This is a genomic window from Algoriphagus ornithinivorans, from assembly GCF_900115305.1.
Taxonomy (GTDB): Bacteria; Bacteroidota; Bacteroidia; order Cytophagales; family Cyclobacteriaceae; genus Algoriphagus; species Algoriphagus ornithinivorans.
Map to the genome: position 1 here is coordinate 1 of NZ_FOVW01000010.1, position 57,671 is coordinate 57,671.

At 40.1% G+C, this 57,671-nt stretch carries 52 protein-coding genes and 1 tRNA gene (1 of these 53 running past the window's edge); 28 read left to right on the forward strand and 25 right to left on the reverse strand.

Translation table 11 applies throughout. From position 1 onward, the window contains the following. Nucleotides 1–254 precede the first annotated feature (254 nt). Both BM073_RS14860 and BM073_RS14865 read left to right on the forward strand, forming a co-directional pair. Nucleotides 255–1,043: an SDR family NAD(P)-dependent oxidoreductase gene (locus BM073_RS14860; RefSeq protein WP_091655125.1), complete on the forward strand. Its 789-nt coding sequence runs from the start codon at nt 255–257 to the stop codon at nt 1,041–1,043. Nucleotides 1,044–1,603: 560 nt separating this feature from the next. After that, nucleotides 1,604–2,872 carry a hypothetical protein gene (locus BM073_RS14865; protein WP_139217507.1) on the forward strand — a complete coding sequence of 423 codons (1,269 nt, stop codon included), beginning with the start codon at nt 1,604–1,606 and terminating at the stop codon, nt 2,870–2,872. Nucleotides 2,873–3,066: 194 nt separating this feature from the next. On the opposite strand, the gene BM073_RS14870 is transcribed toward BM073_RS14865, so the two are convergent. Further along, a complete protein-coding gene (locus tag BM073_RS14870; RefSeq protein WP_091655127.1) occupies nt 3,067–4,398 on the reverse strand; it encodes a GntP family permease in 1,332 nt (443 codons plus the stop codon). A gap of 154 nt (nt 4,399–4,552) precedes the next feature. Further along, nucleotides 4,553–5,311: a DUF6090 family protein gene (locus tag BM073_RS14875; protein ID WP_091655128.1), complete on the reverse strand. Its 759-nt coding sequence runs from the start codon at nt 5,309–5,311 to the stop codon at nt 4,553–4,555. A gap of 514 nt (nt 5,312–5,825) precedes the next feature. On the opposite strand from BM073_RS14875, the gene katG reads away from it, so the two are divergent. Further along, complete coding sequence (gene katG, locus BM073_RS14880; protein WP_407639975.1) at nt 5,826–8,033, forward strand: catalase/peroxidase HPI; 2,208 nt, start codon at nt 5,826–5,828, stop codon at nt 8,031–8,033. A 373-nt stretch (nt 8,034–8,406) separates the two neighbouring features. Here katG and BM073_RS14885 read toward each other — a convergent pair whose 3' ends face one another. Further along, entirely contained in the window at nt 8,407–9,213 is an 807-nt protein-coding gene (locus tag BM073_RS14885; RefSeq protein WP_245756434.1) for a metallophosphoesterase family protein, read from the reverse strand. A gap of 230 nt (nt 9,214–9,443) precedes the next feature. Here BM073_RS14885 and BM073_RS14890 point away from each other — a divergent pair, with 230 nt between their 5' ends. Beyond that, nucleotides 9,444–10,319, forward strand: coding sequence for a hypothetical protein (locus BM073_RS14890; RefSeq protein ID WP_091655130.1), 876 nt, complete (start codon nt 9,444–9,446; stop codon nt 10,317–10,319). Nucleotides 10,320–10,367: 48 nt separating this feature from the next. After that, the gene (locus tag BM073_RS14895; protein WP_091655131.1) at nt 10,368–11,363 is read left to right on the forward strand and encodes a fasciclin domain-containing protein; all 996 of its coding nucleotides are present in this window, start codon (nt 10,368–10,370) and stop codon (nt 11,361–11,363) included. A gap of 335 nt (nt 11,364–11,698) precedes the next feature. Here the strand turns inward: BM073_RS14895 and BM073_RS14900 are convergent, their stop codons facing one another. From BM073_RS14900 to BM073_RS14910, 3 genes are read right to left on the reverse strand one after another with little or no spacing between them, the layout of a single operon-like run. After that, complete coding sequence (locus BM073_RS14900; protein WP_091655132.1) at nt 11,699–12,373, reverse strand: ABC transporter ATP-binding protein; 675 nt, start codon at nt 12,371–12,373, stop codon at nt 11,699–11,701. Beyond that, nucleotides 12,370–13,626: an ABC transporter permease gene (locus BM073_RS14905; protein ID WP_091655133.1), complete on the reverse strand. Its 1,257-nt coding sequence runs from the start codon at nt 13,624–13,626 to the stop codon at nt 12,370–12,372. The genes BM073_RS14900 and BM073_RS14905 overlap by 4 nt, the downstream gene beginning before the upstream one ends. Then, nucleotides 13,623–14,711: an efflux RND transporter periplasmic adaptor subunit gene (locus BM073_RS14910; RefSeq protein ID WP_091655134.1), complete on the reverse strand. Its 1,089-nt coding sequence runs from the start codon at nt 14,709–14,711 to the stop codon at nt 13,623–13,625. The genes BM073_RS14905 and BM073_RS14910 overlap by 4 nt, the downstream gene beginning before the upstream one ends. Nucleotides 14,712–14,844: 133 nt before the next feature. On the opposite strand from BM073_RS14910, the gene BM073_RS14915 reads away from it, so the two are divergent. Next, nucleotides 14,845–15,732 (forward strand): alpha/beta hydrolase, encoded by an 888-nt coding sequence (locus BM073_RS14915; protein ID WP_091655135.1) that lies wholly within the window; start codon nt 14,845–14,847, stop codon nt 15,730–15,732. Here the strand turns inward: BM073_RS14915 and BM073_RS14920 are convergent. From BM073_RS14920 to BM073_RS14940, 5 genes are all read right to left on the reverse strand, one after another. Then, entirely contained in the window at nt 15,684–16,100 is a 417-nt protein-coding gene (locus tag BM073_RS14920; protein WP_091655136.1) for a type II toxin-antitoxin system VapC family toxin, read from the reverse strand. The genes BM073_RS14915 and BM073_RS14920 overlap by 49 nt on opposite strands. Beyond that, nucleotides 16,084–16,350, reverse strand: coding sequence for a DUF6364 family protein (locus BM073_RS14925; RefSeq protein ID WP_091655137.1), 267 nt, complete (start codon nt 16,348–16,350; stop codon nt 16,084–16,086). The genes BM073_RS14920 and BM073_RS14925 overlap by 17 nt, the downstream gene beginning before the upstream one ends. A 63-nt stretch (nt 16,351–16,413) precedes the next feature. After that, nucleotides 16,414–18,933 (reverse strand): replication restart helicase PriA, encoded by a 2,520-nt coding sequence (priA, locus tag BM073_RS14930; RefSeq protein ID WP_091655138.1) that lies wholly within the window; start codon nt 18,931–18,933, stop codon nt 16,414–16,416. Nucleotides 18,934–18,937: 4 nt separating this feature from the next. Beyond that, the gene (locus tag BM073_RS14935; RefSeq protein WP_091655139.1) at nt 18,938–20,962 is read right to left on the reverse strand and encodes a thioredoxin domain-containing protein; all 2,025 of its coding nucleotides are present in this window, start codon (nt 20,960–20,962) and stop codon (nt 18,938–18,940) included. A gap of 56 nt (nt 20,963–21,018) precedes the next feature. Then, nucleotides 21,019–21,927: a GSCFA domain-containing protein gene (locus BM073_RS14940; protein WP_175557928.1), complete on the reverse strand. Its 909-nt coding sequence runs from the start codon at nt 21,925–21,927 to the stop codon at nt 21,019–21,021. Between the two features lie 577 nt (nt 21,928–22,504). Between BM073_RS14940 and BM073_RS14945 the strand changes: the two genes are divergently transcribed. Further along, a complete protein-coding gene (locus tag BM073_RS14945) occupies nt 22,505–23,002 on the forward strand; it encodes an RNA polymerase sigma factor (RefSeq protein WP_091655141.1) in 498 nt (165 codons plus the stop codon). A 1-nt stretch (nt 23,003) separates the two neighbouring features. After that, nucleotides 23,004–23,597: a hypothetical protein gene (locus BM073_RS14950; protein ID WP_091655142.1), complete on the forward strand. Its 594-nt coding sequence runs from the start codon at nt 23,004–23,006 to the stop codon at nt 23,595–23,597. A 152-nt stretch (nt 23,598–23,749) separates the two neighbouring features. Here the strand turns inward: BM073_RS14950 and BM073_RS14955 are convergent, their stop codons facing one another. From BM073_RS14955 to BM073_RS14985, 7 genes are all read right to left on the reverse strand, one after another. Continuing rightward, nucleotides 23,750–24,463 carry a DUF1835 domain-containing protein gene (locus tag BM073_RS14955; RefSeq protein ID WP_091655143.1) on the reverse strand — a complete coding sequence of 238 codons (714 nt, stop codon included), beginning with the start codon at nt 24,461–24,463 and terminating at the stop codon, nt 23,750–23,752. Continuing rightward, a complete protein-coding gene (locus tag BM073_RS14960) occupies nt 24,460–24,885 on the reverse strand; it encodes a DUF1801 domain-containing protein (protein ID WP_091655144.1) in 426 nt (141 codons plus the stop codon). Before BM073_RS14960 ends, BM073_RS14955 begins: the two co-directional genes overlap by 4 nt. A gap of 2 nt (nt 24,886–24,887) precedes the next feature. Beyond that, nucleotides 24,888–26,963 (reverse strand): S9 family peptidase, encoded by a 2,076-nt coding sequence (locus tag BM073_RS14965; RefSeq protein WP_091655145.1) that lies wholly within the window; start codon nt 26,961–26,963, stop codon nt 24,888–24,890. 1 nt (nt 26,964) lies between these two features. Further along, nucleotides 26,965–28,272 (reverse strand): D-alanyl-D-alanine carboxypeptidase, encoded by a 1,308-nt coding sequence (locus BM073_RS14970; RefSeq protein ID WP_091655146.1) that lies wholly within the window; start codon nt 28,270–28,272, stop codon nt 26,965–26,967. Nucleotides 28,273–28,333: 61 nt separating this feature from the next. Further along, nucleotides 28,334–29,743 (reverse strand): SusD/RagB family nutrient-binding outer membrane lipoprotein, encoded by a 1,410-nt coding sequence (locus BM073_RS14975; RefSeq protein ID WP_091655147.1) that lies wholly within the window; start codon nt 29,741–29,743, stop codon nt 28,334–28,336. A gap of 19 nt (nt 29,744–29,762) precedes the next feature. Next, a complete protein-coding gene (locus BM073_RS14980) occupies nt 29,763–32,849 on the reverse strand; it encodes a SusC/RagA family TonB-linked outer membrane protein (protein ID WP_091655148.1) in 3,087 nt (1,028 codons plus the stop codon). Nucleotides 32,850–33,276: 427 nt separating this feature from the next. Then, nucleotides 33,277–35,484 (reverse strand): sodium-translocating pyrophosphatase, encoded by a 2,208-nt coding sequence (locus BM073_RS14985; RefSeq protein WP_091655149.1) that lies wholly within the window; start codon nt 35,482–35,484, stop codon nt 33,277–33,279. A 357-nt stretch (nt 35,485–35,841) separates the two neighbouring features. On the opposite strand from BM073_RS14985, the gene BM073_RS14990 reads away from it, so the two are divergent. Both BM073_RS14990 and BM073_RS15000 read left to right on the forward strand, forming a co-directional pair. Then, nucleotides 35,842–36,120 (forward strand): hypothetical protein, encoded by a 279-nt coding sequence (locus tag BM073_RS14990; protein WP_091655150.1) that lies wholly within the window; start codon nt 35,842–35,844, stop codon nt 36,118–36,120. Between the two features lie 489 nt (nt 36,121–36,609). Next, nucleotides 36,610–36,684: transfer RNA gene (locus tag BM073_RS15000), tRNA-Pro, on the forward strand. Between the two features lie 262 nt (nt 36,685–36,946). On the opposite strand, the gene BM073_RS15005 is transcribed toward BM073_RS15000, so the two are convergent. Beyond that, a complete protein-coding gene (locus BM073_RS15005) occupies nt 36,947–37,390 on the reverse strand; it encodes a DoxX family protein (RefSeq protein ID WP_091655152.1) in 444 nt (147 codons plus the stop codon). 442 nt (nt 37,391–37,832) lie between these two features. Here BM073_RS15005 and BM073_RS15010 point away from each other — a divergent pair, with 442 nt between their 5' ends. From BM073_RS15010 to BM073_RS15050, 9 genes are all read left to right on the forward strand, one after another. Further along, nucleotides 37,833–38,669, forward strand: coding sequence for an alpha/beta hydrolase (locus BM073_RS15010; RefSeq protein WP_091655153.1), 837 nt, complete (start codon nt 37,833–37,835; stop codon nt 38,667–38,669). Nucleotides 38,670–38,772: 103 nt separating this feature from the next. Then, on the forward strand, nt 38,773–39,273 hold the full coding sequence (locus tag BM073_RS15015) for a hypothetical protein (protein WP_091655154.1): 501 nt from the start codon (nt 38,773–38,775) through the stop codon (nt 39,271–39,273). Further along, nucleotides 39,270–41,090 (forward strand): M64 family metallopeptidase, encoded by a 1,821-nt coding sequence (locus BM073_RS15020; RefSeq protein ID WP_091655155.1) that lies wholly within the window; start codon nt 39,270–39,272, stop codon nt 41,088–41,090. Before BM073_RS15015 ends, BM073_RS15020 begins: the two co-directional genes overlap by 4 nt. A gap of 333 nt (nt 41,091–41,423) precedes the next feature. Then, entirely contained in the window at nt 41,424–42,272 is an 849-nt protein-coding gene (locus BM073_RS15025; protein WP_091655156.1) for an ABC transporter ATP-binding protein, read from the forward strand. After that, a complete protein-coding gene (locus BM073_RS15030) occupies nt 42,269–43,111 on the forward strand; it encodes a hypothetical protein (RefSeq protein ID WP_091655157.1) in 843 nt (280 codons plus the stop codon). The genes BM073_RS15025 and BM073_RS15030 overlap by 4 nt, the downstream gene beginning before the upstream one ends. Nucleotide 43,112: 1 nt before the next feature. Then, entirely contained in the window at nt 43,113–43,493 is a 381-nt protein-coding gene (locus BM073_RS15035) for a GntR family transcriptional regulator (protein ID WP_091655158.1), read from the forward strand. Further along, nucleotides 43,477–44,103, forward strand: a complete 627-nt coding sequence (locus BM073_RS15040; RefSeq protein ID WP_139217508.1) for a hypothetical protein — start codon at nt 43,477–43,479, stop codon at nt 44,101–44,103. Before BM073_RS15035 ends, BM073_RS15040 begins: the two co-directional genes overlap by 17 nt. A 115-nt stretch (nt 44,104–44,218) precedes the next feature. Then, on the forward strand, nt 44,219–44,917 hold the full coding sequence (locus tag BM073_RS15045) for a response regulator (protein ID WP_091655160.1): 699 nt from the start codon (nt 44,219–44,221) through the stop codon (nt 44,915–44,917). A 12-nt stretch (nt 44,918–44,929) separates the two neighbouring features. After that, nucleotides 44,930–46,378 (forward strand): sensor histidine kinase, encoded by a 1,449-nt coding sequence (locus BM073_RS15050; protein ID WP_091655161.1) that lies wholly within the window; start codon nt 44,930–44,932, stop codon nt 46,376–46,378. Nucleotides 46,379–46,457: 79 nt separating this feature from the next. Here BM073_RS15050 and BM073_RS15055 read toward each other — a convergent pair whose 3' ends face one another. Genes BM073_RS15055 through BM073_RS15070 form a run of 4 tightly spaced genes read right to left on the reverse strand, consistent with a single transcriptional unit; the run spans nt 46,458 to nt 48,866 of the window. After that, nucleotides 46,458–46,904 carry a DM13 domain-containing protein gene (locus BM073_RS15055; RefSeq protein ID WP_091655162.1) on the reverse strand — a complete coding sequence of 149 codons (447 nt, stop codon included), beginning with the start codon at nt 46,902–46,904 and terminating at the stop codon, nt 46,458–46,460. Next, a complete protein-coding gene (locus tag BM073_RS15060; RefSeq protein ID WP_091655163.1) occupies nt 46,901–47,527 on the reverse strand; it encodes a Crp/Fnr family transcriptional regulator in 627 nt (208 codons plus the stop codon). The genes BM073_RS15055 and BM073_RS15060 overlap by 4 nt, the downstream gene beginning before the upstream one ends. Then, entirely contained in the window at nt 47,520–48,413 is an 894-nt protein-coding gene (locus BM073_RS15065) for a hypothetical protein (RefSeq protein ID WP_091655164.1), read from the reverse strand. Before BM073_RS15065 ends, BM073_RS15060 begins: the two co-directional genes overlap by 8 nt. 3 nt (nt 48,414–48,416) lie before the next feature. Beyond that, entirely contained in the window at nt 48,417–48,866 is a 450-nt protein-coding gene (locus tag BM073_RS15070; protein WP_139217509.1) for a DM13 domain-containing protein, read from the reverse strand. Between the two features lie 182 nt (nt 48,867–49,048). On the opposite strand from BM073_RS15070, the gene BM073_RS17980 reads away from it, so the two are divergent. Beyond that, nucleotides 49,049–49,207 carry a DUF4174 domain-containing protein gene (locus tag BM073_RS17980; RefSeq protein ID WP_139217510.1) on the forward strand — a complete coding sequence of 53 codons (159 nt, stop codon included), beginning with the start codon at nt 49,049–49,051 and terminating at the stop codon, nt 49,205–49,207. An 18-nt stretch (nt 49,208–49,225) separates the two neighbouring features. Continuing rightward, nucleotides 49,226–49,432, forward strand: a complete 207-nt coding sequence (locus BM073_RS15075) for a DUF4174 domain-containing protein (protein ID WP_175557929.1) — start codon at nt 49,226–49,228, stop codon at nt 49,430–49,432. Nucleotides 49,433–49,507: 75 nt separating this feature from the next. On the opposite strand, the gene dinB is transcribed toward BM073_RS15075, so the two are convergent. After that, entirely contained in the window at nt 49,508–50,698 is a 1,191-nt protein-coding gene (gene dinB, locus BM073_RS15080; RefSeq protein WP_091655167.1) for a DNA polymerase IV, read from the reverse strand. A gap of 330 nt (nt 50,699–51,028) precedes the next feature. Here dinB and BM073_RS15085 point away from each other — a divergent pair, with 330 nt between their 5' ends. The 5 genes from BM073_RS15085 to BM073_RS15105 all read left to right on the forward strand — a co-directional run bounded on the left by BM073_RS15085 (nt 51,029) and on the right by BM073_RS15105 (nt 55,730). Beyond that, on the forward strand, nt 51,029–51,727 hold the full coding sequence (locus BM073_RS15085) for an XRE family transcriptional regulator (protein ID WP_091655168.1): 699 nt from the start codon (nt 51,029–51,031) through the stop codon (nt 51,725–51,727). A gap of 100 nt (nt 51,728–51,827) precedes the next feature. Further along, the gene (locus BM073_RS15090) at nt 51,828–54,479 is read left to right on the forward strand and encodes a PQQ-dependent sugar dehydrogenase (RefSeq protein ID WP_091655169.1); all 2,652 of its coding nucleotides are present in this window, start codon (nt 51,828–51,830) and stop codon (nt 54,477–54,479) included. A gap of 142 nt (nt 54,480–54,621) precedes the next feature. After that, complete coding sequence (locus BM073_RS15095) at nt 54,622–54,981, forward strand: DUF2116 family Zn-ribbon domain-containing protein (protein WP_091655257.1); 360 nt, start codon at nt 54,622–54,624, stop codon at nt 54,979–54,981. Nucleotides 54,982–55,027: 46 nt separating this feature from the next. Next, complete coding sequence (locus tag BM073_RS15100) at nt 55,028–55,447, forward strand: VOC family protein (protein ID WP_091655170.1); 420 nt, start codon at nt 55,028–55,030, stop codon at nt 55,445–55,447. A gap of 1 nt (nt 55,448) precedes the next feature. Further along, entirely contained in the window at nt 55,449–55,730 is a 282-nt protein-coding gene (locus BM073_RS15105; RefSeq protein WP_091655171.1) for a GNAT family N-acetyltransferase, read from the forward strand. On the opposite strand, the gene BM073_RS15110 is transcribed toward BM073_RS15105, so the two are convergent. Beyond that, complete coding sequence (locus tag BM073_RS15110; protein WP_091655172.1) at nt 55,727–55,984, reverse strand: hypothetical protein; 258 nt, start codon at nt 55,982–55,984, stop codon at nt 55,727–55,729. The genes BM073_RS15105 and BM073_RS15110 overlap by 4 nt on opposite strands. A 28-nt stretch (nt 55,985–56,012) precedes the next feature. On the opposite strand from BM073_RS15110, the gene BM073_RS15115 reads away from it, so the two are divergent. Next, on the forward strand, nt 56,013–56,420 hold the full coding sequence (locus tag BM073_RS15115; RefSeq protein WP_091655173.1) for a GNAT family N-acetyltransferase: 408 nt from the start codon (nt 56,013–56,015) through the stop codon (nt 56,418–56,420). Nucleotides 56,421–56,467: 47 nt separating this feature from the next. Then, a protein-coding gene (locus BM073_RS15120) for a metal-dependent hydrolase family protein (protein ID WP_091655174.1) crosses the window boundary here: on the forward strand, nt 56,468–57,671 show its 5' portion. Its footprint extends 80 nt past the window's final position; the window shows 1,204 of its 1,284 coding nt (coding positions 1–1,204); its start codon is at nt 56,468–56,470; its stop codon lies off the right edge, out of view.

The following is a 57,671-nucleotide window of genomic DNA, read 5'->3' on the forward strand; positions in this document are numbered from 1 at the left end:
AAAGTAGGCAGTAGGCAGTAGGCAGTGTTGTCACCGAGAGGAACGAAGCGGTCTCATAAAGGATGAAATTTGAAGTGAGAAAGCTGAAAGTTGGCACATTAAAAGGAATATTAGTAATGCGTTCACTAAGGATAATATTGGTCGCCCACCACAACGGTGGACTTTGAACAAAACCATTTCTCAATTAACCAAATACACAATTACACAATTAACCAAATACACAATTACACAATTAACTAATAATCAGTAACCAAATGACAAACTTCAATCAACTTCCCGGAATTCAACTTTTTTCACTCAAAGGCAAAAGTGCCATAATAACTGGAGGCTCTAAGGGTCTTGGTTTTGCAATGGCTGCTGGATTGGCTTCCGCAGGTGCAAATGTGATGTTGGTTGCCAGAAATCAAGAGGAATGCGAACAGTCTGCTAAGGAAATCGCTGAGGAATATCAAGTTAAAGCCATAGGGTTTTCAGCTGATGTGACTCAGGGAGATCAGATGAATGCGATGGCTGCCAAAGCTCTGGAGTCTTTTGGTTCTATTGATATTTTGATCAATTCAGCCGGAATCAATATTCGTGGAGCCATTGACGAACTGACAGAGGAAGATTTCAAGAAAGTCATGGATATCAATGTCAATGGGACTTGGTTGGCTTCTAAGGCAGTAATTTCTCAGATGAAAAATCAGAAAAAGGGATCCATAATTAATTTGGCGAGTACCTTGGGATTGGTGGGCCTAGCCAACAGGACGCCTTATACCGCCAGTAAGGGAGCTATTGTCAATATGACCAAAGCCTTAGGCTTGGAGTTGGCACCATGGAATATCAATGTCAATGCGATCTGTCCTGGACCATTCTTAACTGAAATGAATTTACCGATCGCTGATACAGAAGAAGGAAAGAAGTTTATCGTAGGTGCCACGGCATTGGCAAGATGGGGAGAACTGAAAGAAATTCAGGGTGCCGCCCTGTTCTTAGCTTCCGACGCCGCAACTTACATGGTAGGGTCTATGGTGACCGTTGACGGAGGCTGGACTGCAAGGTGATTTTGAAGGCTGGATTTGAAGTGAGAAGCGAGAGCCAAGAAGCGAAAGGTGAGACTCAACAACATAATAACCAATAACTTATCTCCTAAAATTACTTGTCCAGACTAATAACGAACGCCGAACATCGAATGTCGAATATCGAAGGGAATGCGGCTGAGTTTCCTCTATTGCTATTACAAACCATTCAATCAGGTAATAACCTTGCCCATCTGCCGATGGGTAGAACAGTGGACTCTAAACAACCACACTTCAATTACCCATTTCCTCAATTACACAATTACTCACCTTCTAATAACCAATAACTTAATATCTCCTCATCTCATCAATTACTTAGTTACCCAATTCCTCACACAATTATCATATTGAAACGGATTTGAACGCTGAGCATTGAACTAAAAGCGAGTGGCGAGACTCAATAACTTAATAATCAATAACTTTTCATTTTATCAACTCCTAAGTTATTCATGTTCTCTAATTAGCTCAGAAAAATAAATTTTACATTTTAAACTAAAAACTTGTTAAACTGGTTTTTTGATATTTCTTTTGACAAAATTTTAGTTATGAAGAAGTCAAGTTTAAATTATTTTTTCACATTTTGTTTTATCCTTTTTTTCCAAAGTGGATTTGCTCAAACAAATTTTACAACTGGGGAGGTAGTAACACTATCAGGTGACAGAATACCAGGTGAAATAGATTATAGAAATTGGGAAAAGAATCCAAAGAAAATTGATTTTAGAAATTTTGGAAGTGATGAGATAATTGCGTTTTCACCAGAAGAAATCCGTGGTTTTTCTGTAGCTAATGAGGTCTATGTAAGTGCGCGGGTAGAATCTGAGGTCTTAAGCAATGGTGAATTGGATTTTAGCTCTAGAATCGAAACTGTTGTTGAAACTGTATTTCTTCAGGCATTAGTGAAGGGGGAGAAAAGCTTATTTTATCTTAAAAACACAAACTCAAAAGATAACTTTTACATCAAAGTAAATGATGAATATGTTCATCTGAAGTACAAGAAATACAAAAAAGAGGAAACTGTTAACGGCGTAAACCGAGTTTTTGCTGTTGAAAATAAGGCTTTCCATACCCAATTGGAAAACTATTTAAAAGATTGTCCAACTATAATGAATGATCTTGCTTTTGTTCGGTATAATTCACAAAGCTTAATTCGTCTTTTTTTAAAATATGCGAAATGTAAAGGAGATAGACTGGATTTTTACAAGACAATAGAAAAGGTATTGACAAGATTTGAAATTCTTGCGGGGGTTTCTATGTCAAAATTAAATTTTGAAGCTCTGAATCGACCCAATTTGACGGATGTCGATTATGGATCTTCAACAAATCCTACTTTTGGAATTTCCTTCGATTTGATATTTCCAAAGAATATGAAAAAGTGGTCTCTATCCAATGAATTGTTGTATGCGGAATATAGATTTTTTGGTAGTAATATCAATCAAAAGTCATTTAACCATATAGAGAGGTCTGAAACAACCTTTGAGATTAAACAGATAAAATTGAACTCTATGTTACAGCATAGTTTATTTTTCAATTCTGTTGAGTGGTTTGTCCACGGAGGCGCCTCCTTCGGTTTTATTATCGATGAAACAAAAAATGAATTCATCGAGACAGAGTTTTTTAATTCGATTCGAAGCGAAAATAGAGTTCCTTTTGAAAGTGATCGCTTAGCAGAAATGAGTTTCTTAGTTGGGACAGGAATAAGAATTGGAAAAATCTCAGGAACTGTTAGATATGAAAATGGTAACGGAATGTCTGATGTACCATCAATATCCTCTAAAACCCATAAAATATTTTTCTTAATCGGCTATAGATTATAACCAGCTTTCTTATTTCTTTTCGGTTTACAGGGGCGAATTATATCGAAGTGGATTTAAACTCCGAACTAAGATTTGAGAGACGAGAGATTAGAAGTGAGAGACTAGAAGCGAGACACGAGAATCAATAACTCAATAACCAATAACTCACCACCTCATCAGTTACTCAGTTAATCAATTACACAATTACTCCCAAATCACCCCACCATCAAACTGATAACATATATGATTCCTATGGCTGTAACTCCCATAATCAGGGTGCCCAAGCTATGGGACTGATTTCCCTGTTTGATAGTCATTCCTGAAAGTTGAGTCACTACCCAAAAACCGCTGTCATTGGCATGGGAAATAGCTATTGCTCCAGCTCCTACCGATAAGGCCGTCAGAACTTTCATGGTTTCAGAGTCCAAACCCAATGGCCCAAGCAAAGGAGCAATTATGGATGCTGTGGTAATCATGGCTACGGTAGTTGAACCTTGCACAGTTTTCAAGGCAAAGGCAATCAAAAAGGGTAGAAAAATTCCCCAATTAGCATCCTGCATCCCTTCACTCACCAAAGCTCCAATCCCGGAGTTTTGCAGCATTTTTCCAAAAACTGCTCCAGCACCTGTTATGAAAATGACCGGGGCCGCTATCAGCAATGCCTCGCCAATCCATCCTGAAGTGGATAGCATTTTCTTATCTAACTTTTTGGGTAAGGCAAAAGACAAAATTGCGCCAATCAATAAGGCCAATACAGGGGAACCAATAAAAGTGATAATCGTGATATGTCTGCCTGTTCCCAATGGTTGTGTAGGATAACTAGCAATAGAGGCTAAAATGATCAACAATAAGGGGATCACTATAGGTAAAAATGACTTGAAAACCGAAGGAAAAAGCTTTCTATCCAGTTGCCCTTCTGCCTCTGCCAATTTAGGCTTAAGAGGGATTTTTGAGACAAATCGATTGACAAAAATATAACCTGGAATCAGGGTCAGCAGTGATACAATTATTCCCCAGAAGATCATTTGGCCCAGATCAGCTCCTAATATTCCAGCCGTTGCGATTGGACCGGGAGTAGGGGGTACCAAAGAATGGCTGCACATGGCACCTAGTGAAAGAGCGATCATGGTACCTGCATACGAACGATTACTTTTAAGCGCCAAAGACTTGGCGATAGGATTCATCATGATAATGGTTGAATCCCCAAAAACAGGAATAGAGAGGACGTAGCCTCCCAGCATCATGGTCAGATTGACGGATTTTTTTCCGATCCAAGATAAAATCCGTTCTGCAATGACGATCGCACCTCCTGTTTTTTCCAGAAATGTACCCAAAATAACCCCGAACAATATCAGAAGGCCTACCGAACCCAGAACCCCGCCGAATCCTTCGGAGATGGATTTTAGGATCAAATCGGTACTCATTCCTGCCAATAATCCATAGATCAAAGCACCCCCGAAAAGCGCTAAAAATGGATGAATATCAAATTTGACTATCGCCAGTAGGATGATTGCTAATACCAGCAGGATTAAGAAAATACTCAGCATGTTGGGTTTATGTCAAGGTAGAAAAGATGGTCTTTCGACCGATTTCCAAAGTGTAAGCTAAAAATTACCCAATTTTCCCTAATTAAAAAGGCTGAATAGGGAGATGGGTGAAATTTCCTTTTGATAGGGGAGTTGGATGTGGTAGAAAGCAAGCTTACTTTATTTCTTTCTCCAATATTTCCAAAATGATTTCCAGGTCTGCTAAAAGAGGTTGATAATGAAGTATTTGGGTAGCTTCAGTAGAAAGGATAAATTGTAATAAAGAGTTTTCAAACTCCAATGATTCCAGAATTGGTAAGATGGAACTTCCCTGATTGGTAACAGGAATACCCATTTGCGATGAAACTCCTGACTGTTCGAGGATAGTTCGAAGGCTAAACTCATCACTTCGAAATAAATCCAATGCCTTCTCTCTTTGGGCAAGCAAATCTTTCTCCTGCTTGGCAATATCATCTAAGGTCGCCAGCCAGTTTGTTAGATTATGTCGAAGGTATAGGTTAGAAAGCTCCCTTAAACTTCCACTACTGATCATTTCCAGTAAAAGTGAATTATTTGGATTGAAAGAAATATCTCGCGAATAAGTCTGGAAAAGCATGGATGAAAGTTGAGAGCTACTAACCTCCTTTTTGTCTATCTGTATCAAAATAGCTTTGGCCGTTTCCAGGTTTTCCTGATTGATTTTCATCAATTCCAAAAGCTTTGCTCTGGAGGTGCTAAATTCATTTTTCAGACCAATTAAATAATTCTGTTCCTTGTTCTTGATGATTCGGTTTTGGTTGGCATTATTGATCGCCAAGGCTATCAGAATTCCAATGACAACTAATAGAATCTCACCCAGCGCATAGACTAAATAATTTTTCAGCCGATTTTCCTTCAGGAGTTTCTTTCTGATTTTTTTAAAAAGGTGGAGCATTATGTGTTTTTTGAAAGCAAGGATTTAGAAGCAGAAAAGGTGGTTTGCTCAAATTATATTGATCTGTTTAAAATAGGAAAGGATCATTTCTTAATATACTAGAAATGGTTTAAAGCTTCAATTTGAAACCTTGATAAAGTCCAATTATGAGAATGATATTTTGATGAATACTTGATAATCAGATTATAGACGCGGTCTTTTAGCTTGGACAAAACTTATGCAAATGTAAGTTTGGTATAGGTGGGTGTACTTTTTTGATACCTTATATGAAAGTGATAAATATGAGTAAAATCAGTCCTTTTGCGTAAATATTCAGTTCTCTTCTGAGAATGAATTTTTTAACTTAGGCTTCAATAAAAAGCGTAAAGGTTCATAGTTTTTATCTATCGAAATTTTATTTCCATAAGAAAAAAATAAGCTATCTTCGATTTCGAAAAACAGAATTTCAATTTTAAATCCAATTAATAACATGTCAGACAAAGATTTAAATCCTAATGGCCCAAGAAGTTATGATATGAATGGAGGAGGCGATATCAGCAAGTGCCCATTTCACAATGGTGAGATGAAGCAAGTGGCTGGTGGAGGTACTTCCAATCGTGACTGGTGGCCGAATCAGTTGAAGATGAATATCCTCAGACAGCATTCTTCTAAATCCAATCCAATGGATCCGGATTTTAACTATGCAGAAGAGTTTAAATCCTTGGATTTGAAAGAGGTAAAAGCGGATATTGAAAAAGCATTAACTACTTCTCAAGACTGGTGGCCGGCAGATTATGGGCACTATGGTCCATTCATTATCCGTATGGCTTGGCACAGTGCGGGTACTTATAGAGTAACCGATGGCCGTGGTGGTGGAGGAACGGGAACTCAACGTTTTGCTCCCTTAAACAGCTGGCCTGATAATGCTAACCTAGACAAAGCACGATTGTTGCTTTGGCCTGTAAAGCAGAAATATGGTAAAAAATTATCCTGGGCCGACTTAATGATTCTTGCCGGAAACGTGGCATTGGAATCCATGGGACTAAAAACTTTTGGTTTTGGTGGAGGTCGTGAGGACGTATGGGAGCCAGAAGAGGATGTATACTGGGGTTCTGAAACTGAGTGGTTGGGAGATAAGCGATATACTGGTGACAGAGAGCTTGAGAATCCACTTGGAGCGGTTCAAATGGGGTTAATCTATGTGAACCCAGAAGGACCTAATGGAAAGCCAGATCCTGTTGCAGCTGCCAGAGATATTCGTGAGACTTTCGGCCGTATGGCAATGAATGATTATGAAACTGTTGCCCTGATCGCGGGAGGACATACTTTCGGTAAAACTCACGGAGCTGCCGATCCGACCAAATATGTGGGAAGAGAACCTGCGGGAGCTTCCATCGAAGAGATGAGTACTGGCTGGAAAAATACCTACGGGAAAGGTCACTCTGAGCATACCATTACTTCCGGCTTGGAAGGTGCTTGGACTACTACTCCGGCGCAATGGAGTCATGACTATTTCAAGCATTTGTTTGAATATGAGTGGGAATTAGACAAAAGCCCGGCTGGTGCGCACCAGTGGAAACCAAAAAATGGTTCTGGAGCAGGAACTGTACCTGATGCACATAATCCGGAAGTGAAGCATGCTCCATTTATGCTGACCACTGATTTGGCTTTGAGAATGGATCCGGATTATGAGAAAGTGTCCAGACATTTTTATGAAAACCCAGAGGAGTTTGCTGATGCATTCGCAAGAGCTTGGTTTAAGTTGACTCACAGAGATATGGGTCCAAAGTCACTTTACTTAGGGCCTGAAGTTCCTGCTGAAGATTTGATCTGGCAAGATCCTATCCCTGCTGTTGACTTTGATTTGGTAGACGAAAAAGATATTGCAGGTTTAAAAGCGAATATTCTTGCTTCAGGCTTGACAGTTTCTGAGTTGGTATCTACCGCTTGGGCTTCTGCCGCTACTTACCGTAATTCTGATAAAAGAGGAGGAGCCAATGGTGCTCATATCAGGTTGGAGCCTTGCAAAAACTGGGAAGTAAACAATCCTGCTCAGTTGGAGAAAGTCTTGGGAACTCTAGGCAGTATTCAGGAAGAATTCAATAGCACTGCAGGTGGAAATAAAAAAATCTCCATGGCTGACCTGATCGTTTTGGCAGGCTCCGCAGGTGTTGAAAAAGCTGCCAAAGATGCAGGGTTTGAATTGACAGTTCCGTTTACTCCGGGTAGAAATGATGCTTCCCAGGAAGAAACTGAAGTTGATTCTTGGGCCTTCTTGGAGCCAAGAGCTGATGGATTCAGAAACTATATCAGCAAAATCTGTCCGGTAAAGGCAGAAGAAATGTTGATCGATAAAGCACAGTTGATGACCTTAACTGCCCCTGAGCTTACTGCTTTGGTAGGTGGAATGAGAGTAATGGGTGCAAACTGGGATGGATCCAAGCATGGGGTGTTTACTCAGACTCCAGGTAAATTGACCAACGATTTCTTTGTGAATGTATTGGATATGAATACTACTTGGAGAGCCACCAACGACACTAATAATGTATTTGTGGGTTCTGATAGAAATACCGGTGAACCAAAATGGACTGGTACCCGTGCAGACTTAATTTTCGGTTCCAATTCAGAATTGAGAGCAATCGCTGAAGTGTATGGATGCGAGGACGGGAAAGAGAAGTTTGTAAAGGACTTTGTTAAAGCTTGGAATAAAGTAATGAATCTGGATCGATTTGATCTAGCCTAATTTGCTCAAACCTAATAAACCGAAAAGGTGGTCTGGAAATGGACCACCTTTTTTTGATTGAAAATTCTAGGATATAACTTCGGAATTTGTAATTCCAAGGAGCAGATTTAGAGGAGATAAATGGCGTAGCCATGGGCGAAAAAATAGCCAGGGGTTTTTACCCCTGGATCAAGTGACAATAACCACCCCAGCGCTGGCCCTATTTTTATTTTTGGAAATGAGCCTTGATGCCAGCAAGATGGTCAGAAGTTCAATAACCCTCCAAGGGATTGCTCTAATTGGAGAAATGAATAAATATTTTACCCCAACTTTCTTTATAACAAACCCTTGGAGGGTTTCATTTATACTTCTTTCTGATTTCAGAATTCATACTTTACAAATTATGCCCATTCAAAATCATCCCTTCCTTTACAGTCTTTAAATAGGTGATAACTTTTCCATCTTCTCCAACTTCTACCACACGGTAGCTAGGAAATGGGTTTCCCCAAGAACCTCCAAAATGCCCTGACCACAGAAAAGGCTTCCTATTATAAAGCATTTGTCCATCCACATCGTGATCATGTCCATGAAAAGTAGCTTTTACATTTGAATAACTGGTGACAAGATCTAAAAATGGTTTACAGTCAATTCCGTGTCGGGTCCAATCATTTTGAGATATATGGACAAATACAAAAACGTGGGCTAGTTCAGTATATTTTTCCAGATGGGTGCTCAAAAAGTCTAAATCAGCACAGAGATATTCTCCCTTTTCATTGGAACAATCCAATAGGATGAACCCATTATCCCCTTTCTTTTCAAATGAAAAATTACTTGGCTGCCCCATCACTTCCTCAAAGGTTTCGGCGCTAACTCGGTCATGATTTCCACGGGTTACATAATGAGGCATTTGAAGTTGGTTATAGACCTTTTTTACCTCCGGAAGCCATTTCGGGTCATCGTGGATTAAATCCCCATTGAATAAAACAAAATCTACCTCATTTTCCTTTTGTATGGCTTCAATTAAATTTTGATGGGATTGCTTAAAATCTGTCTCTGCTTGTCCAAAATGTCCGTCTGATGCGGTGATAAATTTCAATCGGGTCTTTTTCGGGAAGTCCATTTTCCCATAAAGCATAAAAGGCATGGTCATAAGAGAAGTGCCAAACAGGCTGATTTTTTGAAGAAAAGGTCGTCTTTGCATTGACTCAATTTATGGATTTCTGGCCAATCTTGATATCGCATCTAGATTTTTATCCTTTTACTCAATCCAGCCTTCAACTCCGCCTCGTAAGTGTGTTCAGGTGTTGATAAAGACCTAAAACCAAATAATCAGCTTTTAGCAATTTCGATAAGATGATTATCAAAGTTTTTAGTTCTAATGAGACTCTGAAAAATTTTAGCTCAAAACAAATACTATTTAATTACTGAATTATGAGAATTCCATTACTTACCAGTTTGATGTTGTTGGTCACAGGTTTTGCCCTGGCCCAAAGTCCCGTTAGTGGATTTATGAAGAAGAAAGGTGAAGGTTCCGTCGTGTTGACCCAGTTTAGGGAGTCTTATGACAGAGTCTTTTTGGTCCCTACTGAAGTAGATGGGGTACCAGTGTTTAATGAAGTAACTATTTCCAGTACTTCACTTTATGGGGAGTTCGGTATTTCTGATCGCTTCAACGTGATTGTTAATCTTCCATATATTAAAAGTGAAGGAAATGCTTCCGAGGCAGTTTTGCAGAATAACGGATTTGAAAATGAAAGATCCGGTATCCAAGACATCAAAATCTATGGTAAGTATAGCTTCTTGTCAAAAGCGGTGGGTACTAACCAATTGGATATCATAGGTTCAGTTGGTGTTGAAACTCCGCTAGGGAATTATTCTGCGGATGAGGGACTACAGTCCATCATTGCCATCGGTAATGAGTCTACCAGATTCACAGGTTTTGGTATCGCACAATTTATGACTGACTTTGGTCTATTCGCAACAGGACAATTGGGATACAGCTTAAGAAGCAATCAAGTTCCAAATGCAGTGTTGAGTGAGTTGAAGCTTGGTTATGCAGGTTCTGCATTTTACTTAGATGCTTTTATTTCCAACCAACTATCCAGCAAAGATGGAGTAGATATTTTGGGTGAAGGATTTACAGGTTTCTTCCCAGCTACAAGAGTGAATTTCACAAGAATTGGACTTAACGGATACGTGCCTGTAGCCAAATTTGCAGGGATTGTAGGTGGAGTTAACTCTTACATCGCTGGTAGAAACGTAGGAAAATCAACAGGTTATTACGCTGGTTTAGCATTTTCTTTTTAATCAATCACTTAGACAGCTGTTCCAGTTAACATTCAATTAATTAAAGACATGAAAAATATATTAAATATTAAATCCACATTGATTGCACTTTTTGCAGTCATCACGTTCACAGCCTGTGAATCAGTTTCATCCTATGAAGATGAAAGCCCATCTATCGCTTTTGTTGCGGTTGCAAATGCTGACTTCAGCGTATTGGAAGCTGCAGCGGTAAGAGGAGGAGTAGCTGGTGTTTTGAGTAATTCAAACCCAAATGATCCTTCCGGAGCCTACACGGTTTTCGCACCTACCAATACTGCTTTTGCAAGATTGGGACTTAATGAAGAGACTCTTGGTGTTTTACAAAAGCCATTCTTGACGAATACATTACTGTATCACGTTTCCAATGGAAACCTTCGTTCTTCTAATATTACTGCTGGCGGAATGTCTGCATCAGCTTTGGGACCACAGAGAAGATTTATCCAAAGAGGAAGTGATTTGTATATCAATGGATCTAAGATTCTTGCAACTGACGTAAACGCAAGCAATGGTACAGTCCATGTAATTGACAAAGTAATGATAGCTACTGGTGCGGATATTGTACAGTCTGCAATCGCTCTTCAGTCAGCCAATGTATTTATCAATCCAGAATTGAGCTTCTTGGTGGAGGCAGTAGTTTATGCAGGTCTTGCTGAAGCTTTGACTGCAAGTCCAGGAAGTCCTAAGTTTACTGTCTTTGCACCAACTGATCAGGCTTTCAAAGATTTGGGAGCAGCGCTTGGATTGACCTTCAACCAGCCTTCTGATATCAGACAATTGCCAGCTAATGTGGTTGGTCAGGTATTGTTGAACCACGTTTTTGTAGGTGAGAAATTTACAAGTGAATTGAATGCAGGAAATGTAAGCCCGTTAGGTGGAGATCCATTGACTTTGGGTGCATTTACTGAAGGAACACTAACAGTAAGAGGGGTCGGAAATAATACTCCTGCAAACATGGTGATTCCTGATGTGCAGACAACAAATGGTATTGTACACGTAATTGATAGAGTTCTTTTACCTAATTTGTAAGAACTATTTAGAGTATATAAAAGCCGATCTGATTGAGTTCAGGTCGGCTTTTTTGTGAATTAATGTATTTGGATAAAAAACCCTTCAGTGAGGCCTCGGGATTACAAATTCCGAGGAGCAGATAAAGAGAAATACAGTTGAAATAGAATAGAAATACGCTTTCAGTGAAATATCCCAATAATTGAGATTTAGGGCCAACTCCATAGGAGCGGAAGATTTTCTAGCTTGGGGTTTTAACCCCTGGATCAATGGAATTAATTAATCCCAGCGCTGGCCCTATTTTTATATTTGTAAATGAGCCATTGTGCCAGCAAGACGGGTAGGGAGGGGTGTCCTTAAATCACTCTACCATCTTCCATTTCGATGGTACGATCTGTTCCGGCGGCAAATTCTGGATCATGTGTTACAATCAACATGGTTTGCCCAAACTCTTGAGTTAGTTCTTTGAATTTATTATACACGATATCCGAGTTCTTTTTATCAAGATTTCCGGTAGGTTCGTCTCCCATAATCAACAAAGGGTCATTGATCAAAGCTCTGGCAATTGCAACCCTTTGCTTTTGTCCTCCGGAAAGCTGATTGGCTTTTTTCAAAGCATGCTCCTCCATCTCGAAAATTCTAAGTTTTTCCATTGCCCTATGCTCCAATTCTTCTCTCGAAACTTTCCCAAGTTTTAAACCCGGAATCATGATATTCTCCAATGCTGAAAATTCATTCAGGAGATAATGAAACTGGAATACGAATCCAATTTTTTCATTTCTCAACTTTGCTAAATGATCCGCAGACCTATCTGTCACCAACTGATTATCTATGGATAGTTTTCCCTGATAATCTGTATCCATGGTAGAAAGAATATAGAGCAGTGTTGATTTTCCACAGCCTGACTTACCTACCACGGAGATAAATTCCCCCTTTTTTATTTCAAAACTCACCTTTTTCAATACCTGAGTTTTGGTAGGGTTATAGAAAAACTTATCAATATTTTCTGCTTGTAGAACAGTAGGTCTCATTTTCCTCTAATTATATCCACAGGGTCAACGCTACTCGCTTTTCTAGCTGGAAAGAAGCCTGCCAAATAGGTGGTGATCAAACTGAAAGAACCCCCGATCAGGTAATATTTAGGATTATAATCGACCGGGAAAGTATTAATAGTGGGCAAGGCATCTGTTTCAAATGGAACTTGGTCTATTCCGAGGCATGCTAAAAAGCCTAGAATCAATCCAACAGCACCACCAATCAACCCTATGCTAAGCGCAATAGTGATAAAAATCCTATTGACATCTGTGCTGTTAAATCCTATTGCTTTGAGAATAGCTATCGTATCCAATTTCTCGTAGATCATCATGTTGAGAATATTGTATATCCCAAAACCTGACACCACCAATAAAGTGATACCCACTGCATAGGAAATCAAAGTTCTGATCTGTGTTCCTGTTTCAAACTGTGCATTGACAGTCTGAATATCATCGGCGTCAATGCCAAAAATTTGCTCCATTTCTTTTGCCATATCAGGGGCCAAGTCCAGATCCTTTAGCTTCACCTGAATATCTGTTACATAAGATGGAGATTCACCTAGCATTTTTTGTACGGTAGCGAGAGAAGCAAAACTGTTACTGTTATCGAAATCTCCCAGACCGGATTGATAGTAGCCTACTACCTTTAATTGGATTCTGTTTCCTTGGGCTGTGGTTACTTGAATCACATCCCCAACATCTGCCAACATCCGGTCTGCAGCCCCTTTTCCCAAAATAATGGTATTGGTCTGTGCCAATTCCGAATAATCACCAGATGTGATGTAATCAGTAAAGGCAAATAGTTGAGCCTCTTTTTCCACATCAATTCCATTTACTATTCCAGTGAGATCGATAGTTCCTACATTAAAGAATACTTGGGATGATATTTTCGGGCTTACACCCAATACTCTTGGATCAGCTTGCAGAGTTTGAATTATTTTTTCTGCATCATGAATGGCTAATCTGCTTGTACTGGGCTTGATGGACCGGATTATATTGAGCGATTCAGAAAACTCCAATGTTTGGTCTATTGGCTGATTAGGATTTGGCTTGATCTCATTATAAAATCGGATGTGAGGTGTTCGATTCAGTACTAATCCGTCCAGCATGGTATTGAGCCCATTCATGAATCCTAATAAGGCCACAAACATGGTGATGCTGAACATGACGCCAACTGCAGCTACTGCCGTTTGCTTGATTCTGGCAAACATCAAGGCTTTTGAAAGCTCTATGATCAAGGACCATTTCATGGTTTGATCAGTTGGGTTTCTTTTCCAATTCCTTCCAATACTTGAGCGAATTGAAAGTTTCTAATGCCAATTTTCACAGGAATTGTATCTCCATCAGAATTGATGACCAATTCATCATTAATGAGGAAGTTTCGTGGTATGACTAGGGAGTTTTCGGCTGTGGCTGTAATAATATTTGCTTCCAAACTCAGGTTAGGGTATAGGACTTTAGGTTCTTTGGTAAATGTGGCTTCAACTGTAAAGCTTTTGGACTTGCTATCCATCAAGGGAAATATCCTACTAACAATTCCCTGAAAAGTTTCTCCTTTGTAGCTATCCATGGTCACGATCACCTGCTGCCCAATTTCTATTTTGGATATATCATATTCGTCAATTTGAAGCTCCATGAGGAAATGATTTTCACTTCCTAATGTGGCTACCGGAGTCTGGGGATTGACCATTTCTCCCTTTTCTTTGGGAAGCGCATAAACTTTGCCTTTGATTCTGCTTTTCAAGACAAATTCACTTTCCAAAGCTCTGCTGATTGCTAAGCTTTTTGATGCACTTTTGGAATTGAACTCTATTTCTCTTTTCAAGTCTTGATATCGAATAAGAGCTGATTCATACGCGGTTTGGGAGTTTTCGAAGCTTAATCTTCGCTGCTCCAAATCCACTGCAGTCCCGATATTCTTTTCCCAAAGGTTTTTCTGTCGTTCAAAAAGCATAGAATCATTTTGCATTTTACTCTTTGCAAAATCTATAGTGAGCTGAAGATCTCTCAGTTTGGATTGGTTTTGTTGGTAATCGGCAAAAACCTGTGCCAGTTCAGCATTTTCCCTATTTAGTCTCTCCCGCTCATTATAAATGGCGAGGATAGGGGTTCCTTCTTCGACTAAATCACCTTCCTTTACAAAAATCTCCTGAATAGGGCCAGTGTTATTGGCAAAAGCCTCATATTGGTTTACTGCTTTTATCAAGCCAGAAGCATAAACCGATTCGGTAATGGATGTGAGTTCGGGATAGGTGCTTTCCTGCTCAGAAGGAAAACAGGAGAAAATACTCAGGCTAATTGCTAGGAAAAGAAATACACGAAGGATAAATTTCATCCGTTAGGTCTTTGATTCTTTTCAAATTAAGGAAAGTAGTCCAGCTTTTTTCATGATAAAAATCACCCGAGCCATAAATTTTATAAAAACATTGAGTTTGAAGCTCAGTTAATTAGATCGAATAATTATTCCAATGCAAAAAATATACAGCCTTTTTCTTCTTGCCTTAATTCTGCAATCCTGTGCTTTCCAGCCAATCAGACGAAGTAAAAATATTACTTATATCTCTGATCAAAACGAGTCGGAATTACCGGCTAAGGACCTGAATATTTTTGCTCCCAGAAAAGGAGAAGGTTTACCTGTTTTAATTTTCATTCATGGCGGAAGTTGGAATAAGGGGAAGAAAGAGATTTATGACTTTTTGGGAAGTAGAATGGCTAGGAGAAAAGTGGTGACAGTTATCATCGATTATCCCTTAGCTCCGGATTATCAAGTTCCTGCTATGGAAAAGGCAAGTGCCCTGGCAGTGAAGTGGGTCTTTGAAAATATTTCAAAATACGGAGGAGATCCGGATCAAATTTATATTTCAGGACATTCTGCGGGAGGTCATTTAGCGGCTTTGGTAGCCATTAAAGAAGAACCCTTTAAGGAATTAGGCTTAAAAAATCCATTAAAAGGAGCCATTTTAAATGATCCTGCTGGGTTGGATTGGTTTTGGTTTTTGAGCGAAATGAAAGGAAGGCCCAATGGTACTGAAAATTATGATGCCTTTACAGATGATCCTGAAATTTGGAAAGCTTATTCTCCCATTTATTTTTTGGAGGGAAATGAAATACCCATCATGATTTTGGAAGGAGAGGAGACATACCCGGGAATCCGGCTGACCGTGGAGCGGTTTCGTAGAGCTGCTGAGCAAAAAGGGACCGATTTAACTTACTCCTTTTACCCAAAAACTAAGCACATTCCCATGATTACTCAGTTTTTTTGGACTTGGAGCAAGGGATATGAGGATATTTTGGACTTCATCAATTCTCAATCAAGTCTTCGGACGAGCTCTTCCGGAGTTAGCACCGGCAAATAGGTATTAGATAACTTTAAAAAATCTTTGTCAGAGGTGACTATAGCATCGATTTGATTTGATAATGAGATTTGATAAAAAATAGCATCTTCGATATCTTTAGAATCCATCCTAAGAGCATTAAGTATATCTTTTTCATCTCCATCCAAAAAATGAAACATAGGAACAATAATGGTTAATATTTCTCTGGTTTTGTTATAATCAAGGTACTTAAGAAGGAAGTAGGAGACTGTTTGAATTAACCCAGTTGTTACATAGCCTTTGATTTTTCCGCTTTCTAGAGCAAAAGTAAGTTTGTTGAAAATTCCGGGATCTTTTGTTCTTTTTATGGCTATGTCCAGTACTACGTTAACGTCAAAAAAGATCTTCATACCCTAATTTTTTTGCCTTAGCCTTGTAGTATTCTTCTTTGTAATCAAAATTTTCAGGGAAATCGAATTTAGGTAATGACTGCATGTATTCCACCAGCGACATTCCTTCGGGCAATCCGGTTTTGCGACTAATGAGTTTTTCGAAATGCTCTTCCACTAGGCTGGAAATACTTTTCTCCTCTTTGTCTGCATACCGCTTGATTTTATCAAGCAGCTCTGCATCAATAGTAATATTTAGGCGCTTTTTCATTTGATGCGTATTAATATTTAAATATACGCATTATTTAACTATTCGTTCCATAAGAAGCTGGTTTTAAGATGGATCTACATCTACAATCCATCTTACTGAGCGAAATTCCGGCCTGGATTGTAATTCTTCCAGTATTTCAGCCAGCCTTTCTTTGAAGCTTGTTTGGGTAGTGCCTGACCTATCTAGCTTGATCATACTTTCAAATTGGTATTGATTTTTGATCCTGCCTATAAGAGCTTTTTCAGGGCCTAATACGATTTTCTTTACAGGAATCTGTGCCATTTCCCGATGAAGTGCATTGGCGGCTTTTTCGGTAGTTTTAAAATCAGAATGCCTGGTGGTAATCTTGACCAGCTTAACATATGGGGGATAATAAAATTTTTTCCTTTCCATCATTTCCTGACGGAAAAACTCATAATAATCTCCCTTGATTACCTTCTCAAAAATATCATTTTCGGGATTTCGGGTTTGAATAATTACCTCTCCCTGAGTAGCTCTTCTACCCGCGCGACCTGCAACTTGAGTAATTTGCTGATAAGCTCTTTCGCCAGCTCTGAAATCCGGGAAATTTAAAATCCTATCCCCATCCCATATCCCAACTACGGTGACTCTTCCAAAGTCCAGTCCTTTGGTGATCATCTGGGTTCCTACTAAAATATCGATCTGACCAGCTCCAAATTCCTCCAACAATCGCTGATACCCATATTTATTTCGAGTAGTGTCTAAGTCCATCCGCCCCATCCTTGCTTCCGGGAAAAGCATACTTAAGGATTCTTCTATCCGCTCTGTTCCCATACCCATGGTAGAAAGTTGAGTGCTGCCACATGCCGGGCAGGAGCTGGGAACCTTCTCCTTATAACCACAATAATGACAGCGCATTTCTTCCGCAAATTGATGGTAGGTTAGGCTGACATCGCATTGCACACATTGACCTGTCCAGCCACAATCTTCACACTGAATGTATGGCGAGTATCCGCGTCTGTTCTGGAAAATCAGGACTTGTTCATTTTTGCTGAGTGCATCTTGAATTTTTTCTCTCATCAAGCGGGTTGAATCCAGCTTCAAGAGATTTTTTTTACGGTCTGCACTCAGATTGGCGAGATTATATTGTGGGAGTTGAGCTTCTCCATAGCGCTGATGCAACTGTACATAGCCGTATTTTTCATGAAGTGCATTGAAATAAGATTCAAAAGATGGAGTGGCAGAACCCAACAGTGTTTTGGCTTGATGAAAATATGCCAGCATTATTGCCGAATCCCTAGCCTGAAATCTAGGTGCTGGATCAAATTGCTTGAAACTGGATTCATGCTCCTCATCAACAATAATTAAACCCAAGGAATCAAATGGGAGAAAAATGGAGGAACGAACCCCCACTACAAATGAGAATCGGCCAGAAAGAACTCCATTCCAAACTTCCACTCTTTCATTATCTGAGTATTTGGAATGATAAACTCCCATCTTCGATCCAAAAACTTGCTGTAATCTGCTGACTATTTGAGTTGTCAGGGCGATTTCAGGAAGCAGCATAAGTACCTGCGAACCACTTTCCAAAATTTCCTGAATCAGTCTGATGTAAATTTCAGTTTTACCGCTTCCTGTAATCCCATGGAGTAAGACGCATTGCTTCTCCTCAAAATGTTGATGGATTTCTGCTACCGCTTGCTCCTGTGAATCCGAAAGTTTGGCCGGTTCTTTTTCAGGCTCCATTTCTTCGATGCGGTTGACTACCACTTTGAAGCTTTCAAAAACACCATTTTTGATCAGGGTTTTCAGAGAGCTTTCGGAATCCCCTTCTTCCAACAAAGTAGCCTTATCAACTCCCTTTTCATTGAGTTTGATGTTTTTGAAAACAGGAACATCCCTAAGGTATTTTAGCAGTATGGACTCTTGTTTGGCTTTTCCTGCCAATCCCTCAAAAACTGCTTCTAATGCTTTTTTATCAGATGCAATTTCTGCTTTGATCCGGACTCTTGTTTCAATTTTTGGGCTGTATTTTTCCTGTACTTTTTCAAAAATCAATACTGCCTCTTTGGCAACCAAACTCTTCAATATGGGATGTATGGTCTTTACGCCAAGAATTTTTTCACAGTCTTCATAGCTCAATTCTGCCTGATTTTCCAAGGCGTCCAGGATTTTATCTTCCCTTTCATCCATAGGATAGGCAGCATTTTCCCGGTCAAAATTTGGGTTTGCCTGAACCTTTGACTCTGAAGATAGGCGCAAGCCTGAAGGCAAAGCCGCATGCATTACTTCACCGATATGGCAGCAATAATAGCTGGCCATCCAAACCCAAAATCTGATTTGAAGTGGATTTACGGATGGTTGATCATCCAATACTTCCAAAATAGGCTTGGCATCGTATGCCTGTGGAGGCTTATTATGAACTTTACCAATGATTCCAGTCAGGATCTTTTTTCGGCCAAATTGAACAATTACTCGGGCGCCAATTTGAATTTCAGATGCCAGATTTTTTGGAATTTTATAAGTGAACATCCTTGGAATGGGCACAGGAAGTATGATATCCGCGAAATTTTTCCCGGATTCCATCATCATATTATCTTCTTCTCCAAAAAGGCTTTGCACTTAATCAGGCTAGATAGGGTAGTTGTGAAATAGTTTCTTCTATGCTTGAGACCGGTTTTTGACAAGTATGGTCAAAGCAGACATAAATTAAGGCATTTCCATCCGAATCAGGCTTTTTGTCGGAAAGAATAGGGGCAGTTTCTGTCATGTTTTCTACCCAGGCTACTATGGTATTCGGTTGATAGCCTCGCTGAATTTCTATAGCCTTTTCACGAGCGCCTTTTCCCAAGATTCCAATTTCAGCAGTAGGAACAAGCGACTCTAATAAAAAAGAGGCCCAATTACAGAGAAATCCGGGTTCTTTTAAAATTAAGCTTTTCATTCCTCCCAGCATTTTGGAAGCAATTTCACCGTATTTCTCTTCATAAGTAAATATAGAAAGTCTGTGTAGGTTTCGGGCCATGACAGAATTGGAGGCAGGAATGACATTGTCAAAGAGTTCTTTTTTGTCTGCAATAAGCTTTTCTGCTTTGGGATTGTTGAAAAAGAAGAATCCATCGCTTTCATCATAAAAAGCCTCTAGACAATAATCGCTTAATTTTTGGGCAAACTCTAAATAGGCTAATTTTCCACTGGCTTCAAATGCCATCAAATTGGCTTTGATCACCTGAGAGTAATCTTCCAAAAATGCGGGAGTGTAGTGATGACCGTTTTTGTAAGATCTATAGAGCAAATCTTTTTGGTAGAGCTTTTCTTTGATGAAATCTAAATTATTCAAAGCAAGCTGCAAGTAATGATGATTGCCAGTTGCATGATAGGCTTGGATCAGGCCTGAACTCATTATGGCATTCCATCCGGATAGAATTTTATCATCTTTGCCTGGAAAAATCCTTTGATTTCGGACCTCAAGCAGGCTGTTTTTAACTTGCTTGATTTTCTTTTTAAGGTCATCTTCCGACATACCAAATTCTGAAGCAATTTGGGAATAGCTTTCAGTTTGGAATAAGATGTTGACCCCATTTTCCCAATTCCCATTGGGTTTGAGATTGTATAATTTATTCAGCCATGGGAGTTCATCTCCAACCAAATTTGCCAATTCAGCATAGGTCCAAGTATAAAATTTTCCTTCTACTCCTTCGCTATCTGCATCTTGTGCTGCATGAAATCCACCTTCTTCCTGTAGCATTTCCGCTTCAAGCCAGGCGATGGTTTCTTCAACTTTTTCCAAGAAAAAATGATCACCGCTAACTTGGAATGCCTTGGCATACAGCTCAAGCAACTGACCATTATCATACAACATCTTTTCGAAATGGGGAGCAAACCATTCTCCATCTACAGAATACCTAGCAAAACCACCTCTCAAATGATCATAAATACCACCCATGCCGATTTTCTTCAGGGTAAAAAAAACTTTTTCCTTCAAGTCTTCATTTTTGGAAAGTAAGGCGTAATCAAGTGTGAAAAGCCAGATGGCAGGCATGGGGAATTTGGGGACACGATTCATTCCGCCCCATTCCATATCAAACTGGGAGCTGAGTTTTAAGCTTATTTCTGCCAAATCATCCGGATCAAAATCAAGTGCTCCTGCTGAAATCCCATATTTTTCTGTTTCTCGTCGGGCCAGACTTTTCCCAAACCCTTCCGCACTTTCAGCCAGCTGATCCTCATGCTTAGAGAAAGCATCTGCAATATTTGCCAAAAGCCCCTTCCATTGATGATTCTTGAAATAGGTTCCTCCGTAAAATGGTTTTTGGTTAGGCATCAAAAAAACATTCAATGGCCATCCTCCCTGTAATCCCATGGCCTGAACCGCATCCATATAGATATTATCCAAATCAGGTCGCTCTTCCCGGTCAATCTTGATACATACAAAATGATCATTCATTAAATCTGCTGTGACCTCATCTTCAAAGCTCTCCCTTTCCATCACATGGCACCAATGGCACGCTGAGTAACCTATGGATACCAAGATGGGCTTATTCTCTCTCTTAGCTTTTTCCAGTGCTTCTTCTCCCCATGGATACCAGTCTACTGGATTATGAGCGTGTTGGAGAAGATAGGGACTTTGACCATGAATGAGTCGATTCATTGATTTGATAATTTATAGAGAACTCTTGACGGGTTAAGTATATTATAGATTATTCTTTAATGAAACCCTTGGAGCGTTTTTGAAACAGTTTCGATTTCATTGAAAAAATCAAATTCCTCGTTTAATCGTTCCAGTTTACTTTTTAAGTTCTGTAAGAATTTCTGATGCGATTTGCTTTCAGGATTAAGTGGACGATGGGCAAGTTCACGATTTACCTTTTGAATTTCCTGATAGGTAACTAGCGTTTCACGAGTGAATTGACTGTTTATCCATTTTTCCCAGATGTAGTTTTCGGCTTCTTCTGTCGGGTGGATTCTATCTTCTTTGTAAAATCTATAATCCCTTAGCTCATCCATCATGATTTCATAGGAAGGAAAATACGACACCGAATCAAGTTTTCTTTCCAATTCTGAGCAAAGTACTCTCAAGAGGCTTTTACTCAATTGATTTTCAGGGATGCCATCCTTGATATGTCTAACTGGGCTGACAGTTAAAATAATTTTGAGGTCTGGAAAGGCTCTAGAAAAGTTGTCCAAAACATGGAAGAGATCAAGCACCATTCTATCAAGTTCTGTGATCTTCTTTTTAAATAAACTTTGAGGCTGTTTGTGACAATTGGCTACAGACCCAAAGTCCTGATGCTCATAAAGCCAGGCAGTACCAAAAGTCAGGATTAAATGTGACCCATCTTTGAGATATTGATGGGTTTGTTCGATCTGGTGAGCCCACTTTTCTCCAAGCTCTTCTTTGGATTTCGCATTCAAATCAGAATGACTTGAGTAGTGGAAAAATAAATCTTCTCGCTGCAGAATTCCACCTTCATTTAATTTGTCCTTGAATAGGGCATGATCTAACAATTCCGCCAAGATACTGGGGTGAAAAATGGTACCAAACGGGTTGACTAGAATATCAAACTTGGCTTCTTTCATGCGCCTTCCCATAGAATCAGCAAAGCAGGAGCCCATGCTTAAAATTTTGGACTGATAAGTGATAGGGGAAGGGCTTTCGGGAATCGAAAAATTAGTCATCCATTGCATGCTGTGAAATTACAGAATTGAAGCTTTTTAAGCTTCTTATGGGGTACTTAATTTTCTATAGCCGTGAGTGAAACCTGAGGTAAAGAAAAAACCGTAATGAAACCCTGATCTAATGGGGTCGAACTTATACAGGTAAGTTCAACTCCTTCAGAGTTGGTTTGGGGAGATGATGGAGCATTTTTTCCACCAGTTTCACTGGCGGTTATTGAAGGGTTTAACCACTTCGTGGTTATTGAAACTGAAAGACCGTTTAATCTTTTTGTAATAACTTTAAGGTGATTAAAATCCTGAAAGGATTTAACCTTATAATAACCACGGGCCTGCCTTTGCCGGTAGGCAGATGCAACCCTTGGAGGATAATGACCTCGTAATGCTATCCTGACCCTGAAGGGGTCAAACTTTTTCTAAAGGCTGTTATGAAGATTTTTTTATAATTTTTAAAAAAAGATGAGTTCAACTGTGATTTTTTCCAACTCTTTCAGACTAATAAGTCAAAAGCCATTCAATGAATAAGGATCAAGAATTTGTTCAGCTCATTCAGGAAAACCAGGGACTGATCTATAAGATCACCACTATATATACCCGGGATCGAGAGGAGCAAAATGATCTCTATCAGGAAATTGTCTATCAGACTTGGAAATCTTTTGATCAGTTTAAAAAAGCTTCCAAACCCAGTACTTGGCTTTACAGGGTGGGTATGAATACGGCAATTACGCATCTTAATCAATCCAAGAAAAAGGTGACTGCAGTGCCTTTAGAGGGTTTGAGAGTAGAGATTGCGGATGAAAAAGATCCCATAAAGGAAGAAAAAATAATTCAGCTCTATGCAGAGATCAGAAAACTGAATCTGCTTGACAGAGGGATTGTCTTTCTCTATCTAGAAGGAAAAAGTCATGAAGAAATTTCTGAAATCGTGGGAATCAGCATCAGTAATGTAGGTACGCGTATGTCGCGGATAAAGCAGAAGTTAAAGCAAGGCGTTCACTCCAATAAAGCAAACTAACATGAAATTAGAAGAAATGAAATCGCTTTGGGAGGACCTTAGCGTCAAAGTAGAACAACAGGAAAAAATTCAAAAGGAGATACTCATGGAAATGACTCAAAAAAAATATAGACAAAAAATAGGGCAAGTCGCATTCTCGGAAATATTGGGAAGTGTAATCTGTTTTGCCTGTGCAGGATACTTTATTTATAAGTTTCCTCAGTTACAAAATCCGATTAATCAGGTATTGATGATCTTAAATATTATGATTGTTACTATTATACCGGTATTCATTCTCAAATCAATCTGGAGCTTGAATCAACTGGATCTGGGAGAGAGTGCACCGGTTCAGGTATTGGAAAAGTTTCAAAGAGATAAGAAACGATTTTGGAAGGTTCAAAAATATGGACTTTACCTATCAGGGATTTTTCTGATCACTATCCTTCCTCCTTTGATGGAGTTGGCAGGAGATCCAAGTATGGTTGAGAGGTCTTGGTATTGGTTGGGATATGTACCAATAGGATTTATATTATTATTCTTTTTTACTCGTTTTGTGATGAAGAAGTATCAGGCTTCGCTAAAGGATTCAGAGGAAGTTTTGAAAAATTTGGATTGATTGAGGACTCAAAAAACTAGAGTTTTTTCAGTTAGAGTTAGACTAATGAGGGTTTCGACTTTGTGTCAAATGATAGTTATATCCGCTGTCAGGTTGATCTGAGCCGAAGCCCTTTTTTGTACGTCCTGTAAATACCATAGCTTATGATTTTATTATCGTATTTTCTCCCAAATTCTCAATACCTGTAAATCGCCTAAACCATAGTGAGGAGCAATTTGATGAAAGTATCGAAAGGCTTCCAGGAAAGTTGAATCGGGATTTTGTTGCTTGAATTGGATTAAAAGTTCAGCTGGTAAATTACGATTTTTGATCTCCTTGATTCCTTGGATTGCTATGGATAAAAAAGGAAACCTACTTTCATAGCCAGAAATTTCGTTTGTAAGCATTTCGAAATTCCCTCCTTTGTAATGATCCCAAAGCTTTCTAAAAAGTAGTAAATCCGAATTTGTAAGCAACTGGGAATTTTGAAATTGATCCTGTAAATCCTTTTGAGAAAGATTTGCAAAACTGTAAGGAGACTTCTGACCTGGAAGTACTAGATACGCTGTATGATTTTTTATACCTAATAAACTGACAGCCTTCCAAAAATTTACTTGACAGAAGCAATCTTCCTCAAACCAAAAATAAACCTCCGACTTATTCGGGATTTTGGTGATTTTCTCGATTTCGGCCTTGGAATAGGTGTCGTAGTTTAGATCGTGATAATCCTCTGAAATGAATTTTTTTCTTGTTTTCCAAAATGCTTCTTCAGAATCAGATTCAATCGGACCGTCAATTAAGCATTCTCTGAATATGATCTTTTCACCTATAATGCCTTTAGGAAACTGATCCTTCAATGCATCTCCATTGAGTATGTGGTAAATCATTTGGAAGGATATTTTTCCTTCATAAAATCGTAAGACTTTTTAATTAATTCCCGTAGAACGGATTCATTTATATCTGCCAACCTATTGATATATAAGCAGGAAACACTCATTTTATGCTTTCCCAATTTGGATAATAACTCATCAAAGTTATTCTCCATGCATCCGAGTAAATAAACTGAAATTGAAGCTTTTCTGGGAGAAAACCCTACAATCAGAAAGTCTCCCTCTCTTCCTGAATCATACTTATAATGATATTGACCAAAGCCTACTATAGATGGTCCCCACATAACCGGTTTTTCACCGGTTACTTCTTCCATCATCTTCTTTAAGGCATAGGCGTCTTCCCTCTTTTTAGGAGATTCTACTGCCTCGATAAACTCGTCCACAGAGGCATCGGTTGCTTGGGTTTTATTTTCAGCCATAATCAGTTCATTAAGTGTTTTTTCAAGAAATCTGCGGTTGCTTGATCTACCCGGATCATGTTTCTCCATTTCATCCAATGATGTGTGTCTCCGGGAATCAATATAGATTCATAGGGCTTATTCAATTCTTCAAATCTTCGAATTAGATCTGTGGTTTGGCTCACGTTGACATTTCTGTCATCATCGGAATGAATAAAGAGCACAGGTGATGTCCAAGTGGCCAAATCTGCTATAGGGGAGGATTTCCATGCAACTTCCAAAGCTTTTTCATAGTCTGGAGCCACTTCATAACCATCCGGTAAATCATACCTTCCGTCCAAGTCATGAACTCCATGGATGTCCACCCCAACCTTAAATAAACCCGAGTCTCTGGCCAAAGCTAAAGCAGTCAAAAATCCGCCATAACTGCCCCCGTAAATCCCTATTTTATCAGGGTCAACTTGCGGTAAAGCTGCCAAAAATTCTCCTCCCGCCTTTACATCCTGATACTCTACAGCGCCCTGATAGTATCCATAAGCAGGCCGATGAAATTCATAGCCATAACCAATTCCTAATCTGAAATTGACTGAAAGGACAACAAAACCTAATTCCGCCAGATACTGGTTGAGTGCATAAGTATTAGAATAATAATCCATGTAGCTCCAGCCCAGAAGCATTTGCCTTTGTGGACCTCCATGAACAAATACTACTCCTGGCTTTTGAGCAGGTCCCCCGGCTTTTTCAAAAAGCTGTCCATAGACTATCGTGCCATCTGGAGCAGTAAAACTGACTTGTTTGGGTGTGATTAAGCTTGTTTGAGGAAAATCAGAAGGAATCAGATTTTCCTGTAAAACTCGTATTTCCGCTCCCTTTTTCAAGGTGACTAAATGAGGCCTTTGAGCGGTTGCAGAAAAAAAGGCCAGCGTATTCCCTTGTCCAATGGTAACCGGATAGGCCTCAATTCCAGTTCCTGTAGTTTCCCAATTTAGTTTTTTGCTGAAAAGGTCAACGGAGCCAATATGCCTTCTATCCATATCTTCTTTTTCAGGACCGGTATTAGCCGAAAAGACTAATTTCTTGTTGTCTGGGCTCAGTTTGATTTGTTCCACCATATAATCTCCCGGAGTCAGTAAGGTAGTGGTACCCGAGTTGATGTCTAAGGAGTATAAGTGTTGCCATCCATCTTGGTAAGACTCGAAAATCAACTCATTTGCATTGGGAAAAGCAAAAAAAGGATAGCGGTAGGATCCTCTCAATGTTTCGGGAGCTTTCCAAAGCATTTTGCCTTCTCCTGAGCTCACATCTGCTATCCAAATTTCCCATGGGACATGTCTTGGTTCCAAAAGAGGAAAGGCTGCTCCTTCACCGCCCAATGTTTTAATAAAAGCTATTTTATTTCCATCCGAAGACCATTTAGGCTGAGAATAGCGATGAAAAGAAGGGGCTATCCAATGTATGGGTGTTTGAGTGTTTTCGAATATGCCTAAAAGCTGATGCCCGCCCCGATTTACGGTAAAGGCTATCTTTTTTCCATCAGGTGAAAATTCCAATGAATTAACAGAACCTTTGACTTCAAATAATTGGGTGGGTTTATCCTTCTCTGAAATATCTGCTTTCCATACTTGGCCATTTTTCAAAAAAACCAATTGTTGCCCTGCTCCTAAAAAGAAATCATCTCCCTCTGTAACGACTGAAGTGGCCTTTGTTTGAAGATTGATTTTCCAGATTTCAACCTTGGGAAGCTTGGGTAAATTTTGTGCATTGACAGTTGAGGAAGCATTGCCACCACCATGGTCGCCTCCTCTTACAAAAACCAACCAATTTCCATCAGGAGTAAATCGAAGACTGCTGATTTCTTGCCCATCATCTTCATTGAAAGAAGTGAGTTTTGCGGGTTTAAAATCAGGGCCTTCAGCGAAATACACATTGCGTTTTCCTTGTTCGTTCATGGCCCAGGCGATCTTTTCACCTGAAGGGGAGGAGGTCAGTTCGGAGGGAAAGCTGAATTTCCCCACTTGTTCCATGCTAAAGTTTTGGGCTTTTGCTAGAAAACAAAAAGTCAGGAATAGAATGAAAGTAAGCGATGTGGTCTTCTTCATGTTAGTATTGGTCGTGGAGGCGATAAAGTATCTTTTGAAGTTCGGTTTTTAAATCGTTGGATGAAATGGTGTAATTGTTAAAAAGACAGGAAAAGTGAAGGATTTTCCCGCTTTTTGTGATCAAATACCCACTTAGGGCATTACTCATGCTGAGAGTTCCTGTTTTAGCATAGATGTAGGGCGCCTGCCCAGGATCGGAAGGATACCAGTTGCGGATTGTGCCTGATTCTCCTCCGGCAGGGAAGTAGGCTTTGATTTTTTCTAAAGGAACTTCAGCTCTGATTTTAGCCAAGAGTGCAATAATGGAACGTGGAGTAAACATATTTCGAGCTGAAAGCCCGGAGCCATCGTACCATACCGGTTCATCCGGTAAGTCGCCTAATAAATTTTCCTTTGCGTAAGCAATGGCATCCCGAGTGCTTAGTTTATTGCTGAGTTGATCAGAAACCAACAGCAATAATTGTTCTGCCAGAAAATTATCTGAGATTTTCATCATTTGAGCATAAATGCTGTCAGCCGGCGTACTGAGTAATTTTATTGGCTCTTCGGAAAAGTAGGCATGGTCTTTTATCAGAGTGATCTTTTTATCTAAAATATCTGAAAGCATCAAGGCCGTGAGCTCGGCAGAAGTCACAAAAGGGATGTCTCTTTCGAAACTTTTTTGTTCGGGCTTATCAGTAAATTGATAGGAAAATAAGTTTTGATATCTATCTCTTTTGAAATTGTATCCAGTCCAATTTTCTGTTTTTTGAGCGGAAAGAAAGGGCTTAAACCAGGTTGGATTGATGGTAAAATTAGGATCTCCAATTTCATACTTGAAGCGAAGTACATTTCCATAAATCGGGAAGGCTGAGCGCTCTGTGGCATAGTAAGCATTGTACCAATCCCAAGACCATCCTGGGCCAAAAGCATCTACTTGTTCAAAATTGTCCAGGAGATACAGCTCCTTTTTGCTGTTTTTTAAAAAATTAATCGCTTTCTCGTTTTTCAGATCGGGATGCAAAAGACTGGGATCACCGGTTCCCCAAAAAATCAAGGAGTCTCCTTTTTCCAGATAATTGAGGCCATTAATCAAGCTGTCACCCAAAACCGTGTAAGAGGTGTAAAAGGTGAAAAGTTTGGTATTGGAGGCAGGAATGAAATATTTGCCAGAATTGATATCTATCAAGGTTTTGTCTTTGATAGGGTCAACTACCATCATTCCCATATGCCCCTGATTGAAAACCTCAGATTTTTTAATGGAGCGGTTGATCTTCTGAACGGTACATGAACTACCGAGTAGCAGGATTGCGAAAAGAATTTTTTTCATTCTCTTAAAATAAAAAAAGTCTCCTGCATTTTGGCAGGAGACTTAAAGGTTTACTGTTTAATTATTGATTCCACCAGATTCTATCCAGCAAAGTAACGGAAGGGACATTGTCGCCATTTCTACTGACCTCACTATCTGGATAGGCAAGTCTTCGGATATACTGCCCATTCAAATCTGGGTTTAAATTTTCCGGAAGTGTCATATTCTTATAGCTATAATCAAATCTCCTTGCATCATTCCATGTTTCAGGATGTAGGAATAGAGCTACCCATTTTTCTTTCATGATATCAGCCAAGGTTAAATTGGCGGCACCCATGCTTACACTAGGATCAGCCAAATAAGATGCTTTTTCTGCATCAGCAACACCCAGCATATCCATATGCGCCTCGATTCCTGCTAAATAGGCCGAATAGGCTCTGGCTCTATCATTCTGTAAAGCAGCCTCCGCTTCAATAAATTTGAGTTCAGCAAAAGTCGCAATCAAAATAGGAGATTGAGTGGAGGTGTAAAACTGACCTGGGATCAAAGTGGATCTAGCACCTTGCTCTGGCGCATTTCCTCTTCCTGCTCCGTTTACTGTACCTACAAATTCCCCTTCGTCAGTGGTTCCGATCATCAATGGCAATCTTGGATCAACCGTAGGATAGGAAGTACCATCCAGTGCTTCTACAAATTGCTCTGAGATCCATCCACCTAAAAGAAGGTTAGAGTTGTTGATGGCAACCTGAGCCCAAGGATTAAACCTTTGCTCGAAAAAGCTTACGCTTGCATCATCATTTGAAGATGTAAAGCCAGCATTGACTGCTGCTAACAATTCAGATTCACTGTAGGCAGAAGTGCCTTTGGTATGCAATAAGAATCTTGCTTTTAAAGTATTGCCAAATTTTATCCAATTGGCAACATTGCCTTGATAAATGAAGTCATCATTCCCCATGGAAATGGAAGTTTGGCCTTGGAGATTTGCAATTCCTTCATCCAAGAGTTCCAAGACTCTTCGATAAAGTTCTTGATCATCATCATAAGCCGGAGTCACGGTCTCAAAATTGAAACTTTGGGAAAATGGTACATCTCCAAAGAAGTCAACGGTCATTCCCAGATTCAGAGCCATGAGGATTTGAGCAGCTCCTTTGTAATGATTTGCTCCATTTTCCTCACTTTTCTTAATGATCACATCCAAATCAGTCATCACATTATAAAGACTGAACCAAGTGCCACTAAAGTCCGAAGGATCCATTATGTCGGATGAACTGCCGGGATTTGGAGAAGCTAAGTATTGTACATAATTACTTGTGGCACTACCGCCCCTGAAAATATTGAGTGCGGTTTCATAAGTACTGTTAGTCATCAAACCTGAAATAGGTGCATCTTCAGGGTTATTAGGATTTTCATTGACATCCAAGAAGGAATCGCAGGCTGAAGCCATCAATACCACGGATGCTAAAATCGCTGATAGTTTATTTTTAAATTTCATCTTTTTCCTGGTTAAAGGTTTACAATCCCAAATTCAAAGTGAAGAATAGGCTTTGAACCCCCGGGAATCCCAATCCGGTGAATCCGACAGCATTGCCACCAGCTCCTGCAGAGAAAGATTCAGGATCAAACCCATCCCAAGGAGTGTAAAGAATGATGTTGTTTGCTGCAACAGAGATTCTGGCTGTTCTGAAAGGAGTTCTTTCCAGAAGGTTTGGCTGTAAATTATAAGCCAAAGTCACATTTCTCAATTTGATGAAGCTGGCATCTTTAACAAAGTTTTCAGAAGTGGTTCTGTAATAATTTCTCCAGTAACCTGCTCCATAATTAACTCCGTCAGGTCCAACTCCCTGACCCAGCCAAACTTCCTTCGTATTTTGAGATCCATCAGCCAAAATGCCTGGGAAAACCACGAAATCATTTCTTCTCTCTGAATCCTTTTGTTTACCAAAAGCAGAAAGGAAGTTACCAAACTGATCATATTGCTCCAGTCCTGCTCTGAAATCAATTAAGAAGGAAAACTCTAGTCCTTTGTAAGAAAAGTTGTTTCTCAAGCCTCCAAAGAATTTTGGAACTGCATTTCCCAAGATTAGCTGATTACCTGTTCTCACTGGGAATCCATTTGCCCCAATAAGTACCGGTAAATCTCTGTTTAATTCTTCAGTTCCTTCTGGAGCCCCAGGGCGGATATAGCTACTTCCATAAATATTTCCATAAGCCTGCCCTTCTTTCAAGATCATCGTAACTCTACTTCCGGCATATCCGAATTGAGAGCCTACAACAATTTGATCAATACCTTCTCTGATTGCCTTGATTTCATTTTGGTTGGTAGTTAAGTTAGCTGTAACGTCCCAGCGGAAATCCCCTCTTTCAATAGGAGTACCTCCCAAAACGATTTCAAATCCTCGGTTCTCAATTTCTCCTGCATTGGTAATGTAGGAAGAGAAGCCAGTTGCGTCAGAAATCGGCACTGGAATAATCTGATCTGCAGCATTGGATTTGTAATAGGTTACATCCAAACTTGCGCGGTTATTAAAAAATGCGAACTGTGTACCAAACTCAACAGAAGTAGTCGTTTCAGGTCTTAGATTAGGATCGCCAAATGTTGAATTTCTCGAGAAACCAACTTGACCATTAAGAGGAAATACTCCCGGAGAAACAAAAGTTGCTCCCAAAATATGAGGGTTGGTGTCCTTACCTACCTGAGCCCATGATGCTCTCAGTTTACCGAAGGTGACCCATGATGGTAGATCAAAATTCTCGCTGAATACATACCCTAAATTAACTGAAGGATAGAAGAAGGAATTGTTATTCTTAGGTAGGGTAGAGGAGATATCATTTCTTCCTGTAATATTCAGGAAAAGGAAATTTTTGTAATCAACCATCAAATCCCCGTAGAAACCAACCAATCTTCGGATGCTTTTACCCTGAGAGGCAAAAATTTGAGTCGTATTATTCAAATTGTAGAATCCTGGAATCACGAAGTTGGTACCAGTAGCAGTTACCCTGTCAAACTTTCTTTCAAATACATCATTTCCTAATCTTAGACTGGTATTCCAGTCAGAATTCCATTGTTTCTTTAAGGTGATGTAAAAGTTGGAAGTGATATCCCTGCTGTTAATTCTGGTTTCTTCTAAAAACCCTGTAGAACTTAATGGAACTTCACCATCGATGCCCATAGGACCAGGAGTGATTTCAGTTCTGGAATCCGAATAATTGTCCATTCCTAATCTATATGAAAAGGTCAGCCATTCTGTTGGGCTGTAGTTCAAGTTGATATTTCCTATGATACGATTGACATTGTCTTCGTAAGTAGCAAATCGGGCATCATAGATCGGATTGGTGTTTCCGTAAGTTTTCATGGTACCATCTGGATTGATGTAATCCCGCACATCGGTGGTTTCTGACCAGTACATCATCCGCTCCAAAAATCTATCATGAGGCACTCTGTTTCCTCCAGAGTTGGTGTAGTTAAATGAGCCGGAAAAGTTAAATTTCTCACTGGCCTTTACTGTACCGGATAATTTTGCACTGGTTCTATCCCAAGTAGAGAATGGTATAATTCCTTCTTGATCCAGTCTGCCAAAGGATCCGTAAAAAGTTGCTACTTCATTACCTCCTGATACACTCAAACTATTATCGAACTGCATTCCTGTATTGAATGCTCTGTTCCAGTTATCCTGATAAACATAATTCGGATCATTTTCCTCAGCAATATTGGCACCCCAGGAAGGCCAGAAGCTGGAATCATTTCTAACCCCGCTAAAACCTTGACCAAATTGATCCTGTAGCTCAGGTAACTTTGCCAAATTATCGAAGCCTAAAGAAGAATTAAAATCTACACGAATCTGTCCTGACTTCCCTTTTTTGGTGGTTATGATTACTGCACCGTTGGCAGCGCGAACACCATAAAGCGCTGTAGCAGCCGCCCCTTTTAATACGGACATGGACTCAATGTCATTTGGGTTGATGTCAGCGATACGGTTGGACATACCGCGAGGCGTTCCATTGGATTCAATAGTCGAGTTGTCTACAGGAACTCCATCTACCACAAATAATGGTTGATTGTCTGCAGAAGGGTCCAAGGAGTTGATGCCTCGAATAATGATTCTGGCCGACTGCCCTGGTGCTCCACCTGAATTGGTTACCTGCACGCCAGCTACCTGACCCTGAAGTGCATTGACCACATTCGGCTGTCTTGTTTTAGTGATCTCATCAGCATTGATACTTTGAGCCGCATAGCCTAAAGCCTTTTTCTCCTGCGAAATACCAAATGCGGTGACTATAAACTCATCGAGATTGGACGTTTCTGTTGCAAGACTTACGTCAAGTGTGCTCCTGTTGCCTACAGGAACTCGTTGCGTTTCGAAGCCAATAAAGGAGAACACCAAGACCGCTTGGGTATTGGGAACTGAAATGCTGTATTTCCCGTCGATATCAGATACCACTCCCGTGGAGGTTCCCTGAATGACGATGCTGACACCCGGTAGGGGCGCTCCATCTTCTTTAGCGGTGACAATTCCTGAAACAGTCTGTTGGGCATACAAGGAAATGCAAGCCAAAAAACCAATCAGAAAAAGCAACGCTGATTTGTAGCTGTTTTTCATGTGATTTTATGTTATGAGTTTAAAATTGGTTCTACAAAAACTAGAATTTTGCATTTTTTTACCGTTTATAAGTCTGTGATTGTCAGTATTTACTTTAAAAACTGCATAAAAATGCCTGATTCTAATACCTTTCTTTGGGTTGATTGCTTAATTAGAACTCTTGTAAAAAGATCTTTTTTGAAATATTAAGAGAAAATTTTATCCTCTAATTTGGTTGAAGGCTTAATTTAAAAATTTATAGAGTGTAAAATCAACATTATTTGATAATTTATTTTAGCGGTTGCCAAAAAATGATGAATTCAATATTGCAAGTTTTATTGCAAAATTTTGCATTTATAGATATTTAAAAAATGCAATAAACTGATTTCAAGGATAAAAAAAAGGCTGCTCGGTAATCGAACAGCCTGTTTGTAGTGAATGAAATTCTTTATTTCACAATGGTTTTTGTCTCTGTGACGATCTTCTTTCCGTCTTCGTATTTTATTTCTTTTTTCACTTCCACACGCTCAGCCATTGGCTCTCCGTGTGGACGCTCACTAATATGAGGAGCAATAACCAAAGCCACAATTGACATCAGCTTGATCAGAATGTTCATGGAAGGACCAGAAGTATCCTTAAAAGGATCACCTACTGTATCACCTGTTACTGAAGCTTTATGAGGTTCTGATTTTTTGTAGAAGGTCTCTCCGTTGATTTCTACTCCTTTTTCAAAGGATTTTTTCGCATTATCCCAAGCACCGCCAGCATTGGATTGGAACATACCCATTAATACACCGGAAACAGTTACACCTGCTAATAAGCCACCCAAAACTTCTGGGCCAAAGGCAAATCCTACAATAATTGGAGTAATCAATGCAATAGCTCCTGGAGCAATCATTTCTCGGATAGAAGCTTTGGTAGAGATTTCCACACACTTATCATATTCAGGTTTGGACTTGTATTCCATGATTCCAGGAATTTCTCTAAACTGTCTTCTTACCTCATTTACCATGTCCATGGCAGCTCTACCTACCGCAGCAATAGCTAATGAGGAGAAGATGAATGGAATCATTCCTCCAACAAACAAGCCCGCCAATACTGGTGCTTTATAGATATCAATTGCATCAATGCCGGCAATTCCAACGAATGCGGCGAATAAGGCTAAAGAAGTCAAAGCTGCAGATGCAATTGCAAAGCCTTTTCCTGTGGCAGCAGTTGTATTACCTACAGCATCCAATATATCTGTTCTTCCTCTCACTTCTTCCGGAAGCTGGCTCATCTCTGCTATACCACCTGCATTATCAGCAATAGGCCCAAAAGCGTCAATTGCTAATTGCATGGCAGTGGTAGCCATCATACCTGCTGCCGCGATTGCCACGCCATAAAGACCCGCAAATTCGTAAGCACCATATATACCACCAGCTAAAACCAAAATTGGTAAAACTGTTGACTCCATACCCACAGATAGTCCACCAATAATATTGGTTGCGTGACCGGTTGCTGATTGCCTCACAATCGACATCACTGGGCGCTTGCCCATAGCAGTATAATATTCGGTAATGATGGACATCAATGTACCCACTACCAAACCAAGGATGATTGCATAGAATACGTCCATATTGGTAAATACATATCCTCTGATTTCCAAGGTCTCAGGAAGCATGTGTTTAACAACGAAAAAGGATGCAATACCCGTGAATATGATAGAAGACCAGTTGCCCATATTGAGCGCTTTTTGCACATCTCCTTTGTCATCTTTTACGGTTACAAAGGCCATCCCCATAATAGAGAATACAATACCCAAACCTGCAAGTACCATTGGTAAGAGAATTGGGGCAATTCCTCCAAATTGATCATCGGAAACAATTTCTCTTCCCAAAACCATGGTTGCCAAGATAGTCGCCACATAGGAACCGAATAAGTCAGCACCCATACCTGCTACGTCACCTACGTTATCACCCACGTTATCCGCAATAGTTGCCGGGTTCCTTACGTCATCTTCTGGGATTCCAGCTTCAACTTTTCCTACCAAGTCAGCACCTACGTCAGCGGCCTTTGTATAAATACCACCGCCAACTCTTGCAAAAAGAGCAATGGACTCTGCACCCAAAGAGAAACCAGCCAATACTTCTAGGGCTTTTTCCATTTCTACTCCGTTGACTCCAGCACCTGCGCTGACCACATACATTTGGTAGAAAAGAATAAACAAAGAGCCTAATCCTAGCACGGCTAATCCTGCCACGCCTAGACCCATTACTGAACCTCCGGTGAAGGATACTTTCAGTGCTTGCTTTAAACTAGTTCTTGCAGCTTGAGTGGTTCGAACGTTCGCTTTGGTAGCGATATTCATCCCTATGTATCCTGCAAAAGCAGAGAATACTGCTCCGATTAAAAAAGAACCTGCAATAAGTGGGCTGGAGGTTTCAACTGTTGTTCCTGAATAGGCCAGTAGAATTCCTGCGATGATAGCAAAATAGGATAAAACTTTCCATTCTGCTTTGAGAAAGGCCATGGCTCCATCAGCAATATATCCTGCCAATTCCACCATGTTTTTGTCACCTGTTTCCTGTTTGTTTACCCAGGCTGACTTGATTGCCATGACGATCAAGCCTAGTATCCCCAGTGCCGGGACCAAATAAATCACCGCTTGTTCCATAAAGTTTGTTTACGCTGTTGTGTTTGGTTAATAAATAATTGGGCAAATATAGAATTTCTCTCTTACCTGCCAACTCCAAAGAAATTTTGGGTAAAGCCCTTTATTTCCAATGTTTGTTGAAAATATCTCAAAGATTTTAAATATCTACTGTTAATTCTTTACAGAAACTCTGAATTTACTGAGGATAAGTCTAAGTGCTTTGATTTGATGGATTTATGATTTTCGGTAAAATAATTCCTTTGAATACTAAAATGAAGTATCTCAAGAGATCACATATTTAGGAATTCTGATTTTTTCAAAGGCGAAAATCAGCAATCGCCATTTTGTGAAAGTTTAAGATTTACACAACTTTAGGCCATGGATTTAGAATCATTTAAAAAATCTACAGCACCAGATTCCAGTTTTTCACCTGAGTTGAAAGCGCTTTGGTACGATCTCCATGGGGATTGGGATAAAGCTCATGATCAGGTAGATCAATTGGATGGGAAATCCGCGGCCAGAGTCCATGCTTACTTGCATAGAAAAGAGGGGGATTTATGGAATGCTGATTATTGGTATAGAAGGGCAGGAGAGCGGAGTCCTGAGTTAAGTTTGGATGAAGAGTGGGAATACTTGTATCAAAAATATTCTCAGTAATTAAATATTGATTTCTGAAAAATCAGCACTAAAATATTCTTTGAAAGGCAGCGAAACTATCAGGTTAAAATTCCCTTTTTGTTAATAAGTTAGTTTAAAAGTGAAAGTTTTACCCCTAAAAATACCCTGTATAGGGTATTTTTTCGTGTTTTTTTGGGGTGTATTTTTGATGTTCAACTTTCAGCCAAACACATGAAATTCTTTTATTTATCTTCCGTGGCAAATTCAGAGGGGTGTCATGAGGTGCACCACAGAGATTGTGAGTTAATTCCAGATTCTTTAAACAGAGATTACTTAGGCCCTTTTAACAATGGATTAGAAGCCATCCGTAAAGCGGAAAAAATGAATCCAAAAGTCAGCTTGTGCGAGGTTTGCTGCAAAATCATCAGCCAACCAATTTTCTTCAAAGAAAAAAACGGATAGTCGATATTTTTTAAAGCCTATTCGACTGGCAAAAAAATCAGAATCATGTAAATTCGTACTTCAATTCGGGGTGTGGCGCAGTCCGGTTAGCGTACACGTCTGGGGGGCGTGTGGTCGCAGGTTCAAATCCTGTCACCCCGACATTATAATTAGAAAGGCGGCGGTTAGCATGTCCTGACTATGGTCAGGATGGTCGTCCTGACAAAGTCAGGATCACCCCGACATAATAATTAGAAAGGCGGCGGTTAGCATGTCCTGATTCTGGTCAGAGAGGTCGTCCTGACAAAGTCAGGATCACCCCGACAAATAGCTTTAGTACGGTTTTTCTAAAAAATGCAAAAAATCAAAAAAGGCAGTCGTTCTGGCTGCCTTCTTTTATTGATAAACAGTAAAAGAAATTTTTTTACCAATTCGGATGCTTTTTCATCCAATAGTCAAGAGATACTCTTCCTGATCCGTAAAAAAGAAAAACAAAAAGCAGAAGCAATACAATTAGAGAAAGTTCAAATTCCAGGTTGTTGGAAACAGAGAGAAATCCCTGCTCTATGTTGACGAAAAAGACGGCCACAAAGAGAATGGGTAACTGAAAAATAATCGCAAATCGAGTTACCAAACCAAGCGCGATCAATAAGCCGCCAACCAAATGTGCAAAAGCTACATAATGAGCCAAAGCAAGATTAAAAAACTGTAGTTCACTATTTTTCATAATCTCTAACAAAGCTCCAGTATTAGAGATAAATAAAATTCCTTTATAAAGAATAAAAAGTCCAAGAGCGATTCTAATGAAGTCTAACCAGCTGGGATGATGTGTGTCAGCCCAATGCTGAATTTTGCCTGAAGTTTCCATAGCTTTTTGGGTTTGTGTAATAAAAATTACAAAAAAATAGAAACATAAGCAATTGAAAAATAAGAAGATATAGACTTTTGATTTGGCTTTAAAACAAAAAAAGAAAGCCCCACCACAGGGCTTTCTATAGTAATGTCGGGATCAACTAAACTAAGAGAAAAGCCTTACTCTCCGTATGAGCAGTAGGATTTTTCTTTGACATTACCCATTCACATACACGAGATTCGGGGTGAGGGTTTAGTTTAGTTTCAGCTTTGTGATCTTTGGATAAATTACCTGTTTATCGGTCTTTTTTCAGGATTAAAACACTATTTAGTTCAATTGGAAAAATGCCCTTAATCCTGTTTAAATCAAGTTTTTAAAGGTATTTAATTTTATCTTTCGTTGTTTTCAAAGGTATTTTAATTATATTTTATTTCTAAGCCCTAATATCCTTTGGTATATGCAGCATCTTGAAACATCTTATACTGCTCCTGATGGAGTTAACCTCTATTTACAAGCCTGGATGTCTGGAGAACCTAAAGCCTCCTTGCTTTTGATCCATGGTTTGGGAGAGCATAGCGCCAGATATCAAAGCTTGGTTGAGGGCTTGGTAAATTTAGGTGTCTCTGTTTTTACATTTGATGGAAGAGGGCATGGACAGTCCTCGCGGGATAAGCCAACTGCTTATTTTGATTCCTACGAAACTTATCTGGAGGATATTCATGCTTTGTATGGAAAAGTGAAAGCCTATGTGCCTGGAGTGCCTTCCTTTATTTTTGGGCACAGTATGGGTGGGGGGTTGGCAGTTGCTTATGCGCTTAAATTTCAACCGGAAACCCAGGGAATAATCCTTTCAGCCCCAGCAATCAAAGAAGCCGAGGGAACTTCTGCCATCCTGATCGCTATTTCTGGGATTTTAAATAAAATTTTACCCAAACTTCCTGCACTAGCTTTGGATATCAGTGGGATTTCCAGAATTCCTGAGGAAGTGGAAAAATATAAAAAGGACCCATTGGTATTTCAGGGAAAAATCCCTGTTCGGACAGGTTACGAACTACTTCAAGTGATGCGGTTTATCCAGGAGCATGCTGAAAAATTTAATTTCCCTTTTTTGGTCATGCATGGCACTGCCGACCGCTTAACAAACCCAGAAGGCTCCAAATTACTTTTTGAGAAATCTCCTTCAAAAGATAAGACTATTGAAATTTTGGAAGGCGCTTATCATGAATTGCTCAATGATTTAGATAGGGACAAGGCTTTGGAGATGATTTTGGGGTGGCTTGAAAAGAGGATATAATTAAAGTTAATTTAAGCTCTGGATTAAAATATTTATGGATTTTAATTTATTAACAGTTATTTCATTTTAAACTTAGGTTTTAATTTGTCTTATTGTTGTTCCGATGCGTAAACTGTTAAGTCTTATATTCATTTTTTCTGTTTTGGCCTGCAAAAGTAAGGTAAATATACCTGAAGGAAAGCAAGAAGAGGTTTTGGAAGTACCCTCTGAATCAACTCCCGAAATATTAATTTTGTCCTTACGAATTAATTCAAAAGATTCAGTGAAAATCATTAATACCTTGACCAATGTTGGAAGGCTCAGGGGTAACTTGGATACACCATTGGATTATATTGAAGAGGATTTAAGAGTCTCATTCTTGTCGAAAGATGGGAATGTTTGTGCCCAAAAAATTATCCCTAACCCTTTAATGAAAAGGTATGAATATGCCGCAGGAGATTCTTTAAATATTTTAACCTCTAAGTCAGAAGAGGTAGAGCAGGCAGAATTTTATGTTCGGATTCAGTGGGATGAATGTTTTGAGCTAGTTAGTGTGGATAAATTTTATTCAGGTGAATGGAGAAATTTGAATTTATTACAACTCGATAAACCTAAAATTCAATGAAAAAGTGGCTTTCCATTTCATTAATCATATATTTTTCTATTCAGGCATTATGCTTTTCTCAGGTTTTTCCAATAGAAATACTAAAACAAAGTGGGTCACCAGAAAAAGTGATTAATCTGGTAATTCTAGGTGACGGTTATACCTTGGAGCAACAAGATAAATTTTTGGAAGATGCTTCACGAAATATTTCGGAGATGTTTAAACTTGAACCGTGGAAATCCAAAGAAATGATGTTTAATGTTTACGCGATTAAAATTGTATCTAATGTATCCGGAGCAGCTACAAGTCCCAATGAACCCATAGATAATTACTTTGGAAGCTCTTATAATACTTCCAATATTGAGCGCTTGTTAACTCCAACCAAGATCAATAAAGTATATTCGGTACTTAATTCCACAATTCCTTTTTTTGATGTAGCGCTCCTCATGGTCAATGATCAGCGATACGGAGGTGCAGGAGGAGCTATAGCAACTTTTTCTACTCACCCAGATGCCGTACAAATTATGGTTCATGAAATGGGCCATACTTTCTCAAAGCTTTCTGATGAATATTGGGTTGGAGATTCTTATGCTAGAGAATCCCCGAATATGACAAAAAACAATAATCCTGGAACAATACGATGGAGCTCTTTTTTAAACCAAAATGGTGTGGGGATTTTCCCTCATCAGGAATCACCCAGCTGGTATCGACCTCACCAAAATTGCTTGATGAGATTTTTAGGTAGGCCTTTTTGTAGTGTTTGCGAAAATGAGACTTTAAGAATTATAGATCAAGTCACAAAGTCGGAACCACTTTTGAGTCCTGTAGCTTTTTTTGGAGCAGATAAATTGGAAATTTATACTAATGATCAAGTGAAATTTTTTGATTTAACAAGTCAAGAACCTGAAAGCTGGGCTTGGACTTTTGAAGGGGGAGATCCAAATTCTAGTTCTAGTAAAAATCCAATAGTAAGCTACCAAGAAGAAGGAATTTACTCGGTTACATTGACGAGTAGTAATTCTGTAGGATCTAATTCAATTTCCCGAACTCAATTTATTAAGGTCAAAAAAACAGACGATATTCCACCTACTTTGAAGGTGAAGAATATTGAAGTGGAACTTGATGAAAGTGGGAAAGTTCAAATTTCAGCCAGTGATGTAAATAATGGAACATTTGACAATGTTGCAATAAAGGCGTTGTCTGTTTCAAAAAGTAACTTTGATTGTACTGATCTCGGTGAAAATCAAATATTTTTCAAAGCTATTGATGTTAGCGGGAATTCAGATAGCACGGTAGTATTGGTCAATGTTCTAGATAGGCTATCTCCAATAGTAAGAGTTAAGAATTTAGATATTTTTCTAAACGAAGATGGGAAGGCCAGTATTTCTCCAAACGATATAAATGATGGCTCTTATGATAATTGTGAAATAGCTACTTATGCACTTTCAAAAGACAGTTTTGATATCAAAGATCAAGGTATTAATAATGTGGAACTGATCGTCACAGATTTTAGCGGAAACCAAAGCCGTGGAATGGCGACAGTAAAAGTAGATATATTATTAAGTTTAGATGGTACAGAGAAAAATGGGAAAATAACCCTATTTCCAAATCCAAGTAGTGGGGTAGTTCATATTTCCTATCCTAAAACCATTGATCCTGGTCTATATAAAATTGAAATTATCGATAGTAAAGGAACAATTGTAAAAGAGATAGTTGATTTTCAGAAGGTAAATAATGAAATATTTCTTGACATAGAGGGCTTAACTTCGGGTACGTATTTGTTAAGGCTAAACTCTTTGAATGGAGTGGAAGTCATTAAATTTCTGATTAATAATTGATTCAAATAGACTTCCCTTTTTTGAATGAATTTTGGTGTGACAGTTAGTTTTTCTCTTATAAATTAATTACAATCTCATTTAAACTTTTAATCAGCTACCTATTGAAGTGGCGAAGGTTATCTGAACTGATGGGTCAGTTCTAAATGATAAGACCATTGAAATTATCGAAGGCGCTTATCATGAATTGCTCAATGATCTGGATAGGGAGAAGGTTTTGGAGATGATTTTGGGGTGGGTAAAAAAAAGAATCTAAAAACTTTTCTAAGAAATAGCTTTTTCAAAATTAATTTGTAGTTTAGTGTCATAGTTTAATGTGACACTAATACAATTAAGATGATTACTATTCAAAACCTTGCTTTTTCCTATCTCAAAGAGAAGCCACTTTTTAAGGATCTTTTTTGGGAGTGCCAGCCAGGAAATATAGTGGGGATCCTGGGAAAGAATGGGGTGGGGAAGTCCAGCTTTCTTCGAATCTTAGCTGGCTTATTGTTCCCAAAAAAGGGGGAACTGTCTGTTTTGGGGTTTTCGCCCCAATTGAGGGAGGCTAACTTTCTTCAGGAAGTCTTCTTTGTCCCCGATGAAAATTTTCTTCCCGGATATTTATCCGCTCACAGCTATCGAACGATTTTGCAGCCTTTTTACCCGCGATTCGATACTTCGACTTTCGAAAGGCTACTTCAGCGATTTGAAGTTAATTCTCAAGAAAAAATAAAAGACCTATCCTTTGGTCAACAGAAAAAGGTTGGGTTGGCGATGGCCTTGAGTTCGGGTTGCTCGGTAATATTATTAGATGAGCCCACCAATGGGCTGGACATTTCGAGCAAGTCTACATTTCGGAAAGAATTGATCTCACTTCTCCGTGAAGATCAAACTGTTTTGATTGCCACCCACTTGATTCGGGATTTGGAGAACACACTCGATCGTGTCATGATTTTGGATCAAGGGCAAATCAAACTGGATGCTGACTTAAGCGATTTAGCTGATTCGCTCCATTTTGGAGTCAGTCAATCGGATGTGCCAGATGCAATTTTTTCTCATCCCTCGGCACTTGGGGTCCAATTCATTCAATACCGAACAACTCAAGCCCAGACAGTGGTCAACTTAGAGTTGCTTTTTGAAGCTGTCACCTCGGGTGTGTCCATTTCTCCTAGGCTTAAAAAAACCAATTCCCTGACTGTATGAAAACTTCAAAATCTACAAGCTATTCACGGCTAGCCTTGCTCCTTAAGTACGATTGGCTTACGAATAAAAGGACTTATCTAACTGCCCTTTTTGGCTTAATGGGATTAATTATTTTGGTCTATCAAGTAGTCTTGTATTCTAACAATGGCTACCTCACTTTCGGAACAGGCTATTCTCACGGAATCTTCATCAGCGGATATTTTATCCTCTGTTTGCTTTGGCTAGGACAGAGTTTCCTGGCTCTTCGAAATCCCCAGAACGCCAAAACTTATTTGATGCTTCCTGCGAGCACAGCAGAAAAATATCTAACAGAACTTTTGATAAAAATGATTGGCTTGTTCGTTATTTACCCGGTAATTTTTTGGATAGGGGCAAATGTAGGCTTGGGATTATTTCAGGTTTTTGGAACGCTTTTATTTAAGAATGTAACTTTGGACTTTATTGGTATTTGGGACTGGAAAGAGTTTTGGCTTATACAAAACTTCGGTGAGCAATTACTCTTTATCCAACTGATTCTATTAGGTCTTTTTGCACTGATTCCCTCATTGATGTGGGCTGGAAGCTTGATTTTTAAAAAGTATAATTTCCTGTGGATGCCAATAGTGCTTGTACTTGCTTGGTTGGGGTTAAGTGCTACGACCATAGCGCTATCATGGATCATGAGGCCTGGTTTATTGAGAGTGAATGGGGAATTGAGTTTTCAGATGCTGAATTTTGATCAGCCTCAGATTTTTCCGGAAACTCCACTTTTAATAGGCATGTCTGTGCTTTGGATTTGGCTTGCAGTCATACTTAGCTATGTCGTGGCCTATTTTAAGTTGACTGAAAAGCAGGTATAAGATGGATTTCAGCGAACACAAAAACATCTTTCTACAAATCCGGGATTGGTTAGTAGATCAAATCCTCATTGGGAAGCTTCAACCAGGAGAAAAAATTCCGTCAGTTCGCGAGCTGGCAGCGGATATAGAAGTGAATCGGAACACGGTGATGCGCAGCTATAGTTTGATGGAAGAAGAGGGGATAATTGAGAATAAGCGGGGGATCGGTTTTTTCATCGCTTCCGATGCAACAACTCAACTCCAGCGAATCCAAAAGAGAGAGTTTTTTGAGCAGGAACTTCCTGGTATCATTCACAAAGTCGAGGTTCTAAAATTGAATTCTCAAGATTTAGCCCAATTACTTCAAGTCATACAATCCAATGATCATGAAAACAAGCAATAAAATTATAGTCGGATTTCTCAGCTTTGTCTGGGTTTCTTTGGTTTTGACCTTATTTATTTCTTTCAAAGCCTCAGATCAGCTTCCATTTAAAGTGGCAAAGGAAATCAAAACTGAAAAAACAGCCTTGGATGAATTTTCGGTTTTGGTAGTTCAAAACACCAGTTTTCTAAAAATCGTCCAAGCTGACTCTTCTGCTTTGGAATATGTCTCGATTCATGGGGGAAATGTCAAGCCGAACCAAACCAAGTCAATTCAGAATTTTCGTGTTTCCAATGACACTTTGTTTATAGACCAGCTTCAGCAGGCACCCAATGGTGGATTTGTTTTGAAAGTAAAGCACTTGAATCAGCTGATTATTTTAGATAAAAGCAATGTTGAATTCGAAAAAGTGAAACAAGACTCCCTTTCTTTTTCTGCCCAAGGATATGAGTTTTTGTTTGGTGGATTGAACGAATTCATGCTCGAATTCCGGAATGAGCAACTATTTCTAAATGGAGAAATAACTCAAATATCAGGGAAGATAGGTCCGGGAAAATGGATGGAGGTTCCTTCGAAAGTTGAAAAGCTGGATATCCAGAAGGATCCCAATGCCACCATTTTTGTAGAATAGTCTAAAGAGAGGAGCATTGCATTTTATGCGGTTATTTTTAGAAAAGAGCATAATTTTCAGCCTTGTGATACTTTCGTGATCTTTTGAGATTATTTTTCAGCTTAGCAGTGTATCTATGAAAAAAATACTTGTTGTAGAAGATGACCCGAATATCAATGAACTCCTCCAACTTCACCTAAAGGATGAGGGCTATGCAGTGGAAGTGGCTGATCATGGTGGAAAGGGGTTTGAAAGAGCCCAAAAAGGGGAATTCGACCTCTTGATTTTGGATGTGATGCTTCCTGAAATGAATGGAATTCAGATCTGCCAGCGACTTCGTGCGTTGGAAATTTTCACCCCAATTCTGATGTTGACAGCCAAGTCAGAAGAAATAGATAAAGTCATGGGTCTTGAGTCAGGAGCAGATGATTATTTGACCAAACCCTTTAAAATCCGGGAGTTTTTGGCTAGGGTCAAAGCTATTCTTCGAAGACAGGAGCTCCAGCTTTTAGCATTGAAAAAAGAAAAAACGCTTATTTCGCAGGGACTTTTGGAAATCGATGTAGAAAAACGAAAGGTGCAATTTGATCAAAAAAGGGTAGAATTGACTCCCAAGGAATTTGACCTTTTGTATCTCATGGCAAAAAATCCCGGAAGAAGCTATTCTAGAGGGGAGCTGCTGGAATTGATTTGGGGATATGATTTCAGTGGATATGAACATACAGTTAATGCTCATATCAACCGGCTTCGATCCAAAATCGAATCAGATCCCAACAATCCTTCCTACATCTTGACCACTTGGGGCGTAGGTTATCGCTTCAATGACGAACTCTAATCCCCGAAAATCATGAAAAGTCTTTATTGGAGATTATCGCTTTCCTTTATCTTGGTTTTACTTCTGGTTGGTGCCTCCTATATTCTGATAACCACCAAAAATGCCCAGCGCTATTTTCAGGAAACTACCCAAAAACTCAACGCGGAAGTTGCTTCTTATTTAATCAAGGAAGTCAATCCCTTTCAGGATGGTAAAATCAACGAAGAGGCCTTAGGAGTGATAATGCATTCCATGATGGCCGTCAATCCTGGAATTGAAGTGTATTTGTTGAATCCGAAAGGGGAGATTTTATCCTATGTGGTGTTGGATCAACTGGTCAAGTTAAAGGCTGTTGATATCGCACCAGTGGAACAGTTTATATCTGAAGGAGGCAGTGAATTTGTGCTGGGAGATGATCCTCGAAATCCCGGAACGACATCAGTGTTTTCCGCGGCCCCGGTTTATGAAAATGGGGAACTCCAAGGCTATGTTTACATCACTTTGGAAAGTGAAAAATTTGATGCCATCAGCTCTGATTTATTAGGTTCGTATTGGTTAGGGTTGACGCTGAATTCCATCCTCATTACCTTGATCGTAGGGCTATTAATCGGCTTGGTTTTGATAGCTTGGTGGACTAGACACCTTCGAAAAGTAGTCGTGGCGGTGGAAGCCTTCAAAGAAGGAGATTTGCAGTCCAGAGTGCCCCAGTCTACCTCCAATTCTGATTTGGCATTGCTAGGCAAAACCTTCAATTCCATGGCAGATACCATTCTGGATAATATTGAGGAACTCAAAAATGTAGATGCGCTTCGTCGGGAATTGATTGCCAATGTATCCCATGACTTGCGAAATCCTCTGGCGATTATCAATGGCTATGTGGAAACCCTTCAGATTCGGGATGAAAAGCTGACCCCGGATGAAAAAAGAAGTTACTACAAAATAATTCTCAATTCGGTTGATAAGTTGACCAAACTGGTAACGGATCTATTTGATCTTTCCAAATTGGAGTCTGGACAGATGCAGGTTAAAAAGGAGAAGCTGAAAATCCAGGAATTGCTGGTAGATTCCAGTTTGAAATACGAACTCCTAGCCCAATCCAAAGACATTTCTATCAGTTCTAGTATCTGTGCGAATTTGCCAGTTGTGGAGGCTGATTTGTATTTGATTGATCGGGTGATTCAGAATCTACTGGATAATGCGGTAAAGTACACACCGGATCATGGTCACATCGAATTAGAGGCCTGTAGCGCGCCTGGAGGAGTAAAAATCCGGGTTAAAAACTCCGGTGAAGGCATTCCAAAGGAAGATTTGGAGTCCATTTTTGATCGATACTATAAGGTAGACAAGGACATGAAGGGGATTGAAGGCTCAGGGCTTGGACTGGCTATTGTTCGAAAAATTCTGGAAATTCATGGTTCTAAAATCCATATTTCATCTGACTCCGAGAGTTACACGGAATTTGAATTCGTGCTTCCTGCCTAAAGCTTTTTCATCAAAAATTAAAAAGCCTCTGTTCAACTTGAACAGAGGCTTTTGCATAAATTCTGATATCACACTTTTTTCAATTCATAGGAGCAAATCCAAATGGGATTCCAGCGGCTCCACACCAAATAATCCCATGCGTAAACTTTTCATCGGGTATTCCCGGAAGGGAAAAAAAGTGTTCTCCGGATTTTCCTACAATCGATACCAATTGATAAGTGGAAGTATTGTTGAGGTTGAGGGATTGGCTGGTAGAAAGATAAACAGTCACCGTTCCAGTGCTAAACTTGGTCGTAAAATCATCCGATAGTCGAATAAAGAACTTGTTGTCTTCATCCCGGACCAACTGAACCATTCCGCGGGTATTGGTAGAACTTTGGGGAGTAAGAGTTCCTGTTTTTAAGACCACAAAATTTTCGCTAACCTGATTGGAGTCGTCAGGAATAATAGGCTCCATGGAATCTGAGGAACAGGAAAGCATAAATGTTAGGAATGATATTGCGAGCAATTGAATGAAAGATTTCATGAGTTGGGAGTTTTGAGTTGATGAATGTTTCGGAAAAGAATTCTTCCCCGGCTATAATTGATTTTGTTTTGGGCTTTCAAGCCTGAGAGGATAGTGGTTACAGTTTGCCGGCTGGTATCCGTCAGCTTGGCAAGTTCTTCATGGGTCAAGGGGAGCTTGAGCAGGGTTTCATCTCCATATTTTTCTCCAAATCGCTCCCCAAGATCTTTGAGTACGGAGATAATTCTGAATTCTGCGTCTTGGAACAAGATCCGCTCCAAGCGCAGTCTGGCAGTATGAATTTCTTCCTGAAGAGTATGAATGATTCTCAAGAATTTTTGGTTGGGATGTTCCTCTAGCTGGATCATCTCCACTAACGTATGGTCCTCCATAGCAAAGGCCGAGTAGGAGAGTCTTTTTTCCGCACGCTCTTCATAAAATTCTCCCAGGAATTCCCCCTGATCTTTGATGGAAAGGAGAGTGCTGTTGCCGGGTTCTTGGGTGCGGATAGTCTTGACCAAGCCCGATTTAATCAGAAAATAGCCTTGAAAGAGTTGGCCTTGTTCCAAAATTTGTTCGCCTTTCTGAAATCGCAGTAGCTGAGGGAATTTGGATTGAGGAAGGGATATGTTTGCTTTATTCATTGGATTTGGGTTTGACTTGATAATAGATTCCAATCGAAAAAGTACCTGCTGAATAGAGGTTCCTTCGTGAGTAAAGGAAGTCGGCGTAGTTTCTATAGTTCAGCGAGAGATGAAAATCTTGATATACCGGAACAGAGGCGCCAAAACTATAACCGGTATATTCCGTCCCATCTCCCCGAACAAAATCCGTTGCGACCAAGACATCATCTACCGAATTGAGTCCTTGAAGGCGACCATTGACCCAAACCTTCCCGGCAATTTGATAGCCCACTTCGAGTCCAATTGCGATTTGATCAGAGAAGGATACGTCCTCATAGGAAGTCCGGAAATTGTAGGAACCGAAAATGCTTCCATATAGTGGTGTATTGGGTAAGGCAAAAGAGGTTGAAAGGGTTGTCCAGACATTGAATTCTCCATCACCGGAAGGCAGATTGATGGATTCAAAGTCATTTTGAGTGCTTTGGGCAAAATTATTGGCTCGACCAATTGGGATTTCCGGAGCGACAGAAATGGCTAAAGGCAAGTACTTTTTTAGCAAGGTATGCTTAAACTCCAACCTCAGATCGCCCAAACCGCTAACGGTTTCTGTGGTATTAAACCCGTTCCAAATTTGAAGGGGCCAGTTGGCGATTAAGGTGAAGCGTTCGGTCAAGCCGTATTCTCCGTAGAAAACCAAAGAATTTTGGGTGAAGGTATTCGTACTGAGTTTTTCTCCTCCCAGTGTGAAATAATACGAAGAGCTAAAACGATTGAAGCTTAGCTGGTAGAATCCTTCTCCCTTCTCCTTGGTCCATCCACTTTGGGCAAAGCCGGCATTGCAGGAAAACAAGAAGCTCAATCCGATTCCGAGGATTCGGACCAAGCTTCCTTTTTGAGTGAGCATCATGACTTAGTTTAGATTAGCATAGCCAAAAGGAACCCCTACCGAACCGCACCAAAGGATGACATGGGTATACTTGGAGGTGGACATGCCGGCTGGGATGGCAAAGAAATTTTGACCGGCCATCCTTACTGGTCCCAGTGGTAAGAGATTGGGATTTCCATTGGCTGGATCAGGCATAAATTCCATGGAAGTTGATAGAAAAACAGTCACGGTACCTGTTGCCAAAGCAGTATTGAAAGCCTCATTAAATCCCAGGAATTCTTTGCCTTGAGAGTCTGTGACTAAACTTGCATTGCCGGTTGATCCTGCATTGTTTTGATCTACAAAAGTTCCGGATCGAAGTACATTGAGACTGCCAGTTGGCTGGGTAGGGTCTATGACTACTGGGTCATTGTCATCTGTGCAGGATACTAAGCCTAAGAAGGCAATGTAAAAGAGAAGCATTACTTTTTTCATGGTTTTATTGGTTTTGATTTGAGTCAAAATTGGCCGAAGAGTATCACGAAAAAGTCACGGAAGTTTAAAGCTTTCTATTTTTTGCGAAGCCAAAGAGTAGTTTCTGAAGAATAATTCATGCAACCAATTGGCTGTTTTTGAGTTATTTAAGTATGTATTGGATCCTTTTAAGTTTAGTTTGTATGAGTTTTTTGCAGCAGCCCAAGTCTTTGGATGATTTTCGTTGGGAAAAGCGGATTATCGTGGTCTTTGATTCTCCCGGCTTTGATCAAACCTGGATAAAAAGTCATCAAAAGGAACTGGAAGAGCGAAAATTACTCTTGGTGCATGTTTCGGAATGACAGATCCATTGGAAAAATTTGGAAGAGGAATTGGCCGAAAAAGGCTTTGTGAAACTATCGCAAAACCTGAAATCAGGAGAAAGCTGGCTGCTGATCGGACTGGATGGCGGAATCAAAAATCAGGGTGCTGGAGCAGTTCCAATGGAATCCTTGATGCGTCAAATAGACTCCATGCCTATGCGGCAGTCCGAGATTCGCAGGAAAAATGGAAAAGATGGGATGTAATGCCCAGTAAAACCACCATCCATCTCTAAAATGTTGACCTTTTTTCAGACTTCTCACTTTTCACTTCTGATTTCCTCACACCTCCATCCCATTAAAAGGATTAAACCTTCTCCTTCCCACACCCATAGCGACGGCTCGGCAGACGGTTTTGTCGCCATACTTCACATTTAGCTTGTCGAGGGCCTGGTAGAGGTTGATCTGCTCTTGGCTGTCTTCGAAAAGCTTGATCTGATAGTTGCCATAGACCAGGCTGCTAAACCGCACCCCGATCAGTCGGATGAGGAGGCGACGGCTATACAGTTTTTTGAATAGCTCCTTCACCACGGGCAGGATACTATGATCTGCCGAAGTGTAGGGAATCCGCTGCTGCATGGTATGCGTCTCAAAATCCGAGTAGCGGATCTTCACACTCACACAGGCGGTGAGTTGCCCTTTTTGGCGAAGTTTGGTAGCGAGTTGCTCCGTCATAGCTACCAGTGTGGCTTCCAGCATCTTGACATCGATGGTATCTTCTTCAAAGGTATTTTCAGAAGAAACGGACTTGGCTTCGGAGTAGGGGATGACCGGGTTTCGGTCGATGCCATTCGCTTTTTCCCAGATCATTTTGCCGTTTTTCCCAAAGGTAGCCTCCAGCAGTTGAGAGGGCATTTGCTGCAAGGTTAGAACTTTTTTAACACCCATATTATAGAGCGTTTGGGAGGTTTTCTCCCCGATCATGGGGATTTTCCGCACGGATAGGGGAGCAAGGAAGGGTTTTTCCTCTCCATTGGGCACCTGCTTTTCATTGTTGGGCTTGGCCTCGCCGGTGGCGACTTTGGAAACGGTTTTGTTTTCCGATAGTCCCATGGAAATGTTCAGCCCGCTCTCTTGGATGATACGCTGCCGGAGCTCGTGGGCGAGTTTGAAGCAACCGAAAAAGCGATCCATCCCTGTCAGATCTATGTAAAACTCATCGATGGAGGACTTTTCAAAAAGCGGAACTGATTCCTTGATAATCTCGGTAACCTCATGTGATTTTTGGCTGTATTTTTCAAAATCCCCTTTGACGATAATGGCCTCGGGACAGAGTTGTCTTGCTGTCCGCATAGGCATGGCCGAGTGTACGCCAAATCTCCTGGCCTCGTAGCTGCAGGAAGCGACCACTCCCCGGTCACTCGAGCCTCCGATTAATATAGGCTTGTCCTTGAGCCTACTGTCAAAAAGCCGCTCCACTGATACGAAAAACGTATCCAAATCCATATGCGCAATACTCCGCTTCCCTTCCATTGCTTTTTGTTAATTTTATTAACATTTTAATGTTTATAATTTAATCATTTTTATTAGATTTGGGAATGATTGGTAGGGGAAGTGGCGGGAATTGTCGTTGTGTAAAAATTGGGTTGGGTAGATAAACTTCGTTTGGGCGTCATTGCGAGGACAGGCTCATATACTTTAGTGAATTAGGAAGCCTTTTCTGTCCGAAGCAATCTCTTTGATTAGCTGGAGATTGCTTCGGGTTTATTATATGATTTGGTAGTTTCTGATTCTGCGTTTAACCCTCGCAATGACGCTAGCCATTTAATCATAGTGAAAAAATAGAATAGTTATAAAGGATACATGACTTTAAATACAAACATCAAATTCCTCCGAAAGAAAAAAGCGCTCACTCAAGAGTCCTTATCTGAAGCTTTAGGTATTTCCCGCTCCAAACTGGCTGGATACGAACTCACCATTACTCCTCCTTTGGATATTTTGGTGAAAATCTCTGAGTATTTTGGAGTTTCTCTCGATATCCTGATCAAAGAAGATTTGTCCTCTTATTCTGAATACAAGCTCCGCGAACTGCTGGAAACAGATCAGTTTCTCCGGGGAAGAAAACTCCGGATTCTTTCTACCACAGTAGATGCGGAGGGTCGGGAATTGATAGAGGTGGTTTCCCAGCGGGCAAAAGCAAGTTACCTAGCTGGTTTTGCGGATCCTGAGTTTATCTCTGAATTGCCTCGATTTTCTTTACCTTTTTTGCCCACAGATAAAAAACACCGGGTTTTTCAAGTTGACGGGGACTCCATGCTACCTATTCCAGACGGTTCCTGGATCATCTGTGAATACATAGACGATTGGCTGAATATCAAAGACGGAGAGCGCTATGTCATTGTCACCGAACAGGATGGAGTGACCTTTAAAATCGCCTACAATCGAATTCAATCCGAACAGAAACTCCTGCTCTGTTCATCCAATCCCATCTATCCTCCTTTCGAAGTGGAAATTGAGCAGGTCAGAGAGGTTTGGAGGTATAGACTGTTAATGAGTGAGTAAGATTTTACGGAATCGTTTCCATTCATTTCCACAATCGGTCCTAGCCTTTTGACGAGTCCTTTTTATCTTAATGGCTCAATAAACCTCAAAGACCTATTTCATGAATTTTAGATTCCTTGCCGCCCTCTTACTTTTGGGAAGTACGCTCTGGGCATGTGCAGAAAAAGATATAGACCCTTTTGCTACAGTAAAACCTGATGAAAGCCGATTCACCAAAATTCCTCTGGTGAAAAAATTGGATGAACCCATGGAGTTGGAGGTTTTTGATAATGGGGATGTACTATTTATAGAAAGGGCTGGCAAGCTGAAATTATACGAAGCCGCAAGCGGAGAAACTACCGTGGTAGGAGAGCTGAATGTTTATTTGGAGCATGAAGATGGCTTGTTGGGACTGGCGAAGGATCCTAATTTCAACCAAAACAACTGGATTTATCTCTATTATGCCCCAAAAGAATACAGTCCGGATGTGAATCGGCTTTCCCGCTTTGAGTTCAAAGAAAATCGTCTCGACCTCACTTCTGAAAAAATAATGCTGGAAATCCCTGTATTCAGAGGATGCTGTCATTCCGGTGGTTCCATAGAGTTTGATGCCAATGGCCTTTTGTTCCTCTCTACCGGGGATGATACCACTCCTTTTGAATCGGATAATTACAATCCCATCGATGAGCGACGGGATAGACCTGCCAATGTTGATGCTCAAAAAACTTCTGGTAATTCCAACGACTTAAGAGGGGCCATCATTCGGATCAAACCAGAAGCCGATGGATCTTATAGCATCCCTGAAGGAAACTTATTTCCTCCCGGAACTCCCAATACTCGGCCAGAGATCTATGTGATGGGTAACAGAAATCCTTACAGAATATCCTTGGATCAGCATAATGGTAATCTTTTTTGGGGAGAAGTGGGGCCTGATGCTTCAGTTGATTCTATGCGAAGGGGTCCAAAAGGACATGATGAAATCAATTTGGCAAGGAAGCCCGGTTTTTATGGTTGGCCATTTTTCGTAGGAAATAATAAACCGTATTGGAAATATGATTTTGAAAGTCAGGAAAGCCTGTTTGAATTTGATCCAAATGCTCCCGTCAATACCTCTCCCAATAATACGGGATTGGAAAAGTTGCCTCCCGCACAACCCGCTTTAATTTGGTATCCTTATGATGAGTCTATAGAGTTTCCTATGCTGGAAACAGGCGGAAGAAATGCCATGGCAGGACCGGTGTATTACCGGGAGGATTTTGACAAATCAGAAGTTCGTTTTCCAGGCTATTATAATGGAAAGCTATTCATATTCGACTGGATGCGAAATTGGATTTTCACAGTATCCTTAACTGAAAACTACGAATATGATACCATGGAACGCTTCATGCCTTCCACGGTTTTTGATAAGCCAATTGATATGCAGTTTGCGAAAGATGGATCGCTGTACGTCCTTGAATACGGTACCTATTGGAGAGCACAAAATGATGATTCGGGTCTCTATAGAATAGAGTTTGCGGCTGGAAATAGAAAGCCTGTTGCCAAGGCTTCTGCCGAAAATACTACCGGAGCATTACCTTTGAAAGTGCAATTCCAAGGGGATCAAAGCTTGGATTTTGATCCGGAAGATCAATTGAGCTATGAGTGGGATTTCGGAGATGGAAGTCCAAAGGCCAAGGAGGTAAATCCTATCCATGTATATGAAAAAGCAGGAGTTTATCTGGCGACTTTGACTGTGAGCGATACAGAAGGGGAGCAAAGCCAAGCTTCAGTGGAAATTAGAGCGGGAAATGCAAGACCCAATGTGAATATCAACTGGAATGGAAATCAAAGTTTTTATTTCCCTGGAAAAGTGACTTACCAAGTTTCTGTGCAGGATTTAGAGGATGGAGCTATCTCCGATGAGGCAGTGAATTTTTCTATTGACTTTATTGCTGGTGGTTATGATTTGATTCAAGCTGGTCATCAGGAAGAGAAGGTTAGTGTGGGAGAGAATTACATCACCCAAGCGGGTTGCAAAGCTTGCCACGCAATCGAAAATGAATCCGTGGGACCTACCTATAGGGATGTGTCTTCGAAATATAAAGGGCAAACGGATGCGAAATCCTACCTCGTCAACAAAATCAGAAATGGTGGGGGAGGTGTCTGGGGTGAGCGTATCATGCCGGGCCATACGCATATTCCAGTTGATCAGGTGGAAGCTATGGTAGACTTTATTCTAAGGCTTGAGGATCCTTCTTATGGAAAAGTAAGCCTACCACTGAAAGGTGAATTTGCGATAGAACAACAATCCAATCCAGAAGGCTACTACTTAATTCAAGCATCCTACACTGATCAGGGAGCAAATGGCATTCAACCTTTGATGGGGGCCGCTCAGCTTTTGTTGAGAAATCCTATAGTCAAGGCGGTGGAAGCTGATCTTTTCGAGCATACTGCCAAGGCCAATGCCAATGGGCTGAATTTTGTGAGATTCACCAAAAATAATTCTTGGATTGCCTTTGAAGATTTGGATTTAAAGGGGATCAAGGAAATTGAATTATTGGTAAATCCTGCTGGAATTACAGGCTTGTTGGAGTTGAGACAAGGTTCAGTTTCCGGTCCTTTGATTGGATCCTCCGCTCTCCTCAAACAAGGAGATAAACAGGGATATTTCTCCATAAAGGTACCCATTAAGCAAACTGACGAAATTGGGGATCTATATCTAGTTTTGAGAACTGAGTCAGGTATTTCTATCTGGAATACTTTCAACCTGGATACTATCCGATTTATTGAATGAGTTATTGACTCAATCCTAAATATTTCCTCATTGCGACTCCATTTTTCGGGTCGCGATGAGGATTCCATTTAAAAGATGGGCTTTATTTTTTGGACTTTTTCAAACTAATTTTCTAAATTCAATTAGCTTTTTAATAGAAACTATGGAAAATAAAACCTGTCTCAATTGTGGAGAGCCCATTCGTGGACGAGTCGACAAAAAATTCTGCGATGATCAATGCCGGAATAATTACAATTACCATCAATATGCAGACGCTAATAATCTGATGAGAAGGATAAATCATACTTTAAAGAAGAACAGAAATATTCTGGAATCATTGATACCACAAGGAGAAGATCTTGGAAAAGCGCCTAAGGAGAAGTTGGTTCGGGAAGGTTTTCAGTTCAAATATTCCACTCACTCCTATGAAACCAAAAAAGGGAGTGTCTACACATACTGTTATGATTACGGTTACCTCCCTTTAGAAGGAGATTGGTTTTTGATTGTTCGGGTAAAAGAATAGGCGCTCTGTCGCATTTTGGCTAACTTCTACCCAAATAGAAAATATCATGAAAGGAAAAGTAACTGGAATAGGCGGGCTGTTTTTCAAGGTTAAGAATCCAGAGCAGACCAAAGCCTGGTATGAAAAGCATTTGGGAATGCCAACAGATCAATATGGGACGACATTTGAATGGATAAGTGCGAAGGAACCGGAGAAAAAAGGTTTTACTCAGTGGTCTCCAATGAGCGATTCCACTGATTATTTTAAGCCGTCGGAAAAGGATTTTATGATCAACTATCGGGTAGAAAACCTCAAAGAACTGGTGGAGGAATTAAAGGCTAATGGAGTACAGATCTTAGACGAAATTGAGGAATTTGAGTATGGTAAATTCGTTCATATTCTCGATCCGGATGGTCATAGCATTGAGCTTTGGGAGCCAAAGGATGAGGTTTATAATTCAATTATTCAAGTAAGAGTAAAAAGTTAATATGGAAATTCAACATCAGTTTGACGGGAAAAAAGGTTCTTTTTTTATGGAGGAGGGAGCCAAAAGATTTGCTGAAATGGTTTATGTCATGGCGGGAGAATCAAAATTAATCATTGAGCATACTGAGGTGGATCCATCTCTGCAGGGTCAAGGTATAGGAGAAAAGTTGCTGGAAAAGTTGGTTGAACATGCACGATCTAAGGGAATAAAAGTTCTACCACTGTGCCCATTCGCAAAAGCTACCTTCAGAAAAAGAGAGGATCTTCGGGATGTTTTGTCCTAACTGAAAAGCAGAATCAGTCCAAAGCCTATAAGTATAATCAAAGCAATGAAGAACCAAATTTTTCTGTTCAGCAATATTGCCTCTGATCTTTTTTGAGTTCGAAAAATGATGGCTTCTTTTAATTGAAGCTCTTCAGCATTTTTCCCGCTTCTGGCTTTCAACTCTAATTTTCCTTGAGGTCTAATCCTTCCTAAATCGTGATTATCTTTAAAAGATTGTGCAGCCTGTCTACTGAAACCTGCGCCTCCTGTCATATCGGTTAATTTAATTTTTAGTAAGATAATGATTTCATTTCAAATTGAAGATATAGTTTCCCTTGAAGAGTTTATTGCTGTGCTTAACAGTTCAGGTCTTGCAGAAAGGAGGCCTATGGATAATCCGAACCAACTTCAGAAAATGCTGATCGGCTCAAACTTGATAATTACCGCTAGGGATTCCGGGAAACTTGTAGGGATTTTGAGAGCGCTTTCCGATTTTTCCTACCGATGCTTTATTGCAGATCTTGCGGTAGAAAAAGCCTACCAAAAGCAAGGGCTTGGCAAAAAATTAATCCAAATGGCTCGATCCACATCAACAGATGCCAGACTTTTTTTATTTGCGGCTGAGGGAGCTATTACCTTTTATGAGAAGCTTGGCTTCCAATTACATGACCATTGCTACCAGTTGAAACCAGAAGATCAATTGAACTGATTTAGTTCGAATTTGCTATATTCCCATACCCAAAAATACCCCACCTTATGAGAAGACAAATATTACTAGGGATCGCTTGTTTGATTTCCTCTTATGCATTTGCCCAAAAGACTTTCATTCATGCCGGAAGGCTGATCGATGTGAAAGAAATGAGGGTTTTGACAGAACAAACCATCATAGTGGAAGATGGAAAAATCACTTCTGTGACTAAGGGATATCAAACTCCTGGAAGTTCGGATCAAGCTATTGATTTGAAAAATGCCACTGTTTTGCCTGGATTGATGGATATGCATGTGCACATAGAAGGAGAGACCAGTCCCACCCGTTATATTGATGGCTTTAGAGATAATGAAGCAGATGTCGCTTTTAAGTCCGTCCCTTTGGCGGAAAGAACCTTGATGGCGGGATTCACTACTGTCCGGGATTTGGGAGGTTCTGGGGTCAATATAGCCCTGCGGGATGCCATTGCAGCCGGAAGAGTCAAAGGGCCAAGAATTTTTACAGCCGGAAAAGCCATTTCACCTACAGGAGGACATGCAGATCCAACCAACGGAATGAAAAGGGATTTGATGGAAGATCCGGGACCGGTTTGGGGCGTAATTAATGGACCTTATGAAGCAAGAAAGGCAGTAAGGCAAATGGTGAAATACGGAGCAGATGTGATTAAAGTAACGGCTACAGGAGGTGTACTTTCTGTTGCACGGGACGGTTCTGCTCCTCAGTTTCAATTGGATGAATTGGAAGCAGTGGTGCAAACGGCTAATGACTTTGGAATTCATGTGGCAGCTCATGCCCATGGGGACGAAGGAATGCAGCGTGCGGTGAAAGCTGGAGTTTATTCGATTGAACATGGTACTTTGATGTCTGAAGCAACCATGAAGTTGATGAAGGAAAAAGGAACTTGGTACGTGCCAACTATTACGGCAGGAATGTCTGCTGCTGCTTTTGCAGAAATTCCGGGGTATTATCCTCCAGTAGTAGCAGAAAAAGCGAGAAGGATTGGAGCTCAGATCCAAGATACTTTCGCAAAGGCCTATAAAAGTGGGGTGAAAATCGCTTTCGGATCTGATGCAGGAGTATATCCGCACGGAGAAAATTATAGAGAATTTGTCTATATGGTTGAGGCAGGAATGCCTGCAATGGAAGCACTTAAATCGGCTACTCTTACCAATGCGGTTTTTATGAAAATTGAAGACAAATTAGGCTCGATTGAGACTGGGAAAATTGCGGATATCATTGCCGTTAAAGGCA

Excerpts from the sequence above, each read along its gene's own strand:
- BM073_RS14860 (WP_091655125.1), top strand. The coding sequence starts at position 255 with ATGACAAACTTCAATCAACTTCCCGGAATTCAACTTTTTTCACTCAAA.
- BM073_RS14865 (WP_139217507.1), top strand. The coding sequence starts at position 1,604 with ATGAAGAAGTCAAGTTTAAATTATTTTTTCACATTTTGTTTTATCCTT.
- BM073_RS14870 (WP_091655127.1), bottom strand. The coding sequence starts at position 4,398 with ATGCTGAGTATTTTCTTAATCCTGCTGGTATTAGCAATCATCCTACTG.
- BM073_RS14875 (WP_091655128.1), bottom strand. The coding sequence starts at position 5,311 with ATGCTCCACCTTTTTAAAAAAATCAGAAAGAAACTCCTGAAGGAAAAT.
- katG (WP_407639975.1), top strand. The coding sequence starts at position 5,826 with ATGAATGGAGGAGGCGATATCAGCAAGTGCCCATTTCACAATGGTGAG.
- BM073_RS14885 (WP_245756434.1), bottom strand. The coding sequence starts at position 9,213 with ATGCAAAGACGACCTTTTCTTCAAAAAATCAGCCTGTTTGGCACTTCT.
- BM073_RS14890 (WP_091655130.1), top strand. The coding sequence starts at position 9,444 with ATGAGAATTCCATTACTTACCAGTTTGATGTTGTTGGTCACAGGTTTT.
- BM073_RS14895 (WP_091655131.1), top strand. The coding sequence starts at position 10,368 with ATGAAAAATATATTAAATATTAAATCCACATTGATTGCACTTTTTGCA.
- BM073_RS14900 (WP_091655132.1), bottom strand. The coding sequence starts at position 12,373 with ATGAGACCTACTGTTCTACAAGCAGAAAATATTGATAAGTTTTTCTAT.
- BM073_RS14905 (WP_091655133.1), bottom strand. The coding sequence starts at position 13,626 with ATGAAATGGTCCTTGATCATAGAGCTTTCAAAAGCCTTGATGTTTGCC.
- BM073_RS14910 (WP_091655134.1), bottom strand. The coding sequence starts at position 14,711 with ATGAAATTTATCCTTCGTGTATTTCTTTTCCTAGCAATTAGCCTGAGT.
- BM073_RS14915 (WP_091655135.1), top strand. The coding sequence starts at position 14,845 with ATGCAAAAAATATACAGCCTTTTTCTTCTTGCCTTAATTCTGCAATCC.
- BM073_RS14920 (WP_091655136.1), bottom strand. The coding sequence starts at position 16,100 with ATGAAGATCTTTTTTGACGTTAACGTAGTACTGGACATAGCCATAAAA.
- BM073_RS14925 (WP_091655137.1), bottom strand. The coding sequence starts at position 16,350 with ATGAAAAAGCGCCTAAATATTACTATTGATGCAGAGCTGCTTGATAAA.
- BM073_RS14935 (WP_091655139.1), bottom strand. The coding sequence starts at position 20,962 with ATGAATCGACTCATTCATGGTCAAAGTCCCTATCTTCTCCAACACGCT.
- BM073_RS14940 (WP_175557928.1), bottom strand. The coding sequence starts at position 21,927 with ATGGGCTCCTGCTTTGCTGATTCTATGGGAAGGCGCATGAAAGAAGCC.
- BM073_RS14945 (WP_091655141.1), top strand. The coding sequence starts at position 22,505 with ATGAATAAGGATCAAGAATTTGTTCAGCTCATTCAGGAAAACCAGGGA.
- BM073_RS14950 (WP_091655142.1), top strand. The coding sequence starts at position 23,004 with ATGAAATTAGAAGAAATGAAATCGCTTTGGGAGGACCTTAGCGTCAAA.
- BM073_RS14955 (WP_091655143.1), bottom strand. The coding sequence starts at position 24,463 with ATGATTTACCACATACTCAATGGAGATGCATTGAAGGATCAGTTTCCT.
- BM073_RS14960 (WP_091655144.1), bottom strand. The coding sequence starts at position 24,885 with ATGGCTGAAAATAAAACCCAAGCAACCGATGCCTCTGTGGACGAGTTT.
- BM073_RS14965 (WP_091655145.1), bottom strand. The coding sequence starts at position 26,963 with ATGAAGAAGACCACATCGCTTACTTTCATTCTATTCCTGACTTTTTGT.
- BM073_RS14970 (WP_091655146.1), bottom strand. The coding sequence starts at position 28,272 with ATGAAAAAAATTCTTTTCGCAATCCTGCTACTCGGTAGTTCATGTACC.
- BM073_RS14975 (WP_091655147.1), bottom strand. The coding sequence starts at position 29,743 with ATGAAATTTAAAAATAAACTATCAGCGATTTTAGCATCCGTGGTATTG.
- BM073_RS14980 (WP_091655148.1), bottom strand. The coding sequence starts at position 32,849 with ATGAAAAACAGCTACAAATCAGCGTTGCTTTTTCTGATTGGTTTTTTG.
- BM073_RS14985 (WP_091655149.1), bottom strand. The coding sequence starts at position 35,484 with ATGGAACAAGCGGTGATTTATTTGGTCCCGGCACTGGGGATACTAGGC.
- BM073_RS14990 (WP_091655150.1), top strand. The coding sequence starts at position 35,842 with ATGGATTTAGAATCATTTAAAAAATCTACAGCACCAGATTCCAGTTTT.
- BM073_RS15005 (WP_091655152.1), bottom strand. The coding sequence starts at position 37,390 with ATGGAAACTTCAGGCAAAATTCAGCATTGGGCTGACACACATCATCCC.
- BM073_RS15010 (WP_091655153.1), top strand. The coding sequence starts at position 37,833 with ATGCAGCATCTTGAAACATCTTATACTGCTCCTGATGGAGTTAACCTC.
- BM073_RS15015 (WP_091655154.1), top strand. The coding sequence starts at position 38,773 with ATGCGTAAACTGTTAAGTCTTATATTCATTTTTTCTGTTTTGGCCTGC.
- BM073_RS15020 (WP_091655155.1), top strand. The coding sequence starts at position 39,270 with ATGAAAAAGTGGCTTTCCATTTCATTAATCATATATTTTTCTATTCAG.
- BM073_RS15025 (WP_091655156.1), top strand. The coding sequence starts at position 41,424 with ATGATTACTATTCAAAACCTTGCTTTTTCCTATCTCAAAGAGAAGCCA.
- BM073_RS15030 (WP_091655157.1), top strand. The coding sequence starts at position 42,269 with ATGAAAACTTCAAAATCTACAAGCTATTCACGGCTAGCCTTGCTCCTT.
- BM073_RS15035 (WP_091655158.1), top strand. The coding sequence starts at position 43,113 with ATGGATTTCAGCGAACACAAAAACATCTTTCTACAAATCCGGGATTGG.
- BM073_RS15040 (WP_139217508.1), top strand. The coding sequence starts at position 43,477 with ATGAAAACAAGCAATAAAATTATAGTCGGATTTCTCAGCTTTGTCTGG.
- BM073_RS15045 (WP_091655160.1), top strand. The coding sequence starts at position 44,219 with ATGAAAAAAATACTTGTTGTAGAAGATGACCCGAATATCAATGAACTC.
- BM073_RS15050 (WP_091655161.1), top strand. The coding sequence starts at position 44,930 with ATGAAAAGTCTTTATTGGAGATTATCGCTTTCCTTTATCTTGGTTTTA.
- BM073_RS15055 (WP_091655162.1), bottom strand. The coding sequence starts at position 46,904 with ATGAAATCTTTCATTCAATTGCTCGCAATATCATTCCTAACATTTATG.
- BM073_RS15060 (WP_091655163.1), bottom strand. The coding sequence starts at position 47,527 with ATGAATAAAGCAAACATATCCCTTCCTCAATCCAAATTCCCTCAGCTA.
- BM073_RS15065 (WP_091655164.1), bottom strand. The coding sequence starts at position 48,413 with ATGATGCTCACTCAAAAAGGAAGCTTGGTCCGAATCCTCGGAATCGGA.
- BM073_RS15070 (WP_139217509.1), bottom strand. The coding sequence starts at position 48,866 with ATGAAAAAAGTAATGCTTCTCTTTTACATTGCCTTCTTAGGCTTAGTA.
- BM073_RS17980 (WP_139217510.1), top strand. The coding sequence starts at position 49,049 with ATGAGTTTTTTGCAGCAGCCCAAGTCTTTGGATGATTTTCGTTGGGAA.
- dinB (WP_091655167.1), bottom strand. The coding sequence starts at position 50,698 with ATGGAAGGGAAGCGGAGTATTGCGCATATGGATTTGGATACGTTTTTC.
- BM073_RS15085 (WP_091655168.1), top strand. The coding sequence starts at position 51,029 with ATGACTTTAAATACAAACATCAAATTCCTCCGAAAGAAAAAAGCGCTC.
- BM073_RS15090 (WP_091655169.1), top strand. The coding sequence starts at position 51,828 with ATGAATTTTAGATTCCTTGCCGCCCTCTTACTTTTGGGAAGTACGCTC.
- BM073_RS15095 (WP_091655257.1), top strand. The coding sequence starts at position 54,622 with ATGGAAAATAAAACCTGTCTCAATTGTGGAGAGCCCATTCGTGGACGA.
- BM073_RS15100 (WP_091655170.1), top strand. The coding sequence starts at position 55,028 with ATGAAAGGAAAAGTAACTGGAATAGGCGGGCTGTTTTTCAAGGTTAAG.
- BM073_RS15105 (WP_091655171.1), top strand. The coding sequence starts at position 55,449 with ATGGAAATTCAACATCAGTTTGACGGGAAAAAAGGTTCTTTTTTTATG.
- BM073_RS15110 (WP_091655172.1), bottom strand. The coding sequence starts at position 55,984 with ATGACAGGAGGCGCAGGTTTCAGTAGACAGGCTGCACAATCTTTTAAA.
- BM073_RS15115 (WP_091655173.1), top strand. The coding sequence starts at position 56,013 with ATGATTTCATTTCAAATTGAAGATATAGTTTCCCTTGAAGAGTTTATT.